Genomic DNA, 56673 nt, shown 5'->3' with positions numbered 1-56673 from the left:
CATGCTTCAAAAACCTGCGTCTTATTTATGTGCGGTTCGGCGTGAAACCCGGGAAAAGACACGCCTCCCGAAAATCAAAAAACACATTTAAAACTTATAAACGAACAGTTATGAAAAAGGTCTTCTTATCCATCGCTACCATGCTTATGATGGGTGTCAGTATCAGCGCCTTCGCTGGAAAGAATGATGGCGGTACCATCAATCAATCAGCCGTCAAATCATTCAAAAAAGATTTCTCCGGCGCCAGCAACATCGTGTGGGAACAAAAGGACAACTATTCAAAGGCTACCTTCTCCCTCAATGGTCAGATCCTCTATGCTTACTATAATAATAACGGTGATCTTCAGGCCGTAGTAAGGAATATCACTTCCGACCTGCTTCCGATCAACCTGCTCGCGTCGATGAAAAAGGATTATGGCGACTGCTGGATCACCGATCTTTTCGAGATTGCATCTGATGATCAGACAACTTACTATGTCACGCTGGAGAACAGCGATAAGAAGATCGTTTTGAAATCGCAGGGAACCGAATTCTGGGAAGAATACAAAAGAGAGAAAAAACCCGTTGCACTCTAATCGTTCCTCACTATAAATGCAGGAGGCCACCCCGAAGGGGTGGCCTCTTCGTTTCATAGAAAATCTATACTTTTGCGGCTCAACCTGAATCTTCAAAAGCACCCATCATGAGCAAAGGTCCTATTTCGCAATTCATTGAGCATCACTACAGGCACTTCAACGCAGCCGCATTGGTCGACGCCGCCAAAGGGTACGAAAAGCATTTACTGGAAGGTGGTAAAATGATGGTTACCCTGGCAGGCGCCATGAGTACGGCCGAACTCGGCATCTCTTTGGCTGAAATGATCCGCCAGGGAAAAGTCGATATCATCAGTTGTACCGGCGCCAACCTGGAAGAAGATGTCATGAACTTAGTGGCGCATAGTCATTATAAACGCGTACCCCACTACAGGGACCTGACTCCGCAAGACGAATGGAATCTGTTGGAAAATCATTACAACCGGGTTACGGATACCTGCATCCCCGAAGAAGAAGCCTTCCGCCGGCTACAGAAGCATCTGGTAAAAGTGTGGAAAGATGCAGAAGCAAAAGGCGAGCGGTTCTTCCCCCACGAGTTCTTGTATAAGGTGGTCCTCAGCGGCGATCTGAAACAATACTATGAGATAGACCCAAAGAACAGCTGGATCGTCGCCGCGGCCGAAAAGAATATCCCCATCGTTGTCCCGGGTTGGGAAGACAGCACGACGGGCAACATCTTTGCAAGCTATTGTATTAAGAACGAATTGAAAGCCACTACCGTCAAAAGCGGCATCGAATACATGACCTGGCTCGCAGGCTGGTACCGCGAGAACAGCGGTGGAAAGGGTGTGGGCTTCTTCCAGATCGGCGGGGGCATCGCCGGCGATTTCCCCATCTGTGTCGTCCCGATGATGTACCAGGACCTGGAATGGCATGACGTTCCGTTCTGGAGCTATTTCTGCCAGATCTCGGACTCCACCACTTCCTTTGGCTCCTATTCCGGCGCCGTGCCGAATGAAAAGATCACGTGGGGGAAGTTGGATATCCATACCCCGAAATTTATTGTTGAAAGCGATGCCACCATTGTCGCCCCGCTCATCTTCGCGTGGGTGCTTGGCTGGTAATCATAACGTAAGTAACTATGAATGCAAATTCTGAAGAGCTGTATCTGGAGGCTGAGGCCGACATTAAGAACAACCAGTATGCAGAAGCTTTCAAAAAGTATGAGAGCATCCTGTATGAAGAACCGGACAGTGCCCCGGCGCATAACTCCATGGGCTGGTTGTACAAGACCCAGTTCGATGATTATGTAAAGGCGGAGAATCACTTTCTCACCGCCATCAAATGCGACCCGTTATATCCCCACTCGTATTTTCACGTTGCTGCGCTGTATATGGATATGGAGCGGTTCGATGAGCTGCGGACGCACCTGGACAAATGTCTCCGTATCCGCACCATCGACAAATCCTGGGTCTATGGGCGATATGCCCTTGCCGAAGAGCTGCGGCAGGATTATGAAAAAGCCGTCTACTACTTCGAGAAGGCGATCCTGGCCAGCCAGAACGACGAGAAGATAAAGGACTACCGGCAGGACATCGAGCGTTGTCAGATGAAAACGGAGATTCATATCAAACACACCTCCGCTTAGCTCCACTCTTCCTTGTCTTTCTCTTCCTGGCGCTTGGTCACACGGACGGAGACCCGGATGCTCAGCTCATACAACAAGATCAGCGGCAACGCTACGATGGTCTGGCTCATCCAGTCCGGTGAAGGCGTAATGATCGCCGCGATGAACAGAATAGCCACATACGCATATTTCCGGTAGGTGCGAAGAAAATTAGGGGTGATGAGGCCGATGGTGGTCAGCACATAGCTGATCAGCGGCAGCTGGAAAGCGATGCCCGATCCGATGATGATATCGACCAGGTTTTCAATATAGTCATCCAGCGTCGGGATGGTATGGATCAACCCGGTGCTGCCCAGGCTATAATTGTAGAGGAAACTAAAAGTAAAGGGCGCCAGCAGGAAGTAGCCAAACGCTACCCCCAGCATAAAGAAGAAGCTGACCCACCAGATCGCGCCCCGGCTGCTCTTCAACTCCTTGGGGGAAAGCGCCGGTTTTACAAACCGCCAGAGCTCCCAGAATACATAAGGAAAGGCGACGACAAACCCTCCCACGATAGCGATGTTGATGCTGGAGATGAATTGCGAGCCGAATTGGGTGGTCTGCAAATGGAGTCCGTTTACCGACTGGAGGCAGAGCGCGTCTTTCATGCCCAGTTTCCGCCCCAGATTGCAAAGTCCTACATAGCTGACGAAGTCGTTGCGGATAGGCCCCTGGATGATCTTATCGAAGATCCAGTCGATCTTGATAAAAATGACAATGGCTACAATAACGATAGCAAAGGCCGAACGGACAATATGCCAGCGCAGCGCCTCCAGATGGTCTACAAAAGACATCTCTTCCTCTCCCGGGTTCCTATTCCTGTTTAACAGATTTAATGCCATTGATTTTTGTAAAAAAGCTCCGCGAAGTTAGTCGGAAATGCGGTAAAGAACGGTTAAAAACGCGATTTTTTACCTTCGGCATAGGTATAAAAAAAACAAGCACTCCATTACAGAGTGCATTGTTTACTCCTAACTGACCTATGAAAAACGTCGCCTCCGGGTGGAGGGAAAATATTTTTATTAGCGTAAGACCGTCAGTTAGGTGGCTGTCTTACAAGACGAAGATGATTAAAAACTGGAAAATGGAAAAATATTAATCTGGTATTAACGATCATTTAACAAATCACTTTAGCACCTTTAGCCGCACCATTTCGATGCGGGTGTCGCTGACATCCAAAATCTCAAATTCGAAATCACCGATGATGATCCGGTCTTTTAAATGCGGTATGGTCTCATGTTGGTTGATGATATAGCCGGAAAGGGTTTCCGACTCATTTACAGGCAGATCGAATCCGTATTTGCGGTTGAGATAATCCAGTTCGAGCCGGCCGGAAAGGATGAACTCGTCATTGGACAATTTTCTTTCTTCGAATTCTTCCGTATCATATTCGTCCCGGATATCGCCAAAGATCTCTTCCAGCAGGTCTTCCATGGTCACGATGCCCGCGGTGCCGCCAAATTCGTCGACCACCCAGGCAATACTCTTCCGCTCGCGGCTGAATTTATTGATGAGATCGGTTGCACTCATGCTTTCCGGTACGGCGGGGATGGTATGAAGTATCGTCTTGATCGTGGGTGGATTCTTAAAGAGGTCTAATTGGTGGATATAGCCCGCGACATGGTCCAGGTTGCCTTCATAGACCACCAGTTTGCTCAGCCGGGTCTTTACGAATTTTCGCCTCACTTCTTCCATGCTCAGCCCTATATCGATGCCCTCGATCTCCTTGCGGGGGATGAGACATTCCCGCACCTTCACCTTGGGCAGGGCCAGTGCGGCCTCGAAAAGGCTTTTATTCAAATCTTTTTTGTCTTCTTCCAGGTCACCCGTCTGCTCCAGGAAATGTTCCAGGTCGGTGCCCGAAAAAGTGTCCTTGCGTTCGTCGATACGGACGTTGAAAACATATTTCAATACCCACTGCGCTATAGATGCAAAGAAGCTGGCAAGCGGGTAGAAAAGCCGGTTGAAGAGATCCATCGTTCCGGCGAAAAAGCTCAGCAGGGCGTCGCTCTTGGCGCGAAACAAGGCCTTGGGGATGAATTCCCCGAAGAGCAGGATGAAGATGGATGCGACCAGGGTTTCGACAAAAAGCCGGATAGCGTTGACATAGCTACCGGGCATGTGTATCTTCGTTGTCAGGTAATTCCATGCCGGCAGAAAGGTCTCTCCCACCATGAGGCCGAAGATGACCAGGAAGATGGTAAAGCCCGCCAGGGAGGTGCCGATAAACTGGGCCGGATGGTCAATAAAATTGCCCAGGATTATCCCGCTGCTCAGGCCCTGCTTTTTCTTCAGTTCGATAGCCAGCCGGTTGGCCCGCATAAACGCGACCTCGATGCCTGCAAAAAAGGCGATCATCAGCCAGGCAATAACTATCCATACAAGGGTATTAGTATTGATCATAATCAACAATCAAAGACGAAAATACTCGGAAAATTTGATATTTCTAGGTTCCCCGGACTGTCCGGGGCCGAAGGGGTCAGGGGGCGCGGTCGGCTTAACAGGAAAGGCCCAAAAAAGATATTACTGCTGCTTCGGCCTCTCTGCAGGCCTTATTCAGGTCGTCATTGACGATGATACGGTCGAAATGGTGCTTAAAGGAGATCTCGTAAGAGGCCTTATTTACCCTGGCCAGGAGGCTTTCCACCGTCTCCGTGCCCCGCATCTCCAGGCGGCGGCGTAATTCGTCCACGGAGGGGGGCTCGATAAAAAGGGAGAGCGTCGAGTCGGGGTATTGTGCCTGGATATGAATGGCTCCCTTCACCTCGATATCCAGCAGGGGGGTCTTGCCCGTACTCCAGATGCGTTCCAGCTCGCTTTTCAGGGTGCCGTAATACTTGCCTTCATAGACCATTTCCCACTCCACAAACTCATTGTGCTGGATCTTTTGCTTGAAATTTTCCAGGCCGATGAAATAGTAATCCACCCCATCCTTTTCATAAGAACGGGGGTTGCGGGTCGCGGCCGAGACGGAAAAGGCGAGTTTGCCGGGATATTTTTCCAGCAGATAGCGGGTGATAGAAGTCTTCCCGGCGCCGGAAGGGGCCGTGATGATGATGATCTTATGGGGGGACGCTGGTGACTCGCTCATATCCTTATATCCTAAAAATTTGTGCGCCAAGCTTTCGTAATCTGTCGTCGATATTCTGGTAACCCCGGTCTATCTGTTCGATGTTCTGGATGATGCTGCGTCCTTCCGCACTCAAGGCGGCAATAAGCAGGGCGACACCGGCCCGGATATCGGGGCTGCTCATCGTGATGCCTCTTAGCCGCTGCTCACGGGCCAGGCCGATAACAGCCGCCCGGTGGGGGTCGCAGAGGATTATCTGTGCGCCCATGTCGATCAGCTTGTCGACAAAGAACAACCGGCTTTCGAACATCTTCTGGTGGATGAGCACCGATCCCCGGGCCTGAGTGGCTACTACCAGCACGATACTCAAAAGGTCGGGCGTAAAACCGGGCCAGGGATGATCGTAGATGGTGAGCACCGATCCGTCCAGGAAGTTCTGGATCTCGTATACATCCTGCTCAGGGACATGGATATCATCTCCTTCCAGCTGCAGTTGGATGCCAAGCTGCCTGAACTTATCCGGGATGATGCCCAGGTTGTCAACGGAAGTATTCTTGATGGTGATATCGCTTTGGGTCATGGCCGCCAGCCCGATGAAAGAGCCGATCTCGATCATATCCGGTAGCATCCGGTGCTGCGTGCCTCCCAGGTAGCCGACCCCTTCGATGACCAGCAGGTTGCTGCCGATGCCTCTGATCTGTGCACCCATCCGGGTCAGCATCTTGCACAGCTGCTGGATATAGGGCTCACAGGCGGCATTATAGATGGTGGTGGTTCCTTCCGCCATCACTGCAGCCATGACGATGTTGGCTGTACCGGTGACGGAAGGTTCGTCCAGCAGCAGAAATGAACCTTTCATATTGCCGGCGTCGAGATGGAAAAGCCCCTCTTCTTGTTGGTAGTGGAAACGGACCCCCAGTTTCTCAAAGCCGATGATATGGGTGTCAAGCCGCCGCCGGCCGATCTTGTCACCACCCGGCTTCGAGATAAAGCCTTTGCGGTAGCGGGCGAGCATTGGTCCTGCCAGCATCACCGACCCCCGCAGCCGCCCGCTTTTTTGCCGGTAGGCTTCGCTGCGCAGGTAATCGACATCGACGTCATCGGCCTGAAAGATACAAGTGTCCCGTTGGGGCCGGTCGATCTTTACACCCATTTCCCCCAGCAGGTCGATAAGCAGATTTACGTCAAGAATGTCAGGGATGTTGGAGATGGTCATCTTCTCCGGTGTCAGCAATACGGCGCTGATGATCTGTAATGCTTCGTTCTTAGCGCCCTGTGGAATGATCTCTCCCGTTAGCTTTTTTCCGCCGATGACTTCGAATGAATGCACGCGCGATGATTTGACTGATCAGTATCGTTTCTTCTTAAATTTATTCCCGCCCCGGTCGTTGTTCCGGTTGCTGTTGTTGTTGTTATTGCGTTGCTGAAACTGCTGCTTCCTTTTATTACGATAGTCCCCATAATTGCCGCGGTTGCCGTCCCGTTCGCGCTCGCGGGGCTGGTCGGGCCGGAAGCTCTTGACATTTGGCGTATTGGTGAATTCCAATTGCCCATTGGTAAGTTGGTTCAGTTCGCTTTGGATGGCGTCGTCATGAACGGTCTCCTTATGCCAGTTGTTATAGGCTAATTTCATGTAATAGGCCACGGCATTGGCAAAACCACTGCGCTTGTCGGGGTTTTCTTCCGCAAGGGCTTTGTTGATGACGATCTCCAGGTTCTTGCCCAGGTGCGAGAATTTGGGATAGCGCTTGGGGTATCTCAGCGGTTTTGGCCGCGCCCGCAACGTCTCCCGTGTGGGAATGGGATAGGGGGATGCGACATCAAGTTTGAAGTCGGAGATCAGGAAGAGATGATCCCATAATTTATGGCGAAAGTCTTCGACATTTTTCAGATGCGGATTGAGAAAGCCCATCAATTCGATAACGACCTGGGCGTTGCGCTGGCGTTTTTCCCTGTCCTCCAACGTCAGAAGATATTCGATCATCTTCTGGATGTGACGCCCGTATTCACGCATGATAAGGTGATTCCGCGTGGTATTATATTCCATACACTCGATTTAAGGTAACAAATCTACAGGAAAAAGCCCAGCCTGCAAACTCCTGCTGGAGCAAAAGGAAAAGCCCCCTGTAGCGGGAGGGCCCTTCGCGAGATCTTGGATTTTATGGTTTTTCAGAGGAATAGCTAATCGATGAGCACCTTGCTCACATATCTTTGATTGTGGGTCAGATCGGTTGTTCGAAGGAAATAAAGCCCCTTCACCGGCTGTGGACTAAGGTCAAGCCTTATCTGGTTGGAGCCCGCGAGCGTCACGGCCTTCTGCTGGACGATCTGCCCCGAGGTTCCGATGAGCTCTACTAAGAAATGTCCGGTCTGGTTGCTGTTGAATTGTACCTGTAAACTATTAGTAGCCGGATTAGGGAAAGTCTGATAGCTGATACCCTCACCCTTGCCTGAACCGTTGGGGTCGACGACAACGACCACCGAATAGCTTACTTTTCCCGAAGGATCCGTCTCCTGGATGCGGAAATAGAGCTTGCCCACATGAGTCGGATCAACGTTGTATTGATATTGGTATTTTGCAGAAGTACCTGTTGCAGAAGCGTCACCTTCCGCTTGTCCGGCGGAGTAGAAATTCCTGCCGTCTGTGCTGACTTGGATCTCATATTGGGTATTGGGTTGTTGATTTGAAGCCAACCATTGCAGGACAATAGCGCCACCCGAGGGCGTAGCCGTAAAATCCTGGATGGTCGTAGCAAGGATGGTGGAAGGACACCAGTAATAGGTGAGCTTCATCGCCCCCCAGTAATTGGTGGTAGGTCCTGCCGTATAGTTCAGGCCCCCTTGCAGGGAAATGACCCCACCGTTGAGCGAATACGTAAATGCTACGCTGCCCGCACCCAGGTATGTCGCAAGGCCCGTGGTGGAGTTAGCAAACCCGATCTCCTTATTGATGATCGTATCGGGCCCATAAGTGACCGTATCGTTGGGGAACCCCAACCGGGCCAGGGTCGTGGGGCCATAAGTGCGGTTATAGCTGTTGGAGATGGAGATGCCGCCGCCGGCAGGCCCTTCCAGGTCATCGGCTACCGTCAGCTGAAACTTATAGGTAACCGAACTGGATGCTTTATTCAGCGCCGAGGTGGTCGTCACCCCCGTCACCGTATCGCCGAGGCTGACACAGCTGAGCGTCCCGATAGACGGGTTGAACTGCGGGAAGCTGACGGTCGTGGAAGCGGCATTCGTAGTGGGAAAGGATTGGTAGTAGCTTATTGGGGTGGCGGGGACTCCGGCGCTGCAATTACATTGAGCATGGGCTATCCGAGGTATATTTATCATCAGTGCGACAATAAATATAGGAGTGTACACACGGTTCATAGGCACGAATTTTAATAGTAGATCGGATTAAAACGGATTAATAGTCAAAATTAAACATCAGCAAGAACGAAGCCAAAGCATTACTACCCTATTTAGGCATACCGTAAAAACCACATTTTACAAACCCTTTACTACAAATAACTAAGTGATTCTGAGTAATTTACCCTTAGTCGCCTGTGGATAAAAATGCTTATCTCCCCCCAAGTGGGTCCGCGTGCCTACCTTTGCCTCCTATGCTCATCCTGCTGGACTGCCGGCCCCTCCAATTCGCCGGGCCCGATAGTGAAAAAAGCCGTCTCCTCTTTTCTGTCGCCGCCGCTCTCACCCGTGAAAGGGATTGGCAGTGGCTCCTGCTGGCCGATAAAACCACCCCACCCGGCTCTTTCCCCGAACTACCCGGCCAGACCCTCCTTATAAAAAGGGCCTTGCCGGGGCGGATAGGATGGCGGCTCTGGTATGACTGGCAGATACCGCGGCTGGCCAAAAAGCATAAGGCCAACCTGGTAATGCTGACGGGAGGGGTAGCCGCGGGTGACACCCTTGTTCCCCAATGCCTGTGGATGCCCGAAAGGGCCGATTCGACAAGAGGCCGGGGTATCCCGCCGGTATATGCCGGCCGCCTCGGGGAAAGCCTGCGCCGGGCCGCAGCAGTATTTTGTTTTTCCGGGCGCGACCGGGATTGGCTGACTGCCCGGGTGAAAACAGCAGCTGATAAGCTGGTGGTCATATATCCTTCACCGGTGGCAGCCATCAGCCCCCTGCCCCCCGTCGACCGGGAAAGCCTCAAAGCCGAATTTGCACAGGGAAAAGAGTATTTCTTTGCCGACGTCACCGCCGCCCGCGAAGAAGGGGTGATCCATCTGTTAAAAGCCTTTTCCCTCTTCAAAAAGAGACAGCTCTCGAACCTGCAGCTGGTGGTGACGGGCATCGCTGCCGAAGGACTGCAGGAAAAGCTGGACACCTATAAATACAGGGAAGCCGTGCATTGGCGGCAGCCTTCCGCGGGCATTAGCGATCGCGCCCATGCCCGGCTTTTGGCCGGGGCCTATGCAGCCCTCTTTCTCTTTGATGGCAACTCGTTGGGAACATCCGTCCTCAACGCCTGGAAGGCCGGCGTGCCGGTGCTGCTGACGGCCGGCTCCCGCCTGCAGGAAATGGCCGGGGACGCCGCGATCTATGCTGATGGGGCCGATGACGCCGCCCTGGCCGCAAACCTCATGTCGGTGTATAAGGACGAGACGCTGCGCAGCCAGCTCATCCAACGGGGGCTGACGCGGATCGCGGAATTTGGCGCCGATAGAGCGTCCGCGGCGGTTCGGGAGGCAATCGATAAAATAATTTAAATTGCGCCTTGCTAAACACTTTTATGACAACCTCCTCTATCAATATCGATGTAACCCTGGACAGAGACCGGGTACCCGAAGACATCCGCTGGAATGCATCAGACTCCGCCACCGAAAATGCACGCCAGGCTAAGGCGATGATGCTGGCCTTCTGGGATGGCGCCGATAAGACAGCCCTGCGGATAGACCTCTGGACAAAAGACATGATGGTCGATGAAATGGCCGACTTTTTCTATCAGACCCTGATGACGATGGCGGAAACCTACCAACGGGCCACCCAGGATCCGGTGTTGATGAACGAAATGAAACAGTTTGCCCGCGACTTCTATAAAAAATTCCGCGACCAGCAAATGAAGACAAACAAACTATAAAAAGATAGTATATGGCATTAGAGCAAAATGTAATGGCACAATTGAAAACAGCCATGCTGGCGAAGGACGAAGCCGCCTTGCGGGGTCTCCGGGCCATCAAAGCGGCGATCATTCTGGCCAAGACGGCTGAAGGCGCCGGTGGCGAATTAAAGGAGGCCGATGAAGTCAAACTGCTGCAAAAGCTGGTGAAGCAACGCAAGGACTCCCTGGAGATATACCAGCAGCAAGGACGTGCAGACCTTGCCAAAAAAGAAGAAGAGGAGATCGCGATCATAGAGAAATTCCTGCCCAGCCAGATGGATGAAGCCGCACTGAAAGCAGCCTTGACTAAGATCATCGCCGAGACGGGTGCAACATCTCCCGCAGACATCGGGAAGGTGATGGGGGTTGCTACAAAACAGCTCGCCGGTCAGGCGGATGGCAAGACGATCAACGCCGTCGCAAGAGAACTATTGTCGAAACAGGAATAATGGCAATCGATGTCCTGCTCCTCATCTTTCTGCTCCTGGCTATTCTCAGGGGCCTGAGGCATGGCTTCATTATTGCCATCGTCTCTGCGGTAGCATGGATCATCGGCATTGCCGCAGCCATCAAGCTCTCGGCAGTGGTAGCCGTTTATGGGAAATCTCACATGCACCTGCCATCGCGCTGGTTGCCGGTGTTGGCTTTTCTGCTTGTTTTCCTGGCCGTTGTCCTGGGACTGCGCGCCATCGCCAAACTCATCGAAAAGGCCGTCGACCTGGCGATGATGGGCTGGTTGAACAAGCTGTTTGGCGTGCTTCTCTACGCTTTTCTCTATATTGCTACCCTCAGCGTCCTGCTTTTCTATGCGGTACAGGTCCATCTCCTCTCTCCCCACACCCTTTCTGCCTCTGTGACATACCCCTATATTCGGCCCCTGGGGCGTATCACAATTGACGAATTTGGTAAATTTGTCCCCTGGTTCGAAGGAATGTTCGTTGAATTAGAGGACTTTTTTGGGCAGATAGGCAACAAACTATAAAACCTTTTGACTGATGATCGGTTATAGTTGACCTGTTTTTTTTTGGGTTAAATCGTTTATTTTAGCGGTTAATTACTGGGAAAGAATCTTATTAGCTGATGCAATACGAAATCAAACAAGAAGAAAAGTTCAGATTCATCGAGGAAGGGCAAGGCGAGCCGCTTTTACTATTACACGGTTTGTTTGGGGCGTTGAGTAACTTCACCGGTCAGATCGAATCTTTCCGCCACACCCACAAGGTCGTGGTGCCGATATTGCCTTTGCTTGACCTGGATTTGTTACATACGACTGTCGGCGGCCTGGAAAAATTCCTCCATAAGTTTATCGAATATCGCGACTACAAAGAGATCAATCTGCTGGGAAATTCCCTGGGCGGGCATGTCGGGCTGATGTATGTCCTCAGGCACCCCGAACGGATCAAATCCCTCATCCTCACCGGCAGTTCCGGTCTGTTTGAAAGCGGTATGGGAGACACCTATCCCAAAAGGGGAGATTATGAATATATCCGGAAAAAGACGGAATTAACCTTCTATGATCCAAAGATGGCCACCAAGGAGCTTGTGGACGAATTGTACGAAACGGTAAATGTCCGGATGAAAGCCATCAAGATCATCCAGCTTGCCAAGAATGCCATCCGCAATAACCTTGGCGAGGAAGTGAGCCAGATTAAGCAGCCTACTTTGTTGATCTGGGGGAACAATGATACGATTACCCCACCCTTTGTTGCGGAGCAGTTTCACAAACTGATCCCCAACAGCGAGCTGCATTTTATTGACAAATGTGGACATGCGCCGATGATGGAAAGGCCGGAAGAGTTCAATACGCTTTTGCTTAAATTTTTGCGAAATTTGAACGAACCGGCAGCAGTAGCATGATTTTTCTCGTCTATAGTATAAAACACCCTGCTTGTTAAACAAAGAGATCATATCCGCCGCCATCCCTTCTCTTCATCTGAATGACCCCGTCTCTCAGGCGCTCGATCTGATGGCGGACTTCCACGTAACCCATCTTCCGGTGGTGGTAGAAGACAAATTGGCTGGACTGGTCAGTGAGGACGATCTGCTGAATGTGGAGGATGACAACATCCTGCTGGCACAGCTGCAGCCTGGTTTCTCCCGCATTGCCGCACACGCCGACGCCTTTTTCTACGAAGCCGTACAGCTGGTCAACGAGAACGGTCTCACGCTTATCCCGGTGATCAACGGGGAATCCGAGTATGCCGGCGCCATCATCGCAACCGATCTGTTAAAGCAGCTGGGCCGCACCACCGGCGTCAACGACCTGGGGGGTATCATCGTCCTGGAGATGGAGAAGGTGAGCTTTTCCTTCACCGAGATCAGCAAACTGGTCGAAACCAACGATGCCCAGATAATCCAGCTCAATACCTTCGCAGATGCGCCTTCCGGTAATTTCTATATCACGCTTCGCATCAATAAGGCGGAGATCTCGGATATCGTCGCTACTTTTCAACGCTATGAATACCAGGTAAAATACTATTTCGGAGAAGAGTTGTATGAAAATGAATTGCGCACCAACTACGACCACCTGATGAACTACCTGAATATCTGATGCCTTCCGGCCGGAAATATCTCTTGCTTTTCCTTCCCCTTTTTTTTGCCCTTCCCACCCTTGCTCAAATTCCCTGCGTTGTCGGCCAGATCATCGTAACCGGCAACAAAAAAACAAAGAACTATATTATCAGGCGCGAACTTTCCTTCAAAAGCGGGGATACTCTAACCCTGAACAACCTGGTAAATGCCTTCCGGACGGCTCACGACCGCCTCATCAACACCCATCTTTTCAACGAGGTGATCATCTTTGCAAAAGACTTCAGAGGCTATACTGTCGATGTGGAGATAGATGTAAAAGAACGCTGGTATATCTTTCCCCTGCCCTACTTCAAACCCGTAGATCGCAATATCAGCGCCTGGGCGCAAAAAAATTACAGCCTCAGCCGGGTGAATTATGGCGGGAAGTTTGCCCATTATAATTTTACGGGGCGCAACGACAACCTCACCGCCTGGCTCATCACCGGCTATACCCGGCAGTTCGAGCTCTATTACAACCAACCCTATGCGGACAATGCCCTCAAACAGGGGTTTGGATTTGGATTCAACTTCGCACAGCTGCGGGAGGTGGATGTCCTCACCGTCAATAATACCCAGGGGTTCATCAATTCCGACACCATTCCCTATGCGGGAAAATACCTTACTCGTCAACTATCTTTTTCCGCCCGTTATTTTTATCGGCCCGGACTCAAGGTTCGCCACACGGTAAACGGCAACGTCGTGTCCACTTCCATCGATAGTGCGGTTGCCGTCTGGAACCCTCATTATTTCAGCAATGGGAAGCGAAGCCTCGTTTACCCGGAATTGACCTATACCTTCAATTATACCGATGTCGATTATGTATCCTATCCACTCGATGGCATCATCTTCGAGAGCAGCCTCACCCGGCGCGGCATCGACAGGGATATGAACCTTTGGCAATGGTCCGCCAGGCTTACCAGGAGCTGGCCGCTGGCGAGAAAATGGTGGTTTGGCGTCCAAAGCATCGGTGTTGTGAAGTTGCCGTTGAGCCAGCCTTTTTATGATCAGAGCCTCTTAGGCTATGGCGACCTGTACCTGCGCGGGCTCGATCGCTATGTCATCGATGGCACGGCCGGCGGCGTCATCAGGAACACGCTTTTCCACCAACTATTCCATTTCGATATCCCCTTCACCCACAACGTCTCCTTCGACCATATCCCCATTCACATCTACGCTACCGCCTTTTCCGATTGCGGCTATGCCTATAACAGGGATTTCAAGGCCAATTCCCTTGTCAACCAGCTGCTGTATACCGCCGGATTCGGGATTGATATTGTTACGTTTTATGATTTAAGCTTCAAGTTCGATTATAGCTTTAATCAATTAGGCCAAAACGGGCTATTTTTACATATCCGTAATGATTTTTAATAATAATAATGGCACGAGGCGCAGCCGACTGCATTTGACCATTGAAAAGACTTTAACTCCAAATGAAAGTAGCAATATATAGCCGGGCGATAGATTATGAAGTACAGAGCGGCGTACAACGACTCTTCGACGAACTGATCCGGCAGCACCTGCAGCCCGTGATCCACGAGCCTTTCCTGGAAAAGTTAGGGTCTTCTTTTGTCCTGCCGGACGGCATCGAATCCTTCCTGGAATCCGACGATCTCGACGATTCCATCGAATTCCTTATCAGCCTGGGCGGTGACGGCACCCTGTTGGATACGGTGACGCTGGTGCGCGACAAGAATATCCCCGTACTGGGCATCAACTTCGGAAGACTGGGGTTTCTCGCCAGCATCGGTAAGGAAGAACTGTCTTCAGCCGTCACAGCGCTGGTCAACCGCACTTTTGTGGTGGATAAACGCTCCCTCATCCATCTCGACGCCAACAGGCCGCTGTTTGGCGAAGTACCCTACGGCCTCAACGAATTTGCTATCCATAAGACCGATACCTCCCCGATGATCAAGATTCATACTTATCTCAACGGGGAGTTTTTGAATACTTATTGGGCGGATGGTCTCATCGTAGCTACTCCGACGGGGTCTACGGGTTATTCGCTGAGCTGCAGCGGTCCCGTCGTTTTCCCCGACTCTGCAAGTTTTGTCATCACGCCTGTAGCGCCACACAACCTCAACGTCCGTCCCATTGTAGTACCGGATAATAATATCATTTCCTTCGAGGTGGAAGGCCGCGCGGAAAATTTCATCTGCGTCCTGGATTCCCGGAAGGAGATCGTGGACAAACAAGTCCAGCTGGCGGTGCGTAGCGAAGCCTTTACCCTTAGTCTGATCCGGCTGAATGAGAACAATTTCCTCCAGACCCTGAGGACCAAGCTTTCCTGGGGGCTGGACACCCGGAATAGTGAGGGTGAGAACAAATTTTAACATATCCATGACGAACACAACAAACGAAAGCCCTAATCTCGTACGTTCCGTATTATTCTATTTTTTATGAAAAAGCTTCTCTTCTGCGGGTTACTGGTATTTTTGACGGTCTTGCGCTCTTCTGCGCAGGAGCAGGCTATTGTTCATGAAGGGGAGATCGGCATCTCGGTAGGGGCGTCGCAGTATTTTGGCGACCTTAATCCCAATCCGCGGTTCAATACGCCGAACCTGGCAGCCAGCGTTTTCTTCCGGAAGCAGTTTGGCAATTATGTGGCCGCCCGCATTGCGGGAAGCTATGCCTTCCTGGCCTATTCCGACAAATACAACTCCAATAATGAGTTCATGTCTCGCCGCAATCTCAGTTTCAATACCAACATCTGGGAGCTGACGCTCCAAGGCGATTTCAATTTCTTCAAATTCGTACCCGGCAGCGAAAACTATCGCTTTACTCCGTATATCACCCTTGGTATAGGCGTCTTTAATTTTGATCCCTACACCTATTACCAGGGGCAAAAGGTCTATTTACGCCCGCTTGGGACGGAAGGCCAGGGTTCGTCGCTCTATCCCGACCGGAAACCCTATGGCAGCATGGCCGTATGCTTCCCGCTGGGGGTAGGGGTTAAATATAACCTCAACCGCCGGATCAACGTGGGAGTCGAACTCCTCTACCGCTTTACGACTACCGACTACATCGACGATGTCGGTGGAACCTATGCGCCTGACGCCCAGGCCCAATACCTGCCCAATGGCCAGATGACCACCTGGTATGCCCTGCAAGACCGCTCCTATGCTACCGGGGAACCCATCGGCATCAAAGGCCGCCAGCGGGGCTCGGGCAATCTGAAAGACAGCTATATGACCGGTCAAGTCTTCCTTACTTTTAACCTGATGGGCTATAAATGCCCCGATACCCGCGGCCTCTAAGGTATTTTTAACCCGGCCAAGCACAAAAATCATATCTTTGTGCCCCAAAAATGCCTTCTATTTATGGACGTGCTGAAGGAAGAGATCGATCTGAAAAAGCTCCCCCGCCATATTGCAATAATTATGGACGGCAACGGACGTTGGGCCCAGGAAAAAGGGCAGGACAGGTTATTCGGTCATTTTCATGGAGTTGAAAGCGTCCGCGACATTGTCGAAGGCTGCGCCGAACTGGGCATCGGCTATCTCACTCTCTATGCCTTCTCCACCGAGAACTGGGACCGTCCCGCTTATGAGGTCACCGGCCTGATGGAATTGCTGGTAGAGACCATCCGGAAGGAAGTAGAGACCCTAAACAAGAACAATATCCGCCTCCATGTCATCGGCGATATGAGCATGCTCCCCGACTATGCCAGCATGGAATTGAAAGAAGCCCTCGAATTTACTGCCGGCAATACCGGGCTCAACCTGGTGATGGCCCTTAGCTATAGCAGCCGCTGGGAGCTCACCGAAGCCGTCCGCAACCTGGCCCGCGACGTTCAGACGGAAAAGTTAGACCCCGACGCCATCACCCAGGATACCCTCCAGCAATACCTGTCTACCCGCGATTTCCCCGATCCGGAACTGATGATCCGCACCAGCGGCGAATATCGTATTAGTAATTTTCTGCTATATCAGTTAGCTTATGCCGAATTGTACTTCACCAGTGTTCGCTGGCCTGACTTTCGTAAGAAAAACCTCTATGAAGCGATCCTCGATTTTCAGGGTAGGGAAAGGCGATTTGGCAAGACGAGTGCTCAGATTCAACAGGATTTGATGGCTCCCGGCACCACTTTTTAACAAACGTTTTGTATAAATCCCCTTAATTTGCCGCCCAAATGCCGCCGAAGGCGGCAAGTCCACATTAAAAAACCGACTGGATGCAACGAAGATCGCTGATTTGCGTTTTTTTGATCACTACTTACTGCTTACTTCACTCTATCGCTGCGCTGGCCCAGGTGAATGATTCTACGAAAAAAGCTTCCGTCGATAGTCTCAAACCTAACGCTTCGGATACCGTTCCGCATGGCGTATCTATTGATCCTGAATTAGTTGCACTTGCCGGCGGCAAAACTCCACCCCGGGAATATATAATCGCCGGCATCAAGATCTCCGGTACGAAATACCTTGACGAATCCCTCCTTACCTCCATTTCCGGTCTCACCGTGGGCGACAAGGTTACCATCCCCGGCGGCGACAACTTCAGCAAGGCCATCATGAACCTGTGGAAGCAAAATCTCTTTGCCAACATCGCTATCTATTTTACCAAATTGCAAGGCAACAGCCTATATGTGGAGATCGACGTAACGGAAAGACCCCGCCTCGGCAATTTCTATTTCAAAGGCCCGGGCGTAAAGAAGGGTGACGCCGATGACCTCACGACCAAGACCGGTCTCATCAAGGGCCGCGTGGTCACAGAGAACATGAAGCGATCGGCCATCCAATACATCAAAAAATATTATGCGGACAAGGGATATGAAGATGCACAGGTTCGTATCACCGAAGCCCACGATCCTGTAGTTCAAAACTCGGAGATCGTTACTTTTTACATCGATAAGGGACCAAAGGTTCGCATCTACCAGATAGATTTTTTTGGCAACCAGGCCGTCCGCGAACAAAAGCTGAAGAAACAGCTGAAGGACACAAAGGAGCAGAGTCGGATGACCATCTATCCGCCCGACAACCAAACGCCTTATGGTCCGCATGATTCGGTGACTCTGCGGCAATACCTCAGCAACTGGGGTTTCCTGTCCTACCATGCGACAAAAGAATTCATCGACCCCTATTTCCGGTTCAAGCTGTTTAGCGGCTCCAAGTTCAGCCAAAGCAAGTTCGATGAAGATAAACAAAAGGTCGTATCCTACTACAACTCGCTCGGCTACCGGGATGCGGTCATCGTCGCAGATACGCACTATACAGACAAGAAGGTGCGTAGCCGGCTGTACGTTGACATCAAAGTCGACGAAGGGCATAAGTATTATTTCGGCAACATCAGCTGGAAAGGGAATACCAAATACTCCGACTCCATCCTCAGTCTCATCCTGGGTATCCATAAGGGTGATATCTACAACGCCGATATCTTAAATAAAAAATTGGGCAAACAGCTGTCCGCGGAAGGCGGGGATATAAGCGGCCTGTACACGGATGACGGCTATCTGTTCTTCCATGTCGAGCCGGTGGAAACCGCAGTATATAACGATACCATCGATTTCGAGATCCGCATGACGGAAGGACCGCAGGCAACCATCAAAAATGTTACCATCTCGGGCAACGATAAGACCAATGAATATGTCATCCGGCGCGAACTCTTCACCATCCCCGGTGACAAGTTCAGCCGCACCGAACTCATCCGAAGCCAGCGTCAGATCGCCAACCTGGGTTTCTTCAACCAGGAGAAGATCCAGCCCGGCATCAACCCCAACCAGGAGGATGGAACGGTCGACATCAACTGGGGGGTAGAAGAAAAATCCGGCAACCAGCTCGAGCTGTCCGCCGGCTGGGGTGGCGGCATCGGGCTTACCGGTACCGTGGGTGTCACCTTTGCCAACTTCTCCATCAAGAATATCTTTAATAAAGATGCCTGGCAACCGCTGCCTGAAGGGGATGGACAAAAGTTAAGCCTGCGTATCCAGTCCAACGGGAAGGCCTATCAGTCCTACAACTTCTCTTTCACCGAACCCTGGCTGGGTGGCAAGAAAAGAAATTCCCTGACGGTAAGCCTTTATCGAAGCGTATTCCGTACGGGGGGCTATAACTTCCGTACCAACACCTACGCCTTTAGCGATAGCAACTCGTTGAAAAACTTCGGCATAACCCTTGCCCTGGGCAAGCAATTGAAATGGCCGGATGACTTCTTTACGCTCACCTATTCGGTGAACTACACCCAATACGATCTGAACAACTATCCCTTGTTCACGAGCGCATTCCGCAATGGCCGCTCAACCAACTTCAGCTTCAAGCTGGCACTGAGCCGTTACGATCTTGACCAGCCGATCTATCCGCGGCGGGGCTCCAACCTGCTCTTGAGCGTACAGTTTACACCGCCCTATTCGCTCATCGACAAGGGCATCACCCAGAATTACAGTTACAAGCTTCCGGAATACCACAAATGGCGGTTTACCAGCGACTGGTATCTGCCCATCGGGAATGCCATGGGCGCTGACAAGAGCAGACAGTTTGTGCTGAAGGCCTCGGCAAAATATGGCTTTATGGGCCGTTACAATCCAGCCCTCGGGTTCTCGCCCTTCGAACGCTTCCAGGTGGGAGATGCGGGGCTGACCAACAACTTCGGTCTGCTGGGGTATGACATTATCTCCCAGCGTGGGTATCCTGTTTACGAGAACTCCGATCCGAAGGTCAACCCCGACCAGCAACAAGCCAGCCAGTTCTTCACCATTTTCAACAAATACACCCTCGAATTGCGCTATCCGTTTACGACCAACCCCAGCAGCACCATCTATGGTTTGACCTTCTTCGAAGCTGCCAACGGCTGGTTCAACTATACGGATTACAACCCCTTCCGGCTGCGTCGCAGTGTCGGGGTCGGGATGCGCTTCTTCCTGCCGATGTTTGGTCTGCTCGGATTTGACTATGGCGTCGGGCTCGACCGCATCCAGAATGGCTCGTTGCGGGATGCTACCCGGTTCACCTTTATGTTAGGGTATGAACCGGATTAATTTGATTATTTTACAGGTCTTAAATAGACTAACCATGAAAAAGATAATCCTTGCCATTTTTTGCGCCCTGGGTTTTTACTTCACAGGGCAGGCCCAAGCCTATGCCATTGTAGACACCAAGTATATCCTGGATAAGATGCCGGAGTACAAGGAGGCGCAGAAGAAGCTCGACCAGCAGAGCATGGTATGGCAGAAGGAGATCGACGCCAAGCAGGCAAACCTCGATAAAATGTATAAAGACTTTGAAGCCGAACAGGTTATGCTTAGCGACACATTAAAAAAGAAAAGGGAGGACCAGCTCTTCAACATGGAGAAAGAAGTCCGCGATCTGCAGCGTAAAAGATTTGGGTATGAGGGCGACCTGTTCAAGCTAAGACAGGATCTCGTAAAACCCATACAGGATAAGGTCTACAACGCTATTCAACAGTTGGCCGTTAACAGGATGTATGACTTTATTTTAGATAAAAGTGAAGGAATTACTGTTATATTTGCCGACCCTAAACTGGACAAAAGCGAAGACGTCCTGAAGGCTCTGGGTATTAAATAGTTAAAAACGCTAATAAAACAAACAACTTCAAAACAAAATGAAAAAGATTCTCACAATCGTAGCGGTGGTTATGGGCCTGGTTATGGCGGGCAATTCTGCAATGGCGCAGGTGAAGATAGCGTACATCAGCCTCCAGGAGCTGATCCCTGCCATGCCTGAATACAAAAAGGCTGATACAGCGCTGAACGATTATCAGAACGCCCTGGCTCAGAATTTCGAAGATATGAAGAAGGAATATGTGGAAAAGGACAGCCTTTTGAATTCCAAGGATACCCTCAAGTATACCAAGGCTCAATTGGAGCTGAAGAAGCGGGAGATCAGCGACATGCTGATCAAGTTGCAAGGCTGGCAGCAACAGGCGCAGCAGATGTACCAGCAAAAGCAGCAAGACCTCATCACCCCCATTCAGAAGAAGGCCGTCGAAGCCGTAAAGGCCGTTGCAAAAGAGAATGGGTTCACCTATGTGCTGAACAAGGAGATCCTGCTGGACTCCCCGCCCGCAGACGATCTGCTTCCCCTGGTGAAGAAGAAATTAGGTATCAAATAAAAACTTCTAAACAAACGCCGGGGCCCACCCCGGCGTTTTGCTTTTATGACTAATCCCATTGGTGTATTCGATTCGGGTTATGGCGGCCTCACGGTTCTGAAGGAACTGGTCGGCCGTCTGCCGCAATACGATTATATCTATCTCGGCGACAACGCGCGGACACCCTATGGAAATCGCTCTTTTGAAACTGTATATCAGTATACCCTGCAATGTGTTCAATGGCTTTTTGACCAGGGATGTCCGCTGGTGATCCTGGCCTGCAACACCGCCTCGGCAAAGGCCCTGCGAACCATCCAGCAGCTCGACCTGCCTCGCATCGCTCCCGACAACCGGGTTCTTGGCGTCATCCGCCCCACCACCGAAGTGGTTGGTCAATATAGCCGGTCGGGAAAAGTTGGTGTGCTGGCAACCCGGGGTACGGTGCTTTCCGAGTCCTACCCGATAGAGATCGCAAAATTTTTCCCTGATTTGCAGGTCTATCAGCAACCATGCCCCCTATGGGTTCCGTTAATAGAGAATAATGAGCACGACAAACCGGGGGCTGATTATTTTGTCCGGGAATATATCGATCAGCTGTTGGCACGATGCGCGGAAATAGACACTGTTGTCCTGGCCTGTACCCATTACCCCCTGCTAAAGGACAAGATCGCGGCTTGTTTACCCGACGGCAGCGTGCTTATTTCGCAGGGAGAGATCGTGGCCGGGAGTCTGGCGGATTATTTGCAGCGTCATCCGGAAATGGAAAGCCGGTGCAGCAAGGGTGGACGGGTGCGTTTTTATACCACCGACTCGACGGAAGACTTTGACAACCACGCCGGCATTTTTTACGGGCACAATTTGCGGTCGGCCCATGTATTATTAACCTAGTCTTGTATATGAAGAAGGTACTCCTATACTCCCTGGCGATTGTTCTCGGCCTGGCTGCCTGCAGAAAGGAGACCAGTATCGAGAATGGCGGCACAGCCGCAGGCAATTTCACGGCAAAGATCGATGGCGTCCAGTGGACGGCTGCCACGACAAAGGAAGGTGCCAGCATCCTCGGGGGCATCATCCAGATCACCGGGATCAGCGCCGATAACAAGGAGATTACCATGACAATCACCGATTCGGTAGCTGGCGGCTATCCGCTGAACCAGACAACCCCTTCTTTTGCAGCATATGCCAATGTCGACTCTTCCGAATTATACGCCTATTCCACCAACCAGGGCAGCGATTCGACCCAGGCAGGAGGTTCGGTCACCATTACCCGGATAGATACCGTCGCCAAGACGATATCCGGGACATTTGCCTTTAATGTATTCCGCGACATTGACGGCAGGAAGAAAAGCATCACCAATGGGGTCTTTACTAAAATTCCTTATGTTACTTCCCTGCCTGCTACCGCTTCCACTGACACCCTCAAGGCCAATATAGATGGCAACGCGTGGACGGGCGTTAACATCCAGGCCTCGGCCACTGCGGGTCAGCTGACTATCATCGGCGCCTCTGCGAATGGCATCCAGACCATCGGCTTGTTGCTCCCGGCCAATGCCACACCGGGGTCCTACGCGCTGGATGGTTCCAACCCCTCCTACCTGGCGGCGTATACTTTTGTCGCCAATTCCGCTACAAACGCTTTTGTCTCGACAAAGGGTACGCTTACGATAACGAGCAATAATACGGCTACGCGGCGGATAAGGGGAACCTTCACGTTTACGGGGTCCGACCCCACCGGGGCGAGCAACACAACCCATTCGATCAGCAGCGGCGTGTTTGCGGTGTCGTACTAAGCACCAAAGCCGCCGGAGGCGGCTTGTCCGACAGGACAGACATTAGCGCTTTGCGGGAGATGCGCTATTTTTCCAGAAGCGTTTCTCCCGCACATATTTTTTCCTAGCTAATCCCCTTTTTTTCCTAATTTTGCCATCCCTTTCACCGGCGGCGGGATGGTGCCCGCAGTCCAGAAATGACAGGAGCCGGAGGCGGCTCGACCGCGAGGTCAGATAGTAGATTTTGCATAATAGCTAAAACATTTTAAATGAAACGTACATTTCAACCACACAGACGTCGCCGCAAGACGGTTCATGGCTTCCGCAAGCGGATGCAAACCGCCAACGGCCGTAAAGTACTGGCTAGCCGCCGTGCAAAGGGGCGTCATAAGCTCACCGTTTCTGACGAGTCGAAACTGAAGTAGATCAGGTCCAATCGCATTATAAATCAATAGCTTCGGGATTCCCGGAGCTATTTTTTGCTTATGGCTGCGCACCGCACAACCTGGAAAAAAGCCGAGAAGCTCAAGAGCCGGAAACGGATCGAACGAGTCTTCCGGGAAGGGAAAAGCTTCTCCGTTTTCCCCTATAAGGTTGTTTTTTTGCTCTCGCCGGCGACGCCTCCCCTGGGGCCCCGCCAGCCATCCCCCGGCTCCGTGCAGTCTCCCTCAGCGCCGCCGCCATCCCATGTAAGTCCCCCTACTCAGGCCCTGTCCTCTCCCAGCCCCCGGCAGGCTCCGCTCCAGGCCGGTTTTGGCGCCAGCAGCCGTCATTTCAAAAAGGCCGTTGACCGCAACCGCATCAAAAGATTGGGCCGCGAAGCCTATCGCCTGCAGAAAGCCCCCCTGTTGCACCTCCTGGCCCAAAAAGGCCTCTCCATGGCCGTCTTCTTTGTTTTCACCGGAAAGGAACTGCCGGACTACGCCACCGTGACAGCGAAGATCGCCGTAGCTTTGCAGAAATTAATGAGGGAAACAAAATGAGGAAAGTGTTGCGTTTGTTAGGTCTTCCCCTGGTCGCCCTGATCAAGGTATACCAATGGGTCATTTCCCCGGCCCTTGGACCCCGTTGCCGGTTCACGCCAAGCTGCTCACATTATGCCGTAGAAGCCCTTAAGAAATATGGATTGTTCAAAGGCGCCTGGCTCAGCATTCGGCGGATTGCCCGTTGCCACCCCTGGGGCGGACATGGTATCGACCCCGTGCCATAAGATCCTCCCGCGGAACCGTCGCCTCGGGCCCCGCGCCTTGAGTAGGGCCGCCTACTTTGTCTTCTTGTCCGCGGGAACGCTTTCGGCCGGTGCGGGCTCCTTGGTCATCATTTTATCCAGGTTGCCGATGATCTCCCGCATTTCCTTCATACTATAGAATTTATAGATAGCAGGCACCGATCCGGCATCGAACGATCCGGGGATGGTCGTAAAAGGGCCAAAGACCTTGGACTTCGTCTCGGTAGTGACGCGGACGGCCTTACCGGGAACGATAAAATAGTTCTGGTTAGCGTCGCTTACATTCTGACCCTGGATCAATTGCTGCAGGCTGTCCAGTTTGTGCTTTAGCGCGTCCTGGGTGATACGGGCTTCGCCTCCTTCCGAGCCGACATGCTGGCGGCTGCCGACGACAGTGTCGGTCTTCAGGTTGGCGATATACAAGCCGTCATCGGGAATGGTGACCGTGTATTTGCCCTGGGGCGATTCTACATTCAGGGTCACCGGGTCGCCGGTGGTGAAATCCAGCTCCTGTTCATGATGGGTAGTACCGTCTCCATTGGCGATAGTAATTTGGTGCTGGGAGGCATCTATCGATATCTTATCGCTGGCGTAGACCAATACTTTTTTTTCGTGTCCTTTGCAGGCTGCAAAACACACGGCGGCGGCGAACAGGAAACTGGCTGATTTCATTGTGTTTTTTTTAGGACCGGCCCCTCATGGGGCCGGTCCTTATTATAAAATTTACTTGGAGTAATGCTCGTTTACTTTATCCCAGTTAATGACTTTCCAGAAAGCGCCGAGATAATCAGCCCGCCTGTTCTGGTATTTCAGGTAGTAGGCATGTTCCCAAACGTCGACACCCAGGATAGGCGTACCCTTTACTTCGGCTACATCCATCAGTGGATTGTCCTGATTGGGGGTAGATGAGATCTCCAGCTTCCCATCCTTAAGGATCAGCCATGCCCAGCCGCTGCCAAAACGGCCAAGGCCAGCTGCTGCGAACTTTTCCTTGAAAGCATCAAAGCTGCCAAAGGTGGTATGGATATCGTCGGCTAATTTTCCGGCAGGGGCTCCGGTGGATTTGGGCGTCAGTATCTCCCAGAAAAAGCTGTGGTTCCAGTGACCGCCGCCGTTATTACGCACTGCCGGGCTGATGGCGCCTGCCTTCTGCACCAGTTCTTCAAGGGATTTACCTTCGTTGGGGGTGCCGGCTATTGCCTTATTTAAGTTGTCGACATAAGCCTGGTGGTGTTTGCCATGATGTATCTGCATGGTCGTCGTGTCGATGTGCGGTTCCAATGCTTCAAATGCATAAGGAAGCGCGGGAAGTGTAAATGCCATAACAAATGGTTTAATGATATTAAAAAAAAAATTATTATCGCGCCTAAGATGCCAGAGGCATCTTGTCCGAAGGACAGACATTAGACAATTGCGGGAAATGCGCTACATTTCAGAAAGCGCATTTCCTGCACATTTAATGCCTGAAGGGAGAACAAATCTACAGGAAAAAGGTTAGGGTTCAGCGTTTTGACCGGAAAAAATCGCGCATCAGCGTGGCACAATCTTCGCTGAGGACGCCTTTTACCAATTCGGTCTTTGGATGGAAGGGCCAGGGTGCGGGTTGAGCCCCGATGCCCCGCCGGTAGCCGTTCTTTTCATCTTCCGCACCAAAGACCACGCGGCCGATCTTACTCCAGTAAAGGGCCCCGGCACACATCAGACAGGGCTCGATGGTGACATAGAGGGTGGCTTCGGGCAGGTATTTGCTGCCAAGATGGTTGAATGCAGAAGTAAGTGCGATGATCTCGGCATGTGCAGTGCAGTCGTTCAATCGTTCAGTCTGGTTATGGCCCCGGGCGATGACCCGGTTTGCCATGACGACGACGGCGCCGATCGGAACTTCGTCCTCTTCGTACGCCAGCCGCGCCTCCTTCAGTGCCTGCTGCATGAAATATTCGTCATTCATCGGCTGCAAGATCACGAAATTTTTGCCGAAATTCAAACCATGAACGATCCAGGCTTCCTTCCCGATCTCGGGCCGATGCGCCGATATTTTGAGTCCGGCGCCACCCGCCCCTATGCCTGGCGGCGGCAACAGTTGCAAAACCTGCGGCAGGCCATCAAAGAAGCAGAGACCGACATCTACCAGGCACTGTACGCCGATCTCAAAAAGAGTCCCGAAGAAGCCTATGCCACGGAGACGGGGCTTGTGCTGGCAGAGATCAGGCATACGCTGAAGCATCTCGCAAAATGGATGGCGCCGAAAAGGGCAGGCACTAATCCGGTGAACGTACCCGCCACCTCCCGCGTCTACCGGCATCCACTCGGAGTGGTGCTGGTCATCGCTCCCTGGAACTATCCTTTTCAGCTATCGCTCATCCCGCTGGCCGCAGCCCTCGCTGCCGGGAATGCCGTCGTACTAAAGCCCTCCGAATTGGCGCCGGCAACCGCCGCCCTCATTGAAAAGATCCTCACCAGGCTCTTCCCACCCCAACTGGTCCGCGTCATCCAGGGCGACGGCGCTACCATAGTGCCCTCGCTCATCAGGAGCTTCCGCTTCGATCACATCTTCTTTACGGGTAGCATTGTGGTTGGCCATGCCATCTACAGACTTGCCGCAGAGCAGCTCATCCCCGTAACCCTCGAACTCGGTGGCAAGAGCCCCGTCATCGTGGAGAAGGATGCCAACCTGCCCGTAGCCGCACGCCGCATCGTCGTCGGCAAATTCGCAAATGCTGGCCAGACTTGCGTAGCCCCGGACTATCTGCTTGTGCACATTGACGTTCGGGAATCCCTGCTGCGGCACCTGGAATCTTCGATCACCGCATTTTATGGCGCACAACCAAAAGAGAGCTATGATTATGGAAAAATAATCAATGAAAAGAGGTTCGACACCCTTGTTGGTTATCTGTCTGGGGCTAAGATCCGTTATGGCGGCCGCTATGACCGTGAGGCCCTTTACATCGAACCGACCTTGTTGGAAGAGGTGGCGCCCGATTCGCCGGTGATGCGGGAAGAGATCTTCGGCCCCCTGTTGCCGGTATTCACCTATCACACGATGGAAGAAGCGATGGCGCTGGTGCGGCAACATCCCGATCCGCTGGCCTTCTATCTCTTTACAAAAGACCGCCGTGTACAAAAAGCCTGGATCGACGGACTGGCCTTTGGCGGCGGATGTATCAATAACACCGACTGGCATTTCGCCAATCCTCACCTGCCTTTTGGCGGCATCGGCAACAGCGGCTTCGGGGCTTATCATGGGAAATATTCATTCGACCGGTTCACCCATCTCAAAGCGGTGATGCGGTCGCCGACCCTGATCGATCCGGCGATAAAATATCCGCCATTTAAAGGGAAGCTGAAATGGTTTAAGTGGTTTATCCGCTAGGACGGCCACGGGCCGGCCGGCCGAAGGCCAGACATAGGCCCAGCCAGACTGCGAAGCAGTCGGTACAGGGATCGGGGGATCCATCAGGCTCAGTAAGCACAGTCTTCGAACTGGCTCTGCGAGAAGCTGGCCACCGCCCTTTCCGGTACAAACCCCGCATAGCGGGCCTGCACCTGCTGCAACACTTCCCCGATCTCTTCCACCGTCTTTTTCTGCACCAGCTGATTGCGAAACTCCTTGATATGGGGAAAACCCTTGAGATAGTTGGTATAGTGACGCCGCATCTCCAGGATACCGACTACGGGACCCTTCCATTCCACCGATCGCAAAAGATGACTCCGGATGGCCTCGATGCGCTGTTCGATGCCTGGCGGCGGAAGATGCTCCCCTGTCCGCAGATAGTGTTTTATCTCATTGAAGATCCATGGGTAGCCTATCGCTGCCCGGCCGATCATCAGTCCATCGACCCCATACCGGTCGCGATAGAGCCGTGCCTTTTCCGGGGAATCTATGTCGCCATTGCCAAAAATGGGAATATGAATGCGGGGATTCTCTTTCACTTTTGCGATGAGTGTCCAGTCGGCTTCGCCTTTGTACAGCTGCGCCCGGGTGCGGCCGTGGATAGTCAGGGCCTGGATACCGGCATCCTGTAGCCGCAGCGCCACCTCTTCGATGTTCTTGGACTCATCGTCCCATCCCAGCCGGGTCTTTACCGTCACCGGCAGGGAAGTGCTTTTGACCACGGCCGCGGAGAGCCGGGTCATGGTATCCACATCTTTCAGGACGGCGGCACCGGCGCCCTTGCACACCACTTTTTTCACGGGACACCCGAAATTGATATCCACCAGGTCGGGCTGAACGGTATCGACGATCCGGGCGCTCATCGCCATCGCCTCTTCATCGCCGCCGAAGATCTGGATGCCAAAAGGACGCTCGTATTCGAAGAAGTCCAGCTTTTGCCGGCTCTTGATGGCATCCCTGATCAATCCTTCGCTGGATATGAACTCGCTGTACATCAGATCGGCCCCGTTGTGCTTGCACACATACCGGAATGGTGGGTCACTCACGTCTTCCATTGGAGCGAGGATCAGCGGGAATGCAGGAATTTGTATCTTGCCGATGTTTATCACGATAGATAACAGGAAACCGCAAATATACACACTTATCGTGGATTCTCATATGTCAGATAACCTCAGGATACCGTCTCCATGGGCGCAGCTGGGCCTCTTTTTGAGACTGTTTGGTTTTGCCTTCATCGGCGTGGTTTTCCTGGCCCTTCTCATGGGCCAGTTACCAAAACCTCTGTCCGCCAATACGCTGAAGCTTGCTCAAATTGCGAACACCGTCCTCTTATTCGGAGTGCCGGCTTTTTTATACGCCCGGCTCACCTTTGCAGATCACCCGCTTTATAATCTGGGATTCCGTCCCGCGGAAAAAAGGAATTTTTACCTTCTTGCCATTCTGCTGCTGTTCTTTTCTTTTCCCCTGGAAGGCTGGCTGGGTATAATGAACAAACGCATCGCCCTGCCCCATTGGATGATCCAGACCGAAACGGATACCGACCGGCAACTCACCGCCATCCTGGAGGTAAAAAAACCCGTCGACGTCCTGATCAATCTGCTGGTCGTTGCCGTGATACCCGCCATTTTCGAAGAAATGTTTTTCAGGGGCGTCTTACAACGGATTCTGATCCAGCTCATTAAGCGGCCATGGGCGGGCATCATCGCCACCGCTTTTATTTTTTCTTTTCTGCATTTCCAGTTTGAGGGCTTTTTGCCAAGGATGTTCCTCGGTATCCTGCTTGGTGCGGCCTTCTGGTATAGCGGCAGCCTCTGGACGACCATTCTGGCCCATTGCTTTTATAATGGGATACAGGTGGTTGCGCTGAGCTACTACCCTACAACGATCAATAACGAAAATCCTTCCATTCCGGGTTATGCCACCTTGATAAGTTTGGTAATAGTTGTAGGTTTGTTGACGGCGATGCGCAGCCAATCCCGCGCCGCAAAAAATAGCAAATGGCACTAAACATACCTATATTGAAAACCCGTTCGCTGACGGCCGCGGTGTTCGTCGTGGTCATGCTGGCGGGATTGCTATGGAGCCCCTGGAGCTTTCTTCTCCTGTTCTCCTTTATTCATTTCGGCTGTTGGGTCGAATACGAGAAGATGATGGTCCTCATCGACAAGGACTATGCCGGCATCTCCCCCCTGCATCGCTATAGCGTCATCATCGCCGGCTGGTGCCTGATGCTCTATTCCGCCAATGGTCACCTGCAATTCGCCGGCATCTCTATACATGCCGTTGGAAGATGGGGGTGTTTTGGGTTTTTATGTCTGTTGGTAGTTGGTGAGATCATTCAATACCGGACGCTCAATATAAAGAACATCGGCCGCAGCGCCCTCGGCCTCATCTACATTTCACTTAGCCTGGCCCTGCTGACGCATTTGCGGACCCTTTTCTATGGCAGCCCTCTGCCTTTTGCCGATCGGGTTCCGGTGATCATGATCATCGGCTCTCTCTGGATCAACGACACCATGGCTTATATTGTCGGCTCCCTCATCGGCAGGACGCCGCTCTCGGCCACCTCCCCGAAAAAGACATGGGAAGGCACCGTCGGCGGAATTATACTCGCCATCGGGGTCATGGGCGCACTCGGCGCTTCCCTGCAGAACTCGCCCGACTGGAACCTCTTTACCCCCATTCATTGGATGGTCGTTGCCGCTATCTGCGCCATCACCGGGACATTCGGCGATCTGCTGGAGAGTAAAATAAAACGCATGGCGGGCGTCAAGGACAGCGGACACATTATGCCCGGTCATGGCGGCTTCCTCGATCGGTTCGATTCCCTGCTGGTGTCCACCCCCTTCGCATGGTGCTACCTGATGTGGGTGATCAGCCAGGCGTAACATCAAAATACTTATCTTTGACTTTCAACTTGTTATTAAATACATGACAATTCATCGAGAAGGTTACATGTCCATCGCCATCGGCGCCCTGGCCTTTGCCGTACTCAATCTCATCTCTTTTTATTTTATCAGCGCTCATGCGGCCTGGCTTAGCGGGCTCATCTTCCTGGTGACCCTTGGCCTTCTCCTGTTCCTCATCTCCTTTTTCCGTATCCCCCGTCGAAACCTGTCCACCGGGGACGATCTGATCGTCTGTCCGGCAGATGGAAAAGTAGTGGTCATCGAGGAAGTGGTCGATGAAGAATATTTCAAAGACAAAAGACTCCAGATCTCCATCTTTATGAGCCCGGCCAACGTCCACCAGAACCGAAACCCTATCGGTGGCGAAGTCGTCTACAACCAATACCATAAAGGCAAATATCTCGTGGCCTGGCACCCCAAGTCATCCACGGAGAACGAGCGGCATACTGTCGTCATCCGCAATCCCCACGGCGAACTGTTGGTAAAACAGATAGCCGGCGCCCTCGCCCGCCGTATCGTCAACTATCTCCATGTAGGACAAAAGGTCGAGCAAAGCGCGGAGATGGGATTCATCAAATTCGGGTCGCGTGTCGATGTCCTGCTGCCTCCGGGCGTTTCCGTCCAGGTGCAGTTGAACCAGGTGGTTCAGGGCGGCGTGACCGTACTGGCGAAATGGGCTTAGAAAATATCCTCCAGCTCTTTTAAAGAACCAACGGTATAGGTGGGCTTTATCGCCGGTTCGACACCCAGGTGGTTGACATATACCTGGTCGATGCCTGCATTGATGGCCCCCTGGATGTCCACCTCTATGCTGTCACCAAGCATGATGCTTTCGCCCGGCGTTGCGCCCGTCTTGTGAAAAGCATACTCGAAGATCTCTTTATGCGGCTTCAGGCTGTTTGACCCTTCGGAGGTGATCACTTCCGTAAAATAATCGTTCAGGCCCGAATACTGTAATTTGCTGTGTTGCGTCTTTTCGAATCCATTGGTGATGAGATGTAGCTGATACCCTTTTCCCTTGAGATAGGTGAGGATCTCCACCGTATAGGGGAAGAGTATCTTGCGGGTGGGTAGGGCCTCCAGGAATCGTTCGTCCATTTGCCGCGCCAGGGGTTCGTCACCGATCTTGAAATCCAGCAAGGTGAGCCACATCCTTTTCCAGCGCAATTCATCGACCTTGATAAAACCGTTGCGATAGCGCTCCCACAGTTTGTCATTATGCACGATATAACGCTTATGGAAAAGGTCGAAGTCGTTGACCCCCCTGCCGGCCAGATCGAGGCTATGATACAATTCCTGCAAGGTCTGGCGGCTGTTGGCCTCAAAATCCCAAAGCGTATGATCCAGGTCGAAGAAAAGGTGTTTATATTGCATGACGCAATTTAAGTATTATGAATTGTATCATCACCGGGGCTTCAAAAGGCCTGGGTAAGGCCATGGCCGAACGGTTTGCTGCCGGGGGCTATCATCTTTATCTCTGTTCGCGGGACGCAAAAACGCTCGCGACGACAACCGAAGAGCTTGCGACCCGCTATCCCACGGTCACCATCCACAGCCGGCCCGCCGATATGGGAGAAAAAGAGCAGGTCACTGCCTTTGCTCAATGGGTCAGCGCCAGCGGCGCAACGGTGGATGTCCTGGTGAACAATGCCGGGCAGTTTATCCCCGGCAGCGTACACAATGAACCCGAAGGAGTGCTGGAAAAGCTGATCGCCGTCAATCTCTACAGCGCCTATCACCTCACCCGCCACCTGCTGCCAGCCATGATCGCCCGGCGCAGCGGTCACATCTTCAACATCTGCTCGGTCGCTTCCCTGCAGGCCTATCCCAATGGAGGGGCCTACAGCATTAGTAAATATGCCCTGGCTGGATTTTCCGCCAATCTCCGGGAAGAGATGAAGCCGCATGGCATCAAGGTGACGGCGGTGTATCCCGGCGCTGCTTATACCGACTCCTGGTCCGGCACAGGCGTAGACCCTCAACGCATTATGACGGCGGCCGACGTCGCCGAGATGGTCTTTACGGCCAGCCGGCTTTCACCACAGGCTACCGTGGAAGAGATACTCCTGCGGCCACAGCTCGGCGATCTTTAACCTAGTTTTAACCCTTATGAATCTTATATTTGTAGGCGTCTATGGATATTGGTAGACCTATAAAATCATCCGTTATCGCGACTATTTTACGTTTATCGTTTATCACTCTGATAACCATCCTTTCCGGGCTTTGTGCCATCGGACAGGTGAAGTTTTCCACCATGGTCAGCAGCCAGGAGATCGGTAAGACCGACTATCTCCAGGTAGAATTTGTCGTCGAGAACGCCCGGCAGATAGAAGACCTTACGCCCCCCGAATTTGCCGGATTCCGTATTGTCCAGGGACCGATCCAGTCCAGCGGCATGAGCATCGTCAACGGGAATATGTCCCAGTATAAAGCCCTGTCTTTTGTGTTGGAGCCCATAAAGACCGGGAAGTTCACCATTGACGGCGCGGTCGCCGCCGTGGATGGCAAACACATGCGCAGCAACCCTGTCACGGTTACGGTGCATCCGGGCGGATCGGGCGCCGCAAACGCTCATCCGGCGCCAGGTGGCAGTAGTCCTTTCGGCAACCCCTTTATGCAACCTTCCTGGGACCCCTTTGGACCCGAACCCGGAGAGGTTGAGCGGGATTATGTGTTAAAACCGGGTGAGAACGTAAAAGAGAAGATCCGAAAGAACCTCTTTGTAAAATGCCAGGTGAGCAAGAACTCCTGTTATGTCGGCGAACCTATCGTTGCCACCTATAAGCTCTACACCCGGCTCAGCTCGGAGTCTCGGGTGACCAAACGGCCTTCCCTCAACGGGTTCAGCGTCTATGACATGATCGATCCGAGCTCCGACGCCGTATCCGTCGAACACCTCAACGGTAAGGATTATACGGTTCATACCATTCGCAAGACCCAGCTCATCCCCCTTCAGGCAGGGTCGATCGACCTCGACCAGCTGGAAGTGGAAAACACCGTTCATTTTGTAAAAGCCTCCGGCCGTCAGGAAGTCCGGCATAACGGGAACAACCTGCGCGATCTGCTCGACCAGATGGCCGATGAGAACGATCTTGGTCCTGCTATCGACGAGAACGTCACTATCGATACAAAACCCGTGACGATTACGGTCAAGCCGCTGCCGGAAGAAAACAAACCCGCCACCTTTGGCGGCGCCGTTGGCAATTTTTCGGTGGAGGCCTCTCTTGCCAGTAATACCGTCGGCGCGCAGGACGAAGCCACCCTGCATCTCGTCGTCAAAGGGAAAGGCAATCTCCCGGTGATTGCTGCTCCGCCCATCTCCTGGCCGGCCAGCGTCGATGCCTTCGACCCTACGGCAAAAGAGGATGTAAATAAGACGGTGGCGCCTATGACTGGCTCCAAGTCGTTTGACTACGTCTTTGTTCCGAAGACAGCAGGGCATTATACCATACCGGCGGTGAATTTCTCCTACTTCGATCCCGCCTCGCAAACGTATAAAACGGCCGGGACAAAGCCCCTCGATCTGCAGGTATCGCCTGCCGTTAGAAAAGAAAGATCCCACGCTCCCGCCGATGTCACCCGGAATGAAGCGACAGCATCAGGAGGTATTGTCAATTTCCTCCAGCTTCACCTTGAATGGGTGTTTGCCGCCCTCCTCGTTGCGGGGGTCACCATCTATTTCTGGCGTCAGAACAGCAGGCTGCGGAAGAGCAATGGGGAAAGGAAGGTGCAGGCTCCGGCGCCTGCGGTACAGCCTATCCTGCCTCAGCAGCCGGTTGTCATTGATCCCTCCAATGCACCGCAGCAGCCGATGATGACCTCGACCCCGCACACGGTTGTGGGGCGCGCCATCCCGGAGACAGGCGCTGCCTCCTATGTGCCACAGACGCCCGCAGCCGACCCGCTGCTGGAAGCCCGCCGGTATTTTGATGCCCGCGACTCCAAGGCCTTTTACCGCGAGATCAACCGGGCCATCTGGAAGGCGATGAGCAGGAAACTCGACCTGCCGGCCAGCGAACTCAACAAGCAGAACAGCATCCACCACTTAAGATTACGAGGCTGGGATGAGACCTCCCTGCTTTCTCTCGAGAATATCCTCAATGAATGTGAGATGAACCTGTATACCCCGGCCTACGACCGGTTCAACATGGAGCAGTTGTTGTGGCAGAGCGAGCGGATATTGGACAGGCTGGCCTGAGCGGTCATTCAGTATACTTATACCCAACTCCGCGGACAGAATGAAAATACTTGGGATGACGGCTATCTTCCTCGAAATACTTCCTGAAATTCAACACGAAATTATCAATGGTGCGCGTCGTCGGATACACATTATACCCCCATACGGCCTGCAAGATCTTCTCCCGGGTGACCACCTCATTCCGGTTTTCGATAAGTAATTTCAACAGCATTGCCTCTTTCTTGCTCAGTTGTATCCTGCTCCCGTCCTTTGTCGTGGCTTCCTGGGCCCTGAAGTCGATGGTATTCTTGCCAAAGCTATACGTGTCCCCAAAAGACTCTTTCTCCTGCATCTTCTTATTCTTTTCTATCAGCTTTTGTATCCGCAGGAGCAGCTCCTCGAGGTTAAAGGGTTTTGTCAGATAGTCATCTGCGCCTTTTTTCAGACCCAGCACCCGGTCGGCGCTGGCATTCTTCGCGCTGAGGATGAGGATGGGGACATCGTTGTTCTGGACACGGATGGTTTCGGTGACGCTGATGCCATCCATGCCGGGCAGCATCACGTCGAGGATGATCAGATCGAAATACTCCGACTGGATAGCCTTCAGGGCCTGCGATCCGTCAAAGGCCGACGTGATCTCATACCCTTCCAGCTCGAGGTTGAGCTTAAGCGCTTCATGGAGGTTTTCTTCGTCCTCTACCAGCAGGATGGAGATTTTGGAGCTCATGGTATCAGGCTGTGAATGTAACCGTAAAAATACTTCCAACCGGGGAATTATCGGTGACTTTAAGTGTGGCATGGTGGTCCTCGGCGATTTTGCGACAGAGATAAAGCCCCAGACCGGTACCTTTCGTCCGGCGGGTCGTCTCCTGGCCGGCGCGGTAGAATTTACCGAAGATCTTCTTTTTTTCTTCGTCGGGGATGCCCTGGCCCTGGTCGGCAACACACAACGAGATGGCCCGTCCCTTGCGTCCCAGGCTCACGGTGATGGTACCCTCCCGGGGCGAATATTTCAGGGCATTCTCTACCAGGTTATTCACAAGCATTTGCAGCAGCACCGCATCCCCCAGGAGCGTGCAGCCCGGTTCTATATGTTGTTCCCAATGTCTTTCGGGAAACCGGTGTAGGTAATCCTGCATCAGATGCGTAGCAAGATCGGACAGATCGAGTGATTCTTTCGACTGGACATATTCCCCTTCCAGTTGTGAGGCGACCAGGATATTGGTGGCCAGATGGTCGAGGCGGTTGGTCTCCTGCAAGGCCGCCTGGATCATCTTTTGTTGCTTCTGCTCGTCTAACCGGTGTTTGAGCAGGGTTTCCAGGTTCAGCTTGGTCACCGCAATAGGTGTTTTCAGCTCATGCGTGACAGCCATCATAAAATTCTGCTGCTGCAGTTGCAGCCGTATCTGTCTGCGTACTTCCCGATAGACAAAGATGGCGCCCACCAGTATGAGAAGGAGAAAAATGCTGCCTTCGCCGATGAATTCGGCGGTTTTTTTCATTTCATCTTTGTGGATGGCTTCGAGCCGGGTGTTGTAACCGGGGTCCTCCGGTCGCAACAGCATGATCCGGTAGGTCGTCATCTGGCGATTTTGTATTTCCAGGGCGATAAACCACCATGCCAGCTCGGCTACGATATAGGCCAGCAGGATCCAGAATACGATAATGGCAACCGCCAGACGTTTCTTTTTGAACATACACTAAGGGGCTCTTTCTATGCGGACCCCGACGTTAAGGACATGTTTCAACGGGTCTTCCCGCATCACCTGTTCGAGAGTGAAGGAATATGCACCCGGGTGGTTGAATTTGGTCGATTGCTGAATCAGGACACGCTGCTCATAGATGTCTTCCATCCCCGTGCCGAGCCATCCCTTTTCATTGGTAGCCAGCTGGAGATCATAGCGGTCGCTGCGGACTGCTGCATCTCCCGGTTGTTTGATGGTGCCCCGGATCCAGATGTTGTTGTAGTTATAAGCGTCCGCATGCCGCAGTACGATAAAGATGTTGTAGCGGTAGGCGGTATCCATATCGCTGATGTTGAAGGTGAAGGTCGGCTTGAAACTGCCGGCCCATTGCTCTCCGGGGAGGCTGATATCTTTCTCATACATGCCTTCAGGCGGAGTGCAGGCCATCCAGTGGGAGGTAAACGCGAGCAGAAGGAATACAGCGTAGTTTTTCATTTGCACAAAAATACGGTCATTATAAAACATTCAAAACCTGTTCTTTTGCCTTTTCCAGCTCGTCTTTCATCAGGACCACGCATTGCTGGATGGTCGAATCATAGGCCTTGGAACCCGTCGTATTGATCTCGCGGCCTATCTCCTGTAAGATGAAAGACAGTTTCTTGCCCTTGCTGTCGTCCTGCTCCCGGAGGATGGCCTGGAAATAATCGCAGTGGTTCTTCAACCGCACCTGCTCTTCGCTGATATCGATCTTCTCGATGTAATAGATCAGCTCCTGCTCCAGCCGGTTGGGGTCATAATTCTCTTTCCCGACATGTTCTTCCAACAGCTTCTTCAACCCTTCTTTTATCTTTTGCTGCCGGAAGGGCTCCAGTTTGATGACCTCGTCCTGGTGGCGCACAATATTGTTGATGCGCAGCAGCAGGTCTTCTTCCAGGGATGCTCCTTCCATAAGCCGGTGCGCATCGAGGTCTTCGATGGCCGAAAGGATCACCTTTTCGAATTCCGCCCATTCCTCGTCCGTAAGCGTATCGCTGGTGGGAGTGATCACCTCCGGCAATTTGACCAGCGTGCTCAGGATATTGGAGGGGTCGAGCTGTAATTCTTCGGAGAGATCGGCCAGTGCCCGGTAGTATGCCCGGGCCAGATCGGTATTGATGCTCACCGGCTTGGCATTGCCGGTTTGTTTCAGGCTGATGGTGCAATCCAACGAACCCCGGCCCAGTTTCTCAGAGAGTAGTTTGCGGATGGGAAACTCAAAGGGTTTTAAGAATCCCGGCAATTTCAATTGCAGTTCGAATTGTTTTCCATTCAGGGATTTGATATCTACCTGGAAAGTCTTGTCTCCTACTGCCTGTTCTGCACGACCGAAGCCGGTCATCGATTTGAGCATAAATTCAATGTTTTAGATGTAATGCCCCTTCGGGCAACGGATCCTTAGCCCGTTAGGCCCCCAAGTTACTGATTCCTTTCGGCAAACAGCAACGAATAGAGTTGCTGTTGGGTCATCGTCTTCATTTCCCCGGGCGCCAGTCCTTCCAGATCGACCCTTTCTATCCGGCGACGGATCAGCCGCAGCGTAGGAAATCCAGCCTTCGCCGTCATCTTCCGCACTTGCCTGTTCTTTCCCTCCCGGAGCACTACCCTTATCCAGGAAGTGGGTATCTGCGCACGATAGCGGATGGGTGGATGCCGGTCGGGCACTGGCGGTGGCGCTTCGAATATTCCTGCGACCGCAGGACGGGTGCGATAGGGCTTGCCATCGACTGCAATGGTCACACCCGCCTCCAACTGACGGATGGCGGCCGGTGTAATGGCGCCTTCCACCTGTACCCAATACTCCCGTTCGTGTGCGAATTGCGGGTTTAGTAACCGGTTGTTCAATGCCGCATCATTGGTCAGGATCAGCAGCCCTTCACTGTCGAAATCCAGCCGCCCCACCGGATAACAATCGCCCGGTACCGGGAAGAAATCCTTTAATGTTCGCTTCCCTTCGGTGGAAGAAAATTGGGACATCACCTGGAAGGGTTTGTATACGATGTAGTAATGGTGCACGTTTCAGCGAATTGAAATGATCGTGAGCGGCCCGATGCCAAAAGAAAAAGCCCGGTGCGAAACCGGGCTTTCAATATATGGATGGGTTAGTAAGTACCGGGAAATAAATTTCCCTCCACAATATTAAAAATAATTTTGTCTATCTAAAAAATTTTTACAATAAATTTTATTCACATTTTTTTTTGAGCTGTGGATACCTTTGCACAAAACCAATGCTTCTTTAACACAAAATCAACGCTTCCTTTACACAAAATCATCACTATGCAATTTCCTTCTCCCGTATCTATTCAATGGATGGCCGACTTCCTGGGCGCAGAGCTGATAGGTGACAAGAGTGGCCAGGCCACCGGCATCAACGAGATCCATAAAGTCGAGAAGGGTGATCTTGTATTCGTCGATCATCCCAAATACTATGACACCTGTATCCGGAGCGCCGCGACCTTCATCATCATCAATAAAGCCGTGGAAGTGCCGCCGGGAAAGGCTTTGCTCGTGGTCGACCAGCCCTTCGAAGCGTATCTCAAGATCGTCCGGCATTTTCGTCCGTTTGAACCCGCTACCGGCATGATCAGCGCCACCGCCACCATAGGTAAGAATACCTATCTCTATCCTGGCGTCTTTGTCGGCCATCACACCACCATCGGTGACAACTGCGTCATCCACCCCAACGTTACCATCGGCGACCACTGCATCATTGGCAACAATGTGATCATCCAGGCCGGTACGGTCATCGGCTCCGATGCCTTCTACTACAATGGCAAAAAAGATCGCGAAGTATGGTACAGGAAGATGGAAAGCTGCGGCCGGGTGGTCATCCAGGACGATGTAGAGATAGGCGCGGGATGCGCCATCGATCGGGGGGTAAGTCATGACACCGTCATCGGCCGGGGAACGAAGATGGACAATATGGTTCATATCGGGCATGACACAGTCACCGGGAAAAATTGCCTCTTTGCCGCCCAGGTCGGTATTGCCGGCGTAGTGGAGATCGGCAACGGGGTCATCCTCTGGGGACAAGTGGGGGTAAGCAAGACACTCACCATCGGCGACAATGCCGTTGTATTGGCGCAGAGTGGCGTTCCTTCCTCCCTGGAAGGTGGTAAAACCTATTTTGGCTATCCGGCTGAAGATGCCGCACTGAAGAAAAGAGAGCTGGTATGGGTGAAACGCATCCCCGAACTGTGGAAGAAGGTCATGGGCTAATGGCCCTGCCTATTCGGGTAAATAATCATACGGCAGCAGCTCCGCCAACTTCTTATACGACCAGTATCCGATGTTGCTTACATCCGCCTGATCGTAAAAGTACCCATTCTCCTCGATGACAAACCCATTGGCGATATCCAACGCGGATATCTGATATGCCGTGGTAAGCGGGTATTTATTTTGAACGAGGTATTTTTTATCGGGCGCCTGGCTGGTATAACTAACCCTTAGCCTGCCCTGGACGTTTATATTGACGTCCCCGCTGTCCCGCGAATAGATCTTCGGATCATATGGGTCTTCCACCCGCTTCATCTGATTGCTGCCGCTATCGGCCAGTTCCAGGACAAACCCTTCATCCGTCAGTGTGCTGTCGTACCAGCTGCGGATAAAATGTAAGCGCGAGCCGGAATAAGAGTATAGCCGGTTCTGCTTCCAGGTCTGCTGCTGGTCGGGGCTGCCATCCAGGTTTTCAAATAAGGGATATCCTGTATAGCTCCCGATATTCCCGTTGTAGTCATAGACAAAAGAATCCAACTGGTATTTGATCCGGTAGCCGAGGGCATTGTTGGTGACGATCAGCATGTCTGTCGCCTTTATCCGCAGCTTATTTCGTTTTTTATAGTAGTAGAATTTAAGAACATCTTTGTTGTCCAGGGTGCATTGGGCCGCATTGGGAGTTGTCCCGATAAAGTTGTCCAGGAAGAACTGACCATATTTGGCCCAGCCGTCGGCGACCTCGGCGCTACCGGTGACCACTGCCTGCTCCAGGGCTTTGTCCTGCTCCTTTAGCTGGATCTTCAGCGAGTCGGTAGCCTTGTGATCCTTGCCGATGCGCACCACCTGGGTTTCATAACCGGTGTAGGAGATGACCAGGTCGTACCCGCCATTGGCAAGACGGAGATGAAAGCTACCGTCTTCCTTCGACAGGGTACCTACCGTGGTGTTCTGACAGAAGACGGAAGCACCGGCAAGCGGCAGCCCGGATTTGTCCAGGACAATACCGTCGATGGGGAAAGTCTTTTCCTGGGAAAGAACGACAAGGGAGAATGAGAAGGTAAAAACCAGGAGGAGAAAGGGCCGAATCATGGATATCGTTTTGAGTCGGTAAGATACCCAATTATCTTCACTTATGCCAACCCCCGCAGATAGTCCTCACAGGCATCTTTTATCGTCTTTTCCAGGGGGGTAAATGCAAATCCGGGTAATTGCGCGCGGATTTTGCTGTTATCGAAATAGGTGAGGCTTTGGGCTACCCGTGCACTTTCCCTGGTGAGCATAGACGGTTTCCCGGAAAAGAGGCTTTTGATCCGTTCGGTCCGCCAGGCAATACCCGCCAGGAAAGGCGTAGCTTCCCGGGTAGGTGGCTTTTTCCCAAAGCCGGCGGCTATGCTTTCAAACACACGCCGGAAAGTCCAGTTGTCGCCATTGAGGATATATCGCTCACCGACGATATCGGTTTCCAAAAGACTGACTACCGCCCTGGCTACATCCTTTACATCGACAAACCCATTGACACCCTCGGTATACCAGGGAAATTCTTTCCAGGCGCTGCGAAAAAGGGTACAGCTCGAATGGTCCCAGTCGCCATATCCCAGTATGGTGCTTGGATTGACGATAACGGCAGGCAGTCCTTCACCTATACCCCGCCAGACCTCTACTTCCCCGCGAAATTTACTGATGGCATAGTTGGTATTCCACCTGTTTTCCTCCCAGGATTTTCCTTCGGTGACATTCTCGCCCTTCCCCGTCCTGCCTAATGCGGCAACCGAACTCACATGAACAAACCGCCGGATGTTCTGCTCCAGCGCTATATTGACAACATTAGCCGTGCCTTCGATATTGGTTCGGAATAATTCGCGCCGGTCGCGATGGGAAAAAGATATCTTGGCTGCGGCGTGGATGACGGCATCTGTTCCTTCCATGGCTTCTCCCAGGCCGGAGACATCGAGGATATCGCCGTTCACCCATTCTACTTCATCCCAGATGACAGCAGGGATGAAAGCAGGCGGCGAACTGCTGCGGCGGAGGGCCCGGACGCTCCACCCTTTTTCTAAGAGATCTTTTATGATATAAGCCCCGAGAAATCCCGTCCCGCCGGTGACCAATACCTTTCTTTTTGCACTGTGATTATTCATCCGCGATTAATAATTTTTCAATGGACGGATGGCTCCTCCGGGGTCATACCGGTAATATCCTTTTCCTGTCTTTCTGCCCAATTCGCCTTTTTGCACCCGTTCTTCCTGGATAGGAGAGGGACGCAGCCGAAGGGGTCTGCCCATGGCTTCATAGACGGAGCAGCTGACGGCATAGTTAATGTCATTGCCGATGAGGTCCATCAGCCTGAACGGTCCCATCCGGAAGCCCGTTGCTTCCATCAGCGTATCGACCGTTTCAATGTCGCAAAGCCCTTCTTCCACCAGACGCAGGGCTTCCAGGTAATAGGGGCGGGCAACATGATTGACGATGAAGCCGGGGGCATCCTTGCAGAGCACCGGCGTCTTGCCCATCTGCAACGCGACATCGGTTATGGATCTTGTCGTCGCAGCATCCGTATGGCGGGTATTGACCACTTCTACCAGCTTCATCAACGGCGCAGGATTGAAAAAATGCATTCCGATGAATCGCTGCGGCCGGGGGATGGAGGTGGAAAGATCATCGAGGGAGAGCGAAGACGTGTTGGACGCAAGGATCGTCTCTTCGGAGTTGTGTTCTGCCAGCCGGAGGAAGAGCTGGGTCTTGGCATCCGGCCGCTCGATGATGGCTTCGATGAGCAGATCGGCGACGCAATCCTGCACGTCAGTGCAATAGAAAAGGCGACCCAGGATAGCCTGCTGTTCTTCTGGTGTAAGCTTTTTCTTTTCTGTCAGCGCCTGGAGGTTTTTTTCGATGGCGGTCCTGCCTTTCTGCACCATTCCCGCGTCGATGTCGTATAGCAGGGTCCGGTAGCCGGCCATTGCCGCCACCTGGGCAATACCGCTGCCCATGGTGCCTGCCCCGCAAACGCCGATTGTTTTTATCATCGTGTTAAAAAAATTAGTTTTTTAACTACTATTTTTGTCATGGGAAATAAAATAGTTAAATTGCTTGAGTCGAATACTAATACAATATCGTCTTTTCCCATTATGAACATAGTTATAAATAAGAAACCTTCCTTAGGAATCGGTCTGTATACAATACCGGATGTTGCAAATATCTTGAATTTAGACAAGATTCTCGTTCGGAGGTGGTTGAAAGAATATTGGGGTAATCGATTTGGCAGTAACCAGGCAAGTCTGGCGTCGTGGGGAAAAGGAAGAGAAAAATCTGTCCATTTTTTTACGTTGATAGAGTTCTATGTCTTTTTTCAGCTTAGAAAACGTGGTGTAAGTGCACAAAGCATTTCAAGAGCGCACGAGATTATGGGCCAGGAATTGAATACCACTTTCCCATTCGCCAATTCAGAAATTCTGACGGATGGGAAGAAGATCTTTTATAGTCCTGATGGGGATGTAATTATCAATGCAGATAAGTCCAAACAGATCAATTTTAAGTCTATAATCGAGCAATTTTGTCATAAAATAGATTTTGATAAAGATCAGAATGCCCTTCGATACTGGCCTCTGGGAAAAGAAAAGAATATAGTCGTAGATCCACATCACCAGCTTGGCCAACCAACCATTAAGAATACAAATATCCTTGCCGGGACCATCTATAGTATGTATACGGCCGGGGAGAAGATAAGCTTCATTTCGACTTTGTACGATGTACCTGAAAGTGATGTTAAGGCCTCCATTGAATTTTTTAAGAAAGCGGCGTAATGAAGATATATATTGATGAAAATATGCCTCCACAACTTGCAGAAGGACTTTCCATTCTGGAAAAGCCAAACAACGAAGGCATTGACGTTTATTCCATCCAAAAAGAATATGGCAGAGGTATCCAGGATGAAGAGTGGATACCTCAGGTAGGCCAGGTTAATGGCATCGTCATCACACAAGATGCCAAAATGCAAAGAATAAAGTCCCAATACAATCTGTTAAGAAATTACAAGATCGGCATTTTCTATTTGATTCCTCCAGGTAAAAAAGGGTATACCTATTGGGAAATGGTCGAGAAAATTATAGTTAACTGGCAGGAAATCAAAGGCCTGATAAAAAAGAGCCGACCGCCTTTTTCCTTCAAGATCACATCCAGAAAAATCGAACGAATAGGATAATCTCCTACACCGCCCCCGTAAACTGTTTCAGAAACCGGACATCGTTCTGGGAATAAAGGCGCAGGTCATTCACCCGGTATTGTAATTGGCAAATGCGTTCGATACCCATACCGAAGGCAAATCCGGTGTATTTGTTGCTATCGATGCCGAAATTCTCCAGCATTTTGGGGTGCACCATGCCGCTGCCCAGGATCTCTACCCAGCCGGTGTGCTTGCAGACGGCGCAACCGCTGCCGCCGCAGATGCGGCAGTTGATATCCATCTCGGCGCTGGGTTCCGTAAAAGGGAAATAGGAAGGACGAAAACGGATGCGCACGTCCTTTCCAAACAGTTCCTGCACGAAGAAGTAAAGCGTCTGCTTCAGATCGGCAAAGGAGACATTCTCGTCGACATACAGCCCTTCTGTCTGATGGAAGAAGCAGTGCGCACGGGCGCTGATCGTCTCATTACGATAAACCCGTCCCGGGCAGATAATGCGGATCGGCGGTTTCTGCCGCTCCATGGCGCGCGCCTGTACGCTGCTCGTATGCGTACGCAACAGCCAGTCGGGGTTTTGATGGATATAAAAAGTATCCTGCATATCCCTCGCGGGGTGATTCTCGGGCAGATTGAGAGCGGTGAAGTTGTGCCAGTCGTCTTCGATCTCGGGCCCCTCGGCAACCGAAAAACCCAATCGCCCGAAGATATGGACGATGCGATCACGCACCAGCGTGATCGGATGATGAGTGCCCAACGGCAGCGCGTCACCGGGAAGGCTTAGGTCGATGCTTTTGACCTGACCGGCGACTCCCACGTCGAGGCGGTTCTTCCAATTCTCGTAGGTGGATTCGGCCAATTGTTTGAACTCATTCAGGATCTGACCAAACTCCCTCTTCTTGTCGCCGGGGACATTCTTCATTTCAGTGAACAGATTCTTTACAATCCCCTTCGTTCCCAGAAAACGGATACGGTAAGCCTCCAACGAATCCGCTCCATTGGGCACGATGGCGGCTATCTCCTGCCTGTATTGCTCAATTTGTTGTAACAATTGCTCCATAGGAACAAAAGTACTTAAACTTATTTAATGTAGGTTTGTCCCCAAAACGTCATACCCATGTCGCCGAACCTGCATTTAAGCGATTTTCTCGATCCGATAAGCCTGGCCCAACTGTCGCAAGACCAGGGATATAGGGACGGGCAGATCGGTAAAGTGATCGATATCTACGACGAGTCCTTCCCGGACGTGTATGAGGCCGACATCGTCATCGTCGGCTGTGAAGAAGAAAGAGGCATTGGTCGTGACCGGCGCGAGCCCGGCGGCCCTGACGCCATCCGCGAGCAGTTCTATCAGCTCTATTACTGGCACACCGATATTAAGTTAGCTGATGTGGGCAATATCCGCACCGGCGCTGCCCTCAACGATACCTATGCCGCCCTTAAGACTGTCCTCCGGGAGCTGACCGCCATCAGCAAGACAGTCGTGATCCTGGGTGGCAGTCACGATCTCACGCTGGGTCAATATTACACCTACGCCGATAAGAAACACATCATCGAGGCAACGGGAGTAGACGCCCTCATCGATCTGGACATCCATTCCCGCAATCGCAGCGAGAATTTCCTCATGGAAATGCTTACCGGCGAACCCAATTATATCCACCACTACAATCATATCGGCTTTCAGAGCTACTATGTTCATCCGCACATGCTGGAGACAATGGACAAGCTTCGGTTCGATTGTTTCCGGCTGGGAAGCGTAAAAGACAACATCGAGGAGATGGAGCCGGTGATCCGCAACTCCCATCTGTTTACCTTTGATATTTCCGCCATCGCCCATTCTTTTGCCCCGGCCAATATGCTTTCCCCCAATGGCTTCAACGGTGAAGAAGCCTGTATCCTGATGCGCTATGCGGGGCTGAGCCACAATGTCAACACGGTGGGCATCTACGGCTATATGCCGGGCAAAGACCATGATTCGCTCACCGCCCGCCAGATCAGCCATATGCTCTGGTATCTCATTGATGGGAAGAGCAGGGGCCGGCGTGAAGCCGCGCTTTCCGACAGGGATTTCTTCATCGAATACCGCACCGCCTTTGCCGAGGTGGAGACTACCTTCCTGCAAAGTAAGAAGACCCAACGCTGGTGGATGCAGCTGCCCGATAATAAATACATCGCCTGCTCTTACCAGGATTACCTGTTGGCCAGCAGCAACGAGATCCCCGAAAGATGGTTGCGTGCGCAGGAGCGCGGCTAAGCTATCGCTCCCGCCAACCCGAACCGGCCCACCCCGCCCACCCACGATCCGCCCTCTTTTGCCTATATTGCATATAAAGCATCTGCCTGTAATGAACAAGCTCATAATAGTCCTGCTCTTTTTGGCTGTCTGCTGCTCGCAGGCCTGTACCCCAGCGCACACCGCAACGGCATCGACCCCCTCGAAAGACCCCATCCAACAATTCACCGAGGAGACCCTGCTCCGGCAACCCGGTCTCCTGCCGGCACAGGTAGGCATCTGTCTCTACGACCCGGCTACCGCCACGTATAAATACAATTACCAGGGCGACAAATATTTTATCCCGGCCAGCAATACCAAACTCTTTTCCCTATACGCCGGGATGAAATACCTGGGGGACTCGCTCATGGGCATGCGCTACCGGGTGACGGATACCGCGCTGTTCATCATTCCTGCGGGGGATCCCACCTTGCTGCACCCTGCCTATCCGGACCAGCCAGCGATCCGGTTCCTGCAAAAAGCACATCGCAATCTTTATCTCACGCCCGGCAACTGGCAGGACCGGCCTCTTGGCCGCGGCTGGGCATGGGATGACTACAACGACGACTACATGCCCGAACGCAGCGCCTTTCCCGTATACGGCAATCTTATCCGCTGGATGCAGGATACCATCTCCGGTTCGTTTTTCTCCATCCCCGACATCGATTGGCCTGTCCGGTTCTCGCCCGATTCTTCCAAACAGGGATTCTCCGTCAGGCGCGACTACCACAACAATGTCTTCACCATCACGGAAGGTAAGAGCAGGGTCCTCGAGCAGGATGTCCCCTTCATAACGGATGGCATCGCTTCTGCTGCCCTCTTGTTAAAGGATACCGTTGGCAAACCTGTCGGCGTCCGGCAGTTGGTGCCTGGCAGTGGGAAGGACGGCGTCGTTTACTCTCGCCCCGTGGACTCCCTCTTTCGGCCCATGATGTACAACAGCGACAACTTTTTTGCCGAACAAACCCTGCTGATGGTGGGAAACCAACTGTTGGAAAAGATGAATGATGCACGCGTCATCGACACGCTGCTCAACGGAGAACTAAAGGGGCTGCCGCAGCGGCCTATATGGGTAGACGGTTGCGGGCTTAGCCGTAATGACCTTTTTACTCCACAGGATTTTGTCTGGCTGCTGGATAAGATGAGTAAGGAGTTTGGCCTGGCCCGGATGGAGGGCATCCTGCCTACGGGCGGTAAGGGGACGCTAAGTAATTACTATAAAGCGGATAGCGGCTACATTTATGCCAAGACCGGCAGCCTGTCGGGAGTAGTAGCCCTCAGCGGGTATCTTCTGACAAAAAAGAACCACCTGCTCTTATTCTCCATTCTCATCAACAATTACACCGGCAGCGGGGTCGCCGTCCGGCGGCAGATGGAGCAGTGGATCCATCATATTCGCGACACGTACTAGTACCGGCCAAATAATTTCTCTACATAATCTTTTTTGAATTCGATGTAAGTGGGGTCGCCGCCCGGGGTAACGTTGTGCTGAGCGCAGGCAAAGAGGTCGTCGACGAGGGCGCGCATTTCCTTTTCGGTGAGGGCCGTGCCGGGCTTTATGGCATTCTGCCGTGCCAGGGTGCGGACCAGCTGTTCGCGTTTGGAGAAGCGGATCTCGCTGACAAAATTCTTATACTGTTCCAACAGGTCTTCCAACGCACCTTTCTCATTGCCCTGGCCGGTGTCTGCCGGTGTCCCCTGGATAATAAAAGTGTCTTTTCCAAAAGGTTCGATGGTATAGCCAAGCAGCTGCAGATCGGGTAGCAGGCCGGTGAGCAGGACGGCGTCGGGGGCCGAGAGCGTCAGGGTTGCCGGGAAAAGGCTTTTCTGGCTGGCGATGGGGTGACCCGTGGCGGCTGTCTTATAGCTTTCGTACAGGATCCGCTCGTGGGCTGCAGCTTGATGGACAAGAATAAAGCTGCGATTGGTGGGGGTGACGATATATGTGTTGAGCAGTTGCTGCAGTGGGGCTTTCTCGATGGGCGTGATCCGTGTCGGGGCCGTGCCTGCCCAGTCACCCATAGCCGCATTTTCTCCGATAGCCTGCGTATTCCCACCCGGCGAAGCGGTTGATCCCGCCGGCGTGGCTTCCTTCGGTTGCCCGCTTCCTTGCGCTGCCTCACTCTCCCCGCCCGCCGGCGACACATTGCCGTCCTTTGCCACCGGCGCGGCTCCTCCTGTTGCCGGCGCCTCATAAAAGTCCTTCCAGTGACGCAGCTCGCTCTTATTGGTAGGCTCTATAAAGTGGGCCTGGTTCTTTTGCGTAAAGGTCCGGTAAAGGGAAGAAGAGGCGACGGAGGCCTTCTTTTCTTCCGACACCGGCTTGCTCACCGCATCCAATCCCTGGATATTCGGGTCGAGGTCGAAGTCCAGGGTAGGCGTAATGCTGAATTGCGCGAGGGCGTGTTTCACTGCAGCCTGTACAAAGGCATAGACGATCTTCTCGTCCTCGAACTTGATCTCCTGTTTGGTGGGATGTACATTGATATCCACCTGGGTGGGATCGAGATCGATAAACAACACATATAGGGGAAAGCTGTCCCGCGGGATCATTTCCGCAAAGGCGCCGTTGACGGCATGATTCAGATAGGCGCTGCGGATAAACCGGTTGTTGACAAAAAAATACTGGTCGCCTCTTGTCTTCTTGGCCGTATCCGGTTTGCCGACAAAACCATAGATATTCAGGTAGTCGGTATTCTCCTGCACCGACACCAGTTTGGAAGTATAGGAATTCCCCAGAATCTGGACGACGCGTTGTTTGAGACTCCCTTTTTCGAGATGCATCAGCTGCTGACCATTGCCGGTGAGGGAGAAAAAGATGGCAGGAAAGGACAGTGCGACACGATTGAATTCGTCGAGGATATGTCTCATCTCGACGGTATTGCTCTTTAGGAAGTTGCGCCGGGCGGGGACATTGAAAAAAAGGTTCTTCATGGCGACGCTGCTGCCCACGGGAAGGGCTGCCGGCTCCTGGCGGACGACGCGGCTGTTCTCGATCTCCAGAAGGGTTCCCGTCTCATCTTCCTGTCGCCTGGTCTTCAGCTCCACCTGTGCGACGGCGGCTATGGAAGCCAGGGCCTCGCCACGAAAACCCATCGTTTTGATGTGGAAAAGATCGTCTATCTCTTTTATTTTGGACGTAGCATGTCTCTCAAAAGCCATGCGGGCGTCCGTCTCACTCATGCCTTTTCCATTGTCCACTACCTGGACCAACGCCTTGCCGGCATCTTGCACATAGAGGCGGATATCCGTTGCGCCTGCATCAACGGCATTCTCCATCAGCTCTTTCACGGCGCTGGCCGGCCGCTGGATCACTTCTCCGGCTGCGATCTGGTTGGCAATGTTATCGGGTAATAAGTGGATGATGTCTGCCAATTCTACCTTAATTTAGATGCAATTTACGTTGTCTTTTTAAGTATCTGATATGAGAAAATGCATTGTCCTGTTACCCTTTCTGGCTTCCATGGTTCATGGTCTTGCCCAATCTTCTACGCTGTCCGCCGATGCTTGGGTAGATAGCGTCTTCCGCACCCTGTCCCCCGACCAAAAGCTTGCTCAGCTGATGGTGATCCGGCTTTCCGGCATTGACCCCACTACCCATCGTACGGTGTTTTATGACAAGGATGTGGAATCGGCGATCAGCAAGTATGATGTTGGGGGCGTCTGTCTTTTCCAGGGTGATCCGCTCACCCAGGCAGACCATATCAACTACTATCAAAGCATCGCTCACACGCCCATTCTTTTTTGCATCGACGCGGAGAATGGGCTGGGGATGCGCATGGACAGCGTCGAGGGGTTGCCCCGGCAAATGATGCTGGGCGCAACCGGCGACACCGCACTCGTCTATCGCTATGGGCAGCTGGTAGGCATACAGTGCCGGCGTATGGGAATCCAGGTGAACTATGCGCCAGTGGTGGATATCAATAACAATCCTGACAACCCGGTGATCAACGACCGGTCGTTTGGCGAGGACAAGTTAAAGGTGGCGGAATACGGAGTGCAGTATATGAGAGGGCTGCAGGAAGAGGGCGTTATGGCTTGTGCCAAACATTTCCCCGGCCATGGCGACGTGGCTGTCGATTCGCATCTCGATCTGCCGGTGATTGACAAGAACAGGCGTCAGCTGGATTCCGTCGAGCTTTATCCTTTCAAGGCCCTTTTTCGCGCAGGTGTGGGCAGCGTCATGATCGCCCACCTGTATATTCCCGCCATCGACAACGCTCCAAACCGGGCCACCTCGCTCTCCTACAACAACGTGACCAAACTGCTACGCAAGCAGCTGCATTACCAGGGCATCAGCTTTACCGACGCGCTGGAAATGAAAGGCGTGGCAAAGTTCTTTCCCGATGGTGATGCTTCCGTTCAATCCCTCATCGCCGGTAACGACATGCTCTGTCTGCCGGGTGACGTGGCGCTTAGCCTGGAGAAGATAAATGCTGCTATAAAGGCCGGGAAGCTCCGCTGGAAGGATATCGATGCCCGCGTAAAGAAAGTGCTCTTTGCAAAATATGAATATGGTCTTGCGCAATGGCAGCCCGTCAACAAGGTACATCTCACGGCCGACCTCAACGAAGGCGTGACCGACATGCGGCATGAAGTGGCCGTCGAGGCGCTGACGCTGCTGCGCAATGAAGACCCCTCGGTCTTCCCTTTGCGGGTTGCCGCCCGTTCGGCTGCCGCGGGAGGCGCAAAAGATCTTGTCGGCACGGGTCTGTCGCCGGAGAAGTTTGCCAAACCAAGGAAGATCGCCTACGTTGGGATGGGGCTTACGGAGGACAATGCTTTTAGCCGTCGCATGCGCACCGACTACGATGCCCATGTTTATTTTTTCGATTACGATCTTGACAGCGCCAAGGCCGCCGCTGCGCTGGAATTGTTGAGCAATCGATACGAAGCCATTATCATCGGCCTGCACAACTATGCCCGGTTTCCCGCACATAACTTCGCCATCAGTCAGCCTGCTGCCTGGCTGCTGCACCAACTGCAACAAAAGGAAAAGGCCGTCACCTTCTTTTTTGGCAACCCCTATGCGGTGAAGAACAGTTGCGATGCACGGACGATGATAGCCTGTTATGAAGATGATTCCGTGACGCAAACCGTAGCCGCCGATCTGCTGAATGGAAAATTTATCGCCCGTGGTCATCTCCCTGTATCCGTGTGCGCGGAATGGAAGGCCGGTGCGGGTGTTGTGGCGCCGGCAAGGCTGCTGCCCGTCGCCGGTGCGGCAAGCCTTAGGATGGATGCGCTCAGGTTGCGGAAGATAGATGCAATAGCCCGGGAAGCCATCGGGAAGAAAGCTGCTCCTGGCTGCGTGGTATTGGTAGCCAAAGACGGCAGGATAGCCTATGAAAAGGCTTTTGGTCATATGACCTACGACGGGACCGAACCTGTTTATCCCGAAACCATCTACGACATGGCCAGCTGTACCAAGATCTGCGCTACGACCATGGCGGTGATGAAACTTTATGACGAAGGCCGGCTCGATCTGCATAGGACACTTGGCGACTATCTTCCCTGGGTAAAGGGCAGTGACAAGGATACCCTGCAGCTATGGGATATCCTGCTGCACCAGGCCGGCCTCGTTCCTGATGTCTTTTTTTATAAGGAGACCATCGACAGCAGCAAGGAGGGCAACCTCCTGCCCGGCTTCTTTACCCGAACGCCGGACAGTACGCATGACGTGCGGGTTGCCGGGAACATGTATCTGCGCAATGACTGGCGGGATACGATGGAGTTGCGCATCGTACAGAGCCCGCTTGGGCCAAGGAAATATGTCTACAGCGACAATGATTTTATTTTCCTGGGGTTGGTGGTGGAAGCCATCACTGGGATGAGCCTCGATCAATACGTAAAAAAGACCTATTACGATCCGCTGGGGATGACATCGACGGGCTTCAAACCCCGCGATCGGTTTCCCCTGGGCCGTATCGCCCCGACTTCCGATGAGGTCGCCTTCCGTCGCCAGCTCATCCGGGGTGATGTCCATGATCCCGGTGCGGCCATGTTTGGCGGTGTTGCCGGTCACGCCGGTCTCTTCAGTGACGCCTACGACCTGGCCATATTGGAACAGATGCTGCTCGATGGCGGCACCATCAACGGCATCACTTTTCTGAAGCCCTCGACGATCGACCTCTTCACTGCTTATCACAGTGACATCAGCCGCCGCGGCCTGGGCTTCGACAAGCCCGAGAAGGATAATGCCAGGCGCAAGGAGCCTTATCCCTGTCTCTCCGCTTCACCGGAGACCTTCGGCCATACCGGCTTCACCGGCACCTGCGTCTGGGTCGACCCGAAATATAACCTCATTTTTATTTTCCTCTCCAACCGCGTCAATCCCGAACAGAGCAATCCCCGCCTCGGTAGCCTCAACATCCGCGGCCGCATCCAGGAGACCGTCTATCAGGCAATGGGTGTCGACCTCGGCGCCTCGACAAAAGCCCCCGCCCCACCGGTGAAGAAAAAGCGCCGCCATCACAAGCGCTACTAAACGCCGAAAAAAATTTTCGCATATTGAAAAGTGTTGCTAAATTTGTTAGCAGCATCTTTTTGTTTTTGGACTGGAATTATTCAACGATTGGAAATGGAGGGAGTATGGAATGGGAAAGCTACGATTTGGAGAAGGACCTTACAGGATTGGCATACGATTTTGTTAGCGAAGGACCAAAGGGCAGGATAAAGAAGCTTATACGATTTCAACCTGTTCCTTCCTTAGGCACAAATGTATATAATGTCGCGTTAGGGGATTTAGATGAAGCGAATGACAGACTGAATGATTCAGTCATCAGCAACAATGGCGACCGCCTCAAAGTTCTAAATACAGTTGCTGACGCAATCATAGATTTCTTGTTATATAGACCAACAGCAATTATTTTGTTGAGGGCAACTACCTTGGCGCGCACAAGATTGTATCAAATAGGAATAACTTTCTTTTGGGCTAAACTAAATTCCGAGTATGAAATTTGGGGAAAAATAGATAAAGATTGGATTCCTTTCAGAGCAGGCCCGAATTATCAAGAGTTTCTACTATTCAAAAAAATGGAGTAACTTTAAATCATTAAACTTCAAGTAATATGAAGCGCGAGGAAAAGGACTTGACCAGGCAAAATCAACCTGTCGTGAAGGTGGTTGATCATCTTCCGGATTACCAGAATGATCCCGTCATGATCAGACAATTGGAAGAAGCCTATCGCGTCTTTGAAGAAGCCCCTCTTCCTGATTTCCTTGCTCAACGGGCAAAGGATTCTCAGTAATTTCTATTTCAATTTTTTTGTTGTTCGCTTCGCGGCAGGCTTGGATTTCGCCGGGGACTTGACCGTGCGCGTTGTACGCGTCTTCACCACAGGCAGCCGCTCAGTCTCGGCAACCGCGGCACCATAGTGCTTCGCAAAATACTTACACGCCTGCTGCAATCCGCACTCTGCGCATTTGGGCGTGCGTGCGACACAGACATACCGGCCATGGAGGATCAACCAATGGTGTGCAATATGCACCATGTCGCGGGGGATGAATTCGAGCAGCTGTTTTTCTGTCGCCAGGGGCGTCTTCGCATTTACGGTGAGACCGATGCGGGCGGCTACGCGGAAGACATGCGTATCCACGGCCATATTGGGCTGGTTGTCCACCACCGAGGTAATGACATTGGCCGTTTTGCGGCCTACACCCGGCAATTGCACCAGCTCTTCGACAGTGAGCGGCACCTGCCCGCCAAATTTGGCCAGCAGCATTTGCGCCATGCCGATGAGATGCTTTGTCTTGTTATTGGGATAGGAGATGCTTCTGATGTACGGGAACAATTCGTCGAAGCTGGCCTTGGCCATTGAACCGGCGTCAGGCCAACGTTCGAAGATGGCCGGCGTGGTCATGTTGACCCTTTTATCAGTGCATTGAGCCGACAAGATCACCGCTACCAGCAATTGGTAGGGGTCGTCATACAGCAGCTCAGTCGCTGCATCCGGGTTGTGCTTGCTGAAATAATCCAGTACGAACTGAAAGCGCTCCTTTCTAGTCATTAGATTCAGTCATTGGAAAATCCGTAATGACCGCGAATTTACGAGAAATGGGGAACTCAGTGGATTAATGATGCTATACAGATTCCTGTACGGCCTCCTTCCTGGCATAGTTCATAACGCGCTGAATAACTTCCATGCGGGGAGATACAACTATCGCATCCAATTCGTTGGTTGAAGATCGCAAAATCTCAAGCCTCTCGCGCAGCATCCAGTCTTCCTTTAGCGCAGCCTCAATCGCTACCGTCAATTCCGGGGAAGACTCTTTATACAAATACCGCAAAAGATCCTCCGGTGTAAAGAGTGTCATAGGCAAAACCATTTAATGTCCTAATAAATTCCGAAGCAGTAAAAGTGAAACGTCCGTTATGAAAACGGGATTTGGTCTCCGTTATTGTCCCGTGAAGGAATTATTAACTTACAACCAAACGGGTATTAGCTATAAAGGGGGCGAGAAACGGGTAAAAGAGTGAAAATCAATGTTGGACAAGGGTGTTGTCGTCGCGCAGGATAAAGAGATCCTCATTGTCTCTTTTCATAAGATACTTTTCCCGGGCATATTTTTCCAGTACTGCCGGGTTGGTTTTCAGCTGGTCAAGCTCTTGCTTTGTGGCGGCGATCTGTTGCTCGTAGTACCGCTTGCTCTTCTCCAGCTTCTGCAATTCGCCGCGTTCGCGGAAATGGCTGGTGATGAAATCCCGGGTGTCGAAGAACAGGATCCAGACAGTGAAACCGACCGCCGTCAGCAGGTATTTGTTCGGCAACTTCATAAAAACTACAAGGGTCCTGCCGCGGCGCAGCCGCGGCAGGACCCTAATCTACAACTTATTTTTTGAATTTGATTCTTCCTTTGGGATAAATAGCAGCATCCGCCAGTTCTTCCTCGATGCGGAGCAGCTGGTTGTACTTCGCCAGCCTGTCCGTCCGGGAGGCGCTGCCGGTCTTTATCTGACCACAGTTAAGCGCTACCGCCAGATCCGCGATGGTCGTGTCTTCCGTCTCTCCGCTACGATGACTCATGATCGTCGTATATCCGTGAGTCTGAGCTAATTGCACCGCGTTGATCGTTTCCGTAATGGTACCGATCTGGTTCACCTTGATCAGGATACTGTTGGCCACGCCCCTGTCGATGCCCTTTTGCAGGATCTTGGTATTGGTCACAAAGAGATCGTCGCCAACCAGTTGTACCTTGTTGCCAACGGCATCGGTCAGTTTCTTCCAACCATCCCAGTCCTCTTCCGCCATCCCGTCTTCGATGGAGATGATGGGGTATTTGTTCACCCAGCTAGTCCAGTAGTCCACCATCTGGTCGCTGGTAAGCTCCTTGCCGGTGCTCTTATAGAATTTGTATTTGCCGTCCTTGAACATTTCGCTGCTGGCGGCGTCGAGGGCGATGCCGATCTGGCTGCCTACTTTATAACCAGCCGCTTCGATAGCCTGGAGGACGGTCTCGATAGCTTCTTCGTTGCTTTGAATATCCGGTGCAAAACCGCCTTCGTCCCCTACGTTGGTGCTGTAGCCTTTTTTCTTCAGGACGGACTTCAGCTGATGGAAGATCTCGACACCCCAGCGCAGCCCTTCGCTAAAGGATTCGGCGCCTACAGGAACGATCATATATTCCTGGTAGTCGATCTTATTATCGGCATGTACCCCACCGTTGAGGATATTCATCAGCGGCATGGGCAGTACGGTGCTGTTGACACCACCCAGGTAGCGATAGAGCGGCAGCTTGCTTTCTTTTGCGGCGGCTTTGGCTACGGCCATGCTGACGGCTAAAAGAGCGTTGGCGCCCAGTTTGCCTTTATTCTCGGTGCCGTCCAGCTCGATGAGCCGGGCATCCAGGCTCGCCTGCTCGTTTACGGGAAACCCGATCAGCTGGTCGGCAATAATATCGTTCACATTCGCCACCGCTTTCAATACTCCCTTTCCGCTGTAGACTTGTTTGTCTCCGTCCCGTAGCTCGACCGCTTCGTGGATACCGGTGGAGGCGCCACTGGGCACAGCGGCCCGGCCCCGATGATTGTTTTCCGTAACAACGTCTACTTCGACGGTGGGATTCCCCCGGCTGTCTAAGATCTGTCTTGCATGAATGTCGGCAATGTAGCTCATGATGGATTCGTAGTTTTATCTTGATTGGTCAGGCTCCGGAAGATATCCTCCAGGCTTTTGTTTTCGCTTTGCAAAGAAACAATGTTCCACTTGTTCTGCAAAGCCAGTTGGAGCAATTGTTTTTTCACCTCATCCGGCTCTTCGGTCTGTAGCTCCCACTCGCCTGCAGAAACCTGGCGCACTGCTGTAACACCCTTTAGCGGACTTAGTGCAGCCGCTTCCAGCTGCTCCCTGAATGTCACGCCAATGACGCCTGTCTCACTGGCTTCTGTGCGAAGCCCGCTGATCGTGCTATCTGCCACCAGGCGGCCTTTATTAATGATCACCACCCGGTCGCAGAGGGCCTCTACTTCCTGCAGGATATGCGAGGAAAAGAGGACGGTCTTATTTTTCCCCAATCGCTTGATGACATCCCTGATCTCGATGATCTGGTTGGGGTCGAGACCACTGGTGGGTTCATCCAGGATCAGCACCTCCGGGTCGTGGATAAGGGCGGCTGCAAGCCCCACCCGCTGCTTATATCCTTTGGAGAGTTGTCCCAGCTTCTTATTGCTTTCTACCGTCAGCCCGACGAGGGCGATAACGGCTTCGATACGCGCCTTCTTATCGGCCACCTGGTGTACATCGGCAATGAAATCCAGGTATTCCCGGACATACATATCGGGATAGAGGGGATTGGCTTCCGGCAAATAACCGATCTTTTTCTTCACC

Annotated in this window: 61 protein-coding genes (1 of these 61 cut by a window edge); 35 read left to right on the top strand and 26 right to left on the bottom strand. The window is 52.3% G+C overall.

Annotation, left to right across the window (positions count from 1 at the left end; all coding sequences use genetic code 11):
• Positions 1-110: 110 nt before the first annotated feature.
• The 3 genes from IEY39_RS18540 to IEY39_RS18530 all read left to right on the top strand — a co-directional run bounded on the left by IEY39_RS18540 (position 111) and on the right by IEY39_RS18530 (position 2181).
• A complete protein-coding gene (locus tag IEY39_RS18540; RefSeq protein WP_188934347.1) occupies positions 111-575 on the top strand; it encodes a hypothetical protein in 465 nt (154 codons plus the stop codon).
• 107 nt (positions 576-682) lie between these two features.
• A complete protein-coding gene (locus IEY39_RS18535) occupies positions 683-1657 on the top strand; it encodes a deoxyhypusine synthase family protein (protein ID WP_188934344.1) in 975 nt (324 codons plus the stop codon).
• 17 nt (positions 1658-1674) lie between these two features.
• Positions 1675-2181: a tetratricopeptide repeat protein gene (locus IEY39_RS18530; RefSeq protein WP_188934342.1), complete on the top strand. Its 507-nt coding sequence runs from the start codon at positions 1675-1677 to the stop codon at positions 2179-2181.
• On the opposite strand, the gene tatC is transcribed toward IEY39_RS18530, so the two are convergent.
• The 6 genes from tatC to IEY39_RS18500 all read right to left on the bottom strand — a co-directional run bounded on the left by tatC (position 2178) and on the right by IEY39_RS18500 (position 8605).
• The gene (gene tatC / locus IEY39_RS18525) at positions 2178-3041 is read right to left on the bottom strand and encodes a twin-arginine translocase subunit TatC (RefSeq protein ID WP_188934340.1); all 864 of its coding nucleotides are present in this window, start codon (positions 3039-3041) and stop codon (positions 2178-2180) included. The two genes, IEY39_RS18530 and tatC, sit on opposite strands and share 4 nt — an antisense overlap.
• Positions 3042-3324: 283 nt before the next feature.
• Entirely contained in the window at positions 3325-4602 is a 1278-nt protein-coding gene (locus tag IEY39_RS18520) for a hemolysin family protein (protein ID WP_188934338.1), read from the bottom strand.
• Between the two features lie 94 nt (positions 4603-4696).
• Positions 4697-5290, bottom strand: a complete 594-nt coding sequence (gmk, locus tag IEY39_RS18515; protein ID WP_188934336.1) for a guanylate kinase — start codon at positions 5288-5290, stop codon at positions 4697-4699.
• A gap of 4 nt (positions 5291-5294) precedes the next feature.
• Positions 5295-6599 carry a UDP-N-acetylglucosamine 1-carboxyvinyltransferase gene (murA, locus tag IEY39_RS18510; protein WP_188934334.1) on the bottom strand — a complete coding sequence of 435 codons (1305 nt, stop codon included), beginning with the start codon at positions 6597-6599 and terminating at the stop codon, positions 5295-5297.
• Positions 6600-6617: 18 nt separating this feature from the next.
• Positions 6618-7316, bottom strand: coding sequence for a DUF4290 domain-containing protein (locus tag IEY39_RS18505; protein ID WP_188934332.1), 699 nt, complete (start codon positions 7314-7316; stop codon positions 6618-6620).
• Positions 7317-7450: 134 nt separating this feature from the next.
• Positions 7451-8605, bottom strand: a complete 1155-nt coding sequence (locus tag IEY39_RS18500) for a choice-of-anchor E domain-containing protein (RefSeq protein WP_188934330.1) — start codon at positions 8603-8605, stop codon at positions 7451-7453.
• 272 nt (positions 8606-8877) lie between these two features.
• Here IEY39_RS18500 and IEY39_RS18495 point away from each other — a divergent pair, with 272 nt between their 5' ends.
• The 18 genes from IEY39_RS18495 (at position 8878) to yidD (ending at position 23969) form a co-directional block, all read left to right on the top strand.
• On the top strand, positions 8878-9987 hold the full coding sequence (locus tag IEY39_RS18495) for a glycosyltransferase (protein WP_188934328.1): 1110 nt from the start codon (positions 8878-8880) through the stop codon (positions 9985-9987).
• A 23-nt stretch (positions 9988-10010) separates the two neighbouring features.
• Complete coding sequence (gene gldC, locus IEY39_RS18490; RefSeq protein ID WP_188934326.1) at positions 10011-10358, top strand: gliding motility protein GldC; 348 nt, start codon at positions 10011-10013, stop codon at positions 10356-10358.
• 11 nt (positions 10359-10369) lie between these two features.
• Positions 10370-10828, top strand: coding sequence for a GatB/YqeY domain-containing protein (locus IEY39_RS18485; protein WP_188934324.1), 459 nt, complete (start codon positions 10370-10372; stop codon positions 10826-10828).
• Positions 10828-11361, top strand: a complete 534-nt coding sequence (locus IEY39_RS18480) for a CvpA family protein (RefSeq protein ID WP_188934322.1) — start codon at positions 10828-10830, stop codon at positions 11359-11361. The genes IEY39_RS18485 and IEY39_RS18480 overlap by 1 nt, the downstream gene beginning before the upstream one ends.
• A gap of 98 nt (positions 11362-11459) precedes the next feature.
• Positions 11460-12236: an alpha/beta fold hydrolase gene (locus tag IEY39_RS18475; RefSeq protein ID WP_188934319.1), complete on the top strand. Its 777-nt coding sequence runs from the start codon at positions 11460-11462 to the stop codon at positions 12234-12236.
• A 31-nt stretch (positions 12237-12267) separates the two neighbouring features.
• Positions 12268-12930 carry a CBS domain-containing protein gene (locus tag IEY39_RS18470; RefSeq protein WP_188934317.1) on the top strand — a complete coding sequence of 221 codons (663 nt, stop codon included), beginning with the start codon at positions 12268-12270 and terminating at the stop codon, positions 12928-12930.
• Positions 12930-14318, top strand: a complete 1389-nt coding sequence (locus IEY39_RS18465) for a POTRA domain-containing protein (protein ID WP_188934315.1) — start codon at positions 12930-12932, stop codon at positions 14316-14318. Before IEY39_RS18470 ends, IEY39_RS18465 begins: the two co-directional genes overlap by 1 nt.
• Positions 14319-14380: 62 nt before the next feature.
• Entirely contained in the window at positions 14381-15280 is a 900-nt protein-coding gene (locus tag IEY39_RS18460; RefSeq protein WP_188934313.1) for an NAD kinase, read from the top strand.
• A gap of 66 nt (positions 15281-15346) precedes the next feature.
• Positions 15347-16204, top strand: a complete 858-nt coding sequence (porG, locus tag IEY39_RS18455) for a type IX secretion system protein PorG (RefSeq protein ID WP_188934311.1) — start codon at positions 15347-15349, stop codon at positions 16202-16204.
• Between the two features lie 63 nt (positions 16205-16267).
• Entirely contained in the window at positions 16268-17041 is a 774-nt protein-coding gene (gene uppS, locus IEY39_RS18450) for an undecaprenyl pyrophosphate synthase (protein ID WP_188934309.1), read from the top strand.
• A gap of 80 nt (positions 17042-17121) precedes the next feature.
• Entirely contained in the window at positions 17122-19917 is a 2796-nt protein-coding gene (locus tag IEY39_RS18445; RefSeq protein WP_188934306.1) for a BamA/OMP85 family outer membrane protein, read from the top strand.
• A gap of 34 nt (positions 19918-19951) precedes the next feature.
• Positions 19952-20464 (top strand): OmpH/Skp family outer membrane protein, encoded by a 513-nt coding sequence (locus tag IEY39_RS18440; RefSeq protein WP_188934304.1) that lies wholly within the window; start codon positions 19952-19954, stop codon positions 20462-20464.
• 37 nt (positions 20465-20501) lie between these two features.
• The gene (locus IEY39_RS18435; protein WP_188934302.1) at positions 20502-21011 is read left to right on the top strand and encodes an OmpH/Skp family outer membrane protein; all 510 of its coding nucleotides are present in this window, start codon (positions 20502-20504) and stop codon (positions 21009-21011) included.
• Positions 21012-21056: 45 nt separating this feature from the next.
• The gene (gene murI, locus IEY39_RS18430) at positions 21057-21878 is read left to right on the top strand and encodes a glutamate racemase (protein WP_188934300.1); all 822 of its coding nucleotides are present in this window, start codon (positions 21057-21059) and stop codon (positions 21876-21878) included.
• 8 nt (positions 21879-21886) lie between these two features.
• The gene (locus IEY39_RS18425) at positions 21887-22780 is read left to right on the top strand and encodes a Riean_0653 family protein (RefSeq protein ID WP_188934299.1); all 894 of its coding nucleotides are present in this window, start codon (positions 21887-21889) and stop codon (positions 22778-22780) included.
• Between the two features lie 248 nt (positions 22781-23028).
• Positions 23029-23184, top strand: coding sequence for a 50S ribosomal protein L34 (gene rpmH, locus IEY39_RS18420; protein ID WP_188934297.1), 156 nt, complete (start codon positions 23029-23031; stop codon positions 23182-23184).
• 60 nt (positions 23185-23244) lie between these two features.
• Complete coding sequence (locus IEY39_RS18415; protein ID WP_188934295.1) at positions 23245-23742, top strand: ribonuclease P protein component; 498 nt, start codon at positions 23245-23247, stop codon at positions 23740-23742.
• Positions 23739-23969, top strand: coding sequence for a membrane protein insertion efficiency factor YidD (yidD, locus tag IEY39_RS18410; RefSeq protein ID WP_188934293.1), 231 nt, complete (start codon positions 23739-23741; stop codon positions 23967-23969). The genes IEY39_RS18415 and yidD overlap by 4 nt, the downstream gene beginning before the upstream one ends.
• A 51-nt stretch (positions 23970-24020) precedes the next feature.
• Here yidD and IEY39_RS18405 read toward each other — a convergent pair whose 3' ends face one another.
• The 3 genes from IEY39_RS18405 to IEY39_RS18395 form a co-directional block, all read right to left on the bottom strand.
• Positions 24021-24659 carry a hypothetical protein gene (locus IEY39_RS18405; RefSeq protein WP_188934291.1) on the bottom strand — a complete coding sequence of 213 codons (639 nt, stop codon included), beginning with the start codon at positions 24657-24659 and terminating at the stop codon, positions 24021-24023.
• A gap of 51 nt (positions 24660-24710) precedes the next feature.
• Positions 24711-25310, bottom strand: a complete 600-nt coding sequence (locus IEY39_RS18400) for a superoxide dismutase (RefSeq protein ID WP_188934289.1) — start codon at positions 25308-25310, stop codon at positions 24711-24713.
• Positions 25311-25488: 178 nt separating this feature from the next.
• Positions 25489-25935 carry a nucleoside deaminase gene (locus IEY39_RS18395; RefSeq protein ID WP_188935633.1) on the bottom strand — a complete coding sequence of 149 codons (447 nt, stop codon included), beginning with the start codon at positions 25933-25935 and terminating at the stop codon, positions 25489-25491.
• A gap of 39 nt (positions 25936-25974) precedes the next feature.
• Between IEY39_RS18395 and IEY39_RS18390 the strand changes: the two genes are divergently transcribed.
• A complete protein-coding gene (locus IEY39_RS18390; protein ID WP_188934287.1) occupies positions 25975-27357 on the top strand; it encodes an aldehyde dehydrogenase in 1383 nt (460 codons plus the stop codon).
• A gap of 89 nt (positions 27358-27446) precedes the next feature.
• Here the strand turns inward: IEY39_RS18390 and dusB are convergent, their stop codons facing one another.
• On the bottom strand, positions 27447-28487 hold the full coding sequence (dusB, locus tag IEY39_RS18385; protein ID WP_188935631.1) for a tRNA dihydrouridine synthase DusB: 1041 nt from the start codon (positions 28485-28487) through the stop codon (positions 27447-27449).
• 49 nt (positions 28488-28536) lie between these two features.
• Between dusB and IEY39_RS18380 the strand changes: the two genes are divergently transcribed.
• Genes IEY39_RS18380 through IEY39_RS18370 form a run of 3 tightly spaced genes read left to right on the top strand, consistent with a single transcriptional unit; the run spans position 28537 to position 30969 of the window.
• Positions 28537-29385 (top strand): CPBP family intramembrane glutamic endopeptidase, encoded by an 849-nt coding sequence (locus IEY39_RS18380; protein WP_188934285.1) that lies wholly within the window; start codon positions 28537-28539, stop codon positions 29383-29385.
• Positions 29376-30266: a phosphatidate cytidylyltransferase gene (locus tag IEY39_RS18375; RefSeq protein WP_188934283.1), complete on the top strand. Its 891-nt coding sequence runs from the start codon at positions 29376-29378 to the stop codon at positions 30264-30266. The genes IEY39_RS18380 and IEY39_RS18375 overlap by 10 nt, the downstream gene beginning before the upstream one ends.
• 43 nt (positions 30267-30309) lie before the next feature.
• A complete protein-coding gene (locus IEY39_RS18370) occupies positions 30310-30969 on the top strand; it encodes a phosphatidylserine decarboxylase family protein (protein WP_188934281.1) in 660 nt (219 codons plus the stop codon).
• Here IEY39_RS18370 and IEY39_RS18365 read toward each other — a convergent pair.
• Positions 30966-31661 carry a YjjG family noncanonical pyrimidine nucleotidase gene (locus tag IEY39_RS18365; RefSeq protein WP_188934278.1) on the bottom strand — a complete coding sequence of 232 codons (696 nt, stop codon included), beginning with the start codon at positions 31659-31661 and terminating at the stop codon, positions 30966-30968. The two genes, IEY39_RS18370 and IEY39_RS18365, sit on opposite strands and share 4 nt — an antisense overlap.
• A gap of 17 nt (positions 31662-31678) precedes the next feature.
• On the opposite strand from IEY39_RS18365, the gene IEY39_RS18360 reads away from it, so the two are divergent.
• Both IEY39_RS18360 and IEY39_RS18355 read left to right on the top strand, forming a co-directional pair.
• Positions 31679-32380 (top strand): SDR family NAD(P)-dependent oxidoreductase, encoded by a 702-nt coding sequence (locus IEY39_RS18360; protein ID WP_188934276.1) that lies wholly within the window; start codon positions 31679-31681, stop codon positions 32378-32380.
• A 41-nt stretch (positions 32381-32421) separates the two neighbouring features.
• Positions 32422-34485, top strand: coding sequence for a BatD family protein (locus IEY39_RS18355; protein WP_188934274.1), 2064 nt, complete (start codon positions 32422-32424; stop codon positions 34483-34485).
• 4 nt (positions 34486-34489) lie between these two features.
• Here IEY39_RS18355 and IEY39_RS18350 read toward each other — a convergent pair whose 3' ends face one another.
• The 5 genes from IEY39_RS18350 to IEY39_RS18330 form a co-directional block, all read right to left on the bottom strand.
• Positions 34490-35191, bottom strand: coding sequence for a response regulator transcription factor (locus tag IEY39_RS18350; RefSeq protein ID WP_188934272.1), 702 nt, complete (start codon positions 35189-35191; stop codon positions 34490-34492).
• Positions 35192-35195: 4 nt separating this feature from the next.
• Entirely contained in the window at positions 35196-36161 is a 966-nt protein-coding gene (locus tag IEY39_RS18345) for a sensor histidine kinase (RefSeq protein ID WP_188934270.1), read from the bottom strand.
• 3 nt (positions 36162-36164) lie between these two features.
• A complete protein-coding gene (locus tag IEY39_RS18340) occupies positions 36165-36644 on the bottom strand; it encodes a gliding motility lipoprotein GldH (RefSeq protein ID WP_188934268.1) in 480 nt (159 codons plus the stop codon).
• A gap of 19 nt (positions 36645-36663) precedes the next feature.
• Positions 36664-37539 carry a YicC/YloC family endoribonuclease gene (locus IEY39_RS18335; protein ID WP_188934266.1) on the bottom strand — a complete coding sequence of 292 codons (876 nt, stop codon included), beginning with the start codon at positions 37537-37539 and terminating at the stop codon, positions 36664-36666.
• 65 nt (positions 37540-37604) lie between these two features.
• Positions 37605-38201, bottom strand: coding sequence for a pseudouridine synthase (locus IEY39_RS18330; protein ID WP_188934264.1), 597 nt, complete (start codon positions 38199-38201; stop codon positions 37605-37607).
• Between the two features lie 261 nt (positions 38202-38462).
• Between IEY39_RS18330 and IEY39_RS18325 the strand changes: the two genes are divergently transcribed.
• Positions 38463-39404 (top strand): UDP-3-O-(3-hydroxymyristoyl)glucosamine N-acyltransferase, encoded by a 942-nt coding sequence (locus IEY39_RS18325; protein WP_188934262.1) that lies wholly within the window; start codon positions 38463-38465, stop codon positions 39402-39404.
• Between the two features lie 9 nt (positions 39405-39413).
• Here the strand turns inward: IEY39_RS18325 and IEY39_RS18320 are convergent, their stop codons facing one another.
• Genes IEY39_RS18320 through IEY39_RS18310 form a run of 3 tightly spaced genes read right to left on the bottom strand, consistent with a single transcriptional unit; the run spans position 39414 to position 42424 of the window.
• Positions 39414-40490 carry a carboxypeptidase-like regulatory domain-containing protein gene (locus IEY39_RS18320; RefSeq protein ID WP_188934260.1) on the bottom strand — a complete coding sequence of 359 codons (1077 nt, stop codon included), beginning with the start codon at positions 40488-40490 and terminating at the stop codon, positions 39414-39416.
• 41 nt (positions 40491-40531) lie between these two features.
• A complete protein-coding gene (locus IEY39_RS18315) occupies positions 40532-41539 on the bottom strand; it encodes an NAD-dependent epimerase/dehydratase family protein (protein WP_188934258.1) in 1008 nt (335 codons plus the stop codon).
• A 6-nt stretch (positions 41540-41545) separates the two neighbouring features.
• A complete protein-coding gene (locus tag IEY39_RS18310; RefSeq protein WP_188934256.1) occupies positions 41546-42424 on the bottom strand; it encodes a 3-hydroxyacyl-CoA dehydrogenase family protein in 879 nt (292 codons plus the stop codon).
• Between the two features lie 102 nt (positions 42425-42526).
• Between IEY39_RS18310 and IEY39_RS18305 the strand changes: the two genes are divergently transcribed.
• Positions 42527-43201 (top strand): DUF433 domain-containing protein, encoded by a 675-nt coding sequence (locus tag IEY39_RS18305; protein WP_188934254.1) that lies wholly within the window; start codon positions 42527-42529, stop codon positions 43199-43201.
• Positions 43201-43599, top strand: coding sequence for a PIN-like domain-containing protein (locus IEY39_RS18300; protein ID WP_188934252.1), 399 nt, complete (start codon positions 43201-43203; stop codon positions 43597-43599). The genes IEY39_RS18305 and IEY39_RS18300 overlap by 1 nt, the downstream gene beginning before the upstream one ends.
• Before the next feature lie 4 nt (positions 43600-43603).
• Here the strand turns inward: IEY39_RS18300 and pheS are convergent, their stop codons facing one another.
• Positions 43604-44635, bottom strand: coding sequence for a phenylalanine--tRNA ligase subunit alpha (pheS, locus tag IEY39_RS18295; protein ID WP_188934250.1), 1032 nt, complete (start codon positions 44633-44635; stop codon positions 43604-43606).
• 57 nt (positions 44636-44692) lie between these two features.
• Between pheS and IEY39_RS18290 the strand changes: the two genes are divergently transcribed.
• The gene (locus IEY39_RS18290; protein ID WP_188934248.1) at positions 44693-45829 is read left to right on the top strand and encodes a formimidoylglutamase; all 1137 of its coding nucleotides are present in this window, start codon (positions 44693-44695) and stop codon (positions 45827-45829) included.
• Positions 45830-45920: 91 nt separating this feature from the next.
• Positions 45921-47258: a D-alanyl-D-alanine carboxypeptidase/D-alanyl-D-alanine-endopeptidase gene (locus IEY39_RS18285; RefSeq protein WP_188934246.1), complete on the top strand. Its 1338-nt coding sequence runs from the start codon at positions 45921-45923 to the stop codon at positions 47256-47258.
• Here the strand turns inward: IEY39_RS18285 and mutL are convergent.
• On the bottom strand, positions 47255-49222 hold the full coding sequence (mutL, locus tag IEY39_RS18280) for a DNA mismatch repair endonuclease MutL (protein ID WP_188934244.1): 1968 nt from the start codon (positions 49220-49222) through the stop codon (positions 47255-47257). The genes IEY39_RS18285 and mutL overlap by 4 nt on opposite strands.
• Positions 49223-49271: 49 nt before the next feature.
• Between mutL and IEY39_RS18275 the strand changes: the two genes are divergently transcribed.
• From IEY39_RS18275 to IEY39_RS18265, 3 genes are read left to right on the top strand one after another with little or no spacing between them, the layout of a single operon-like run.
• Positions 49272-52334, top strand: a complete 3063-nt coding sequence (locus tag IEY39_RS18275; RefSeq protein WP_188934242.1) for a serine hydrolase domain-containing protein — start codon at positions 49272-49274, stop codon at positions 52332-52334.
• 23 nt (positions 52335-52357) lie between these two features.
• Positions 52358-52891: a DUF6934 family protein gene (locus IEY39_RS18270; RefSeq protein WP_188934240.1), complete on the top strand. Its 534-nt coding sequence runs from the start codon at positions 52358-52360 to the stop codon at positions 52889-52891.
• A gap of 26 nt (positions 52892-52917) precedes the next feature.
• Positions 52918-53097 carry a hypothetical protein gene (locus IEY39_RS18265; RefSeq protein WP_188934238.1) on the top strand — a complete coding sequence of 60 codons (180 nt, stop codon included), beginning with the start codon at positions 52918-52920 and terminating at the stop codon, positions 53095-53097.
• A gap of 3 nt (positions 53098-53100) precedes the next feature.
• Here the strand turns inward: IEY39_RS18265 and nth are convergent, their stop codons facing one another.
• From nth to gldA, 5 genes are all read right to left on the bottom strand, one after another.
• On the bottom strand, positions 53101-53856 hold the full coding sequence (gene nth / locus IEY39_RS18260; RefSeq protein ID WP_188934236.1) for an endonuclease III: 756 nt from the start codon (positions 53854-53856) through the stop codon (positions 53101-53103).
• 73 nt (positions 53857-53929) lie between these two features.
• Positions 53930-54163 carry a hypothetical protein gene (locus tag IEY39_RS18255; protein ID WP_188934234.1) on the bottom strand — a complete coding sequence of 78 codons (234 nt, stop codon included), beginning with the start codon at positions 54161-54163 and terminating at the stop codon, positions 53930-53932.
• 166 nt (positions 54164-54329) lie between these two features.
• Positions 54330-54623 (bottom strand): FtsB family cell division protein, encoded by a 294-nt coding sequence (locus tag IEY39_RS18250; protein ID WP_188934232.1) that lies wholly within the window; start codon positions 54621-54623, stop codon positions 54330-54332.
• 55 nt (positions 54624-54678) lie between these two features.
• Positions 54679-55962: a phosphopyruvate hydratase gene (gene eno, locus IEY39_RS18245; protein WP_188934230.1), complete on the bottom strand. Its 1284-nt coding sequence runs from the start codon at positions 55960-55962 to the stop codon at positions 54679-54681.
• On the bottom strand, positions 55959-56673 hold the 3' portion of the coding sequence (gene gldA, locus IEY39_RS18240) for a gliding motility-associated ABC transporter ATP-binding subunit GldA (protein ID WP_188934227.1). 215 nt of this gene lie beyond the right edge of the window; only the last 715 of its 930 coding nucleotides appear in the window; the start codon falls outside the window, past its right edge; the stop codon is at positions 55959-55961. The genes eno and gldA overlap by 4 nt, the downstream gene beginning before the upstream one ends.

It is taken from the genome of Puia dinghuensis (genome assembly GCF_014642875.1).
Taxonomy (GTDB): Bacteria; Bacteroidota; Bacteroidia; order Chitinophagales; family Chitinophagaceae; genus Puia; species Puia dinghuensis.
The sequence above is the reverse complement of the archived record's forward strand: the minus strand, read 5'-3'. Positions and strand labels throughout refer to the sequence as shown.

Bases quoted from the DNA above. Each gene is read 5' to 3' on its own strand.
- IEY39_RS18425 (WP_188934299.1), top strand. From the start codon at position 21,887: ATGAAGAAGGTACTCCTATACTCCCTGGCGATTGTTCTCGGCCTGGCT.
- IEY39_RS18480 (WP_188934322.1), top strand. From the start codon at position 10,828: ATGGCAATCGATGTCCTGCTCCTCATCTTTCTGCTCCTGGCTATTCTC.
- IEY39_RS18415 (WP_188934295.1), top strand. From the start codon at position 23,245: ATGGCTGCGCACCGCACAACCTGGAAAAAAGCCGAGAAGCTCAAGAGC.
- porG (WP_188934311.1), top strand. From the start codon at position 15,347: ATGAAAAAGCTTCTCTTCTGCGGGTTACTGGTATTTTTGACGGTCTTG.
- IEY39_RS18405 (WP_188934291.1), bottom strand. From the start codon at position 24,659: ATGAAATCAGCCAGTTTCCTGTTCGCCGCCGCCGTGTGTTTTGCAGCC.
- IEY39_RS18465 (WP_188934315.1), top strand. From the start codon at position 12,930: ATGCCTTCCGGCCGGAAATATCTCTTGCTTTTCCTTCCCCTTTTTTTT.
- murI (WP_188934300.1), top strand. From the start codon at position 21,057: ATGACTAATCCCATTGGTGTATTCGATTCGGGTTATGGCGGCCTCACG.
- yidD (WP_188934293.1), top strand. From the start codon at position 23,739: ATGAGGAAAGTGTTGCGTTTGTTAGGTCTTCCCCTGGTCGCCCTGATC.
- IEY39_RS18310 (WP_188934256.1), bottom strand. From the start codon at position 42,424: ATGATAAAAACAATCGGCGTTTGCGGGGCAGGCACCATGGGCAGCGGT.
- IEY39_RS18265 (WP_188934238.1), top strand. From the start codon at position 52,918: ATGAAGCGCGAGGAAAAGGACTTGACCAGGCAAAATCAACCTGTCGTG.
- IEY39_RS18255 (WP_188934234.1), bottom strand. From the start codon at position 54,163: ATGACACTCTTTACACCGGAGGATCTTTTGCGGTATTTGTATAAAGAG.
- nth (WP_188934236.1), bottom strand. From the start codon at position 53,856: ATGACTAGAAAGGAGCGCTTTCAGTTCGTACTGGATTATTTCAGCAAG.
- IEY39_RS18400 (WP_188934289.1), bottom strand. From the start codon at position 25,310: ATGGCATTTACACTTCCCGCGCTTCCTTATGCATTTGAAGCATTGGAA.
- IEY39_RS18495 (WP_188934328.1), top strand. From the start codon at position 8,878: ATGCTCATCCTGCTGGACTGCCGGCCCCTCCAATTCGCCGGGCCCGAT.
- IEY39_RS18435 (WP_188934302.1), top strand. From the start codon at position 20,502: ATGAAAAAGATTCTCACAATCGTAGCGGTGGTTATGGGCCTGGTTATG.
- IEY39_RS18460 (WP_188934313.1), top strand. From the start codon at position 14,381: ATGAAAGTAGCAATATATAGCCGGGCGATAGATTATGAAGTACAGAGC.
- IEY39_RS18370 (WP_188934281.1), top strand. From the start codon at position 30,310: ATGACAATTCATCGAGAAGGTTACATGTCCATCGCCATCGGCGCCCTG.
- IEY39_RS18445 (WP_188934306.1), top strand. From the start codon at position 17,122: ATGCAACGAAGATCGCTGATTTGCGTTTTTTTGATCACTACTTACTGC.
- IEY39_RS18535 (WP_188934344.1), top strand. From the start codon at position 683: ATGAGCAAAGGTCCTATTTCGCAATTCATTGAGCATCACTACAGGCAC.
- IEY39_RS18300 (WP_188934252.1), top strand. From the start codon at position 43,201: ATGAAGATATATATTGATGAAAATATGCCTCCACAACTTGCAGAAGGA.
- IEY39_RS18335 (WP_188934266.1), bottom strand. From the start codon at position 37,539: ATGCTCAAATCGATGACCGGCTTCGGTCGTGCAGAACAGGCAGTAGGA.
- eno (WP_188934230.1), bottom strand. From the start codon at position 55,962: ATGAGCTACATTGCCGACATTCATGCAAGACAGATCTTAGACAGCCGG.
- IEY39_RS18355 (WP_188934274.1), top strand. From the start codon at position 32,422: ATGGATATTGGTAGACCTATAAAATCATCCGTTATCGCGACTATTTTA.
- rpmH (WP_188934297.1), top strand. From the start codon at position 23,029: ATGAAACGTACATTTCAACCACACAGACGTCGCCGCAAGACGGTTCAT.
- IEY39_RS18250 (WP_188934232.1), bottom strand. From the start codon at position 54,623: ATGAAGTTGCCGAACAAATACCTGCTGACGGCGGTCGGTTTCACTGTC.
- IEY39_RS18375 (WP_188934283.1), top strand. From the start codon at position 29,376: ATGGCACTAAACATACCTATATTGAAAACCCGTTCGCTGACGGCCGCG.
- IEY39_RS18530 (WP_188934342.1), top strand. From the start codon at position 1,675: ATGAATGCAAATTCTGAAGAGCTGTATCTGGAGGCTGAGGCCGACATT.
- IEY39_RS18285 (WP_188934246.1), top strand. From the start codon at position 45,921: ATGAACAAGCTCATAATAGTCCTGCTCTTTTTGGCTGTCTGCTGCTCG.
- IEY39_RS18365 (WP_188934278.1), bottom strand. From the start codon at position 31,661: ATGCAATATAAACACCTTTTCTTCGACCTGGATCATACGCTTTGGGAT.
- IEY39_RS18345 (WP_188934270.1), bottom strand. From the start codon at position 36,161: ATGTTCAAAAAGAAACGTCTGGCGGTTGCCATTATCGTATTCTGGATC.
- IEY39_RS18380 (WP_188934285.1), top strand. From the start codon at position 28,537: ATGTCAGATAACCTCAGGATACCGTCTCCATGGGCGCAGCTGGGCCTC.
- gmk (WP_188934336.1), bottom strand. From the start codon at position 5,290: ATGAGCGAGTCACCAGCGTCCCCCCATAAGATCATCATCATCACGGCC.
- IEY39_RS18360 (WP_188934276.1), top strand. From the start codon at position 31,679: ATGAATTGTATCATCACCGGGGCTTCAAAAGGCCTGGGTAAGGCCATG.
- IEY39_RS18305 (WP_188934254.1), top strand. From the start codon at position 42,527: ATGAACATAGTTATAAATAAGAAACCTTCCTTAGGAATCGGTCTGTAT.
- pheS (WP_188934250.1), bottom strand. From the start codon at position 44,635: ATGGAGCAATTGTTACAACAAATTGAGCAATACAGGCAGGAGATAGCC.
- IEY39_RS18340 (WP_188934268.1), bottom strand. From the start codon at position 36,644: ATGAAAAACTACGCTGTATTCCTTCTGCTCGCGTTTACCTCCCACTGG.
- gldC (WP_188934326.1), top strand. From the start codon at position 10,011: ATGACAACCTCCTCTATCAATATCGATGTAACCCTGGACAGAGACCGG.
- IEY39_RS18390 (WP_188934287.1), top strand. From the start codon at position 25,975: ATGAACGATCCAGGCTTCCTTCCCGATCTCGGGCCGATGCGCCGATAT.
- IEY39_RS18500 (WP_188934330.1), bottom strand. From the start codon at position 8,605: ATGATAAATATACCTCGGATAGCCCATGCTCAATGTAATTGCAGCGCC.
- tatC (WP_188934340.1), bottom strand. From the start codon at position 3,041: ATGGCATTAAATCTGTTAAACAGGAATAGGAACCCGGGAGAGGAAGAG.
- IEY39_RS18520 (WP_188934338.1), bottom strand. From the start codon at position 4,602: ATGATCAATACTAATACCCTTGTATGGATAGTTATTGCCTGGCTGATG.
- IEY39_RS18290 (WP_188934248.1), top strand. From the start codon at position 44,693: ATGTCGCCGAACCTGCATTTAAGCGATTTTCTCGATCCGATAAGCCTG.
- IEY39_RS18440 (WP_188934304.1), top strand. From the start codon at position 19,952: ATGAAAAAGATAATCCTTGCCATTTTTTGCGCCCTGGGTTTTTACTTC.
- IEY39_RS18350 (WP_188934272.1), bottom strand. From the start codon at position 35,191: ATGAGCTCCAAAATCTCCATCCTGCTGGTAGAGGACGAAGAAAACCTC.
- IEY39_RS18475 (WP_188934319.1), top strand. From the start codon at position 11,460: ATGCAATACGAAATCAAACAAGAAGAAAAGTTCAGATTCATCGAGGAA.
- IEY39_RS18325 (WP_188934262.1), top strand. From the start codon at position 38,463: ATGCAATTTCCTTCTCCCGTATCTATTCAATGGATGGCCGACTTCCTG.
- IEY39_RS18315 (WP_188934258.1), bottom strand. From the start codon at position 41,539: ATGAATAATCACAGTGCAAAAAGAAAGGTATTGGTCACCGGCGGGACG.
- IEY39_RS18275 (WP_188934242.1), top strand. From the start codon at position 49,272: ATGAGAAAATGCATTGTCCTGTTACCCTTTCTGGCTTCCATGGTTCAT.
- IEY39_RS18505 (WP_188934332.1), bottom strand. From the start codon at position 7,316: ATGGAATATAATACCACGCGGAATCACCTTATCATGCGTGAATACGGG.
- IEY39_RS18540 (WP_188934347.1), top strand. From the start codon at position 111: ATGAAAAAGGTCTTCTTATCCATCGCTACCATGCTTATGATGGGTGTC.
- IEY39_RS18485 (WP_188934324.1), top strand. From the start codon at position 10,370: ATGGCATTAGAGCAAAATGTAATGGCACAATTGAAAACAGCCATGCTG.
- uppS (WP_188934309.1), top strand. From the start codon at position 16,268: ATGGACGTGCTGAAGGAAGAGATCGATCTGAAAAAGCTCCCCCGCCAT.
- IEY39_RS18395 (WP_188935633.1), bottom strand. From the start codon at position 25,935: ATGAATGACGAATATTTCATGCAGCAGGCACTGAAGGAGGCGCGGCTG.
- IEY39_RS18320 (WP_188934260.1), bottom strand. From the start codon at position 40,490: ATGATTCGGCCCTTTCTCCTCCTGGTTTTTACCTTCTCATTCTCCCTT.